Consider the following 57,671-nt stretch of genomic DNA (forward strand, 5'->3'; position numbering starts at 1 on the left):
CCTCGGCGGCCACCGCCCCGCTCTGCCTGGCCGATGACCCACGGATCAGTCAGGAGAGCCAGAAAGGGTGACACCCCTTACTGCGCAGTAAGGGGTGTCACCCTTTCTTTCACGACAGCGGGGTCAGAGCCAGCCGGAGTCGCGGACGATGCGGATGGCGTCGATGCGGTTGCGGGCGCCGAGCTTGCCGATGATCTTCGACAGGTAGTTCCGGACGGTGCCGTCGGAGAGGCAGAGCCGGGCCGCGATCTCGCGGACGGACTCGCCCTGGGCGGCGCGGCGGAGGACCTCGAGCTCGCGCTGGGTCAGGGTGTGGGCGTCGGTCTCGAGCGCGGCGATCGCGAGCTTCGGGTCGACGACGCGCTCGCCGCCGGCGACGCGGCGGATGCTCTCCGCCAGCCAGGAGGCGGGGGCGTCCTTGTCGACCAGACCCTGGGCGTGCGCCTCGAGGGCGCGGCGCAGGGTGCCGGGCGTGACGCTGCTGGTGAGCACGAGGACCTTGCACCGGGGCGCGGCCTCGTGGAGCCGGCGCGAGAGCGCGAAGCCGTCGCGGCCGGGGGCGTCGACGTCGACGATCGCGACGTCGGCGCGGGCCCGGGTGACGGCGGCGACGGCGTCACCGTCGGAGCGGACGGCGGCCACGACCTGGATGTCGCGCTCGAACGAGAGCAGCGCGACGAGGGCGCCGCCGTAGAGCGCGAGGCTCTCGGCGAGCACGACGCGGATGACGCCCTGCCGGCGGAGCGCCTCGGCGCGGGCGGCGTTGGCCTCGGCGGCGGACACCGCGGCGGCCGCGGGCTGCGGCACCACGGCGTAGCCGGTGGCGACCTGGGCCCGGGCCGGTACGGAGGTCTGCATCGGAGCACGCATCTGTGCCCCCTCGGACTGCGTCCGGTAGCTCATCGAATCCAACGCTCTTCAGTCCCCCCGTGGCCCACGGAACCAGCGAGCAAGCAGGTCGTTCTTACGCTTCGAAGATCACGGTACTGAGGCTGGTGTTACTGCAGTTCTGCTTTGCAATTTCCAGCGTCTTCTTTGTGTGGGATCACTCGAATGGGGGAACGCCCCCGGGCATGCCGGAGCGGATTTCCCCTGACTTTCCGGGCAAATCCGCTCTTTTCGCCCCAACTTCTGCCGCCCCCTGACGCAGCGTCAGACCTTAGCGGTCGGGGCGATGGTCAAGAGGTAGGTGCGTCCGTCCGAGTGTCGTGCCGGACGGCAACCCCGTTCGCCTCGACGGGCGGCAGCGGACCGACGGGGATTCGCACCGTGAAGACCGTATTGCCCGGAACGCTCTGCACCGAGACGGTGCCGTGGTGCGCCGCCACGACGGCGGCCACGATCGCCAGCCCGAGGCCGGTGCTGCCCGCCGCGCGCGAGCGTGACGAGTCGCCGCGGGCGAAACGCTCGAACACCTCGGGCAGCAACTCGGGCGCGATGCCCGGCCCGTTGTCGCTGACGGTGATGACGGCCTGCTGTGCCGGTCCCGTTCCCTCGACGCGGAGGCTCACGGTCACCTCGGTCTGCGGCGGGGTGTGCGTGCGCGCATTGCCGAGCAGGTTGGTGATGACCTGGGTGAGACGCGCGTTCTCGCCGATGACCGTGATCGGCTCCTCGGGCACGTCCAGGCGCCAGACGTGGGACGGCCCGGCCGCGTGGGCGTCGCCGACCGCCCCGATCAGCACCTGCGTCAGGTCGACGGGCTCGCGGACCAGCGGGCGACCGGAGTCGAGGCTGGCGAGCAGCAGCAGGTCCTCGACCAGGCCCGTCATGCGCACGGCCTGCGACTCGACGCGGCTCATCGCGTGGGCGACGTCCTCCGGCACCGGTTCCTGGCTGCGCCGGCTCAGTTCGGCGTAGCCGCGGATCGCCGCGAGCGGTGTCCGCAGCTCGTGGCTGGCGTCGGCGACGAAGCGCCGCACGCGCGTCTCGCTGGCCTGACGGGCATTCAGCGCCGCGCCGACGTGGCCGAGCATGTTGTTGATGGCCGCACCGACCTGACCGACCTCGGTGCGCGGGTCCGTGTCCTCCTCGGGCACCCGGACGGCGAGCGCGACCTCGCCCCGATCGAGCGGCATCGTCGCCACCTGCGTCGCCGTCGCGGCCACGCGGCGCAACGGACGCAGCGTCAGACGCACGATCGCGGCACCGGCCGCGGCCGCGAGCGCGAGCCCGGCGATCGTGACCGCGGTGATGATCGCGGCCAGTCGGAACACCGTGTCGCTGACGTTCGCCATCGGCAGGCCGGTGACAGCGATCGTCCCGTCCGAGACCCACTCCGCCCGGACGCGGTACTTCCCGAGGTCACCGCCGAGGTCACGCGTGTGCGGGCCGGTCTCGGGCTCGACGGTGAGCAGCACCGACGGGTTGCCGGCGACCTGGCCGGTCTCGCCGCTAGTGGTCAGCACCCGCGGGACCGTCACCAGCTGCCCGTTGCGGACCCGCGCGATCACCGTCCCCTCGATCTGACCAGGGCCGAACAGGCCGAACTGGGCGTTGATCGGCGACTCGATCGAGCGCGTCGTGCGGTCGGCGGCGGCGTCGAGCCGCTCGTCGAGCTGGTCGATCAGATAGCTGCGGAGCGCGACCACGCTGACCACGCCGATGACGAGGCTGACGACCGACAGCAGCGCGAGGAGCACCGCGATCAGTCGGGTGCGCAGGCTCCAGCCGCGCGGCCCCCAGGTGGTCCAGGCGCGGTGCAGCCGGTCCCGCGCCGAGGGCGGCGGGGACGGGGGCACCAGCGGCGCCGCGGGAGGCGGCGGAGCGGTCATCGACCCGTCACTGCTCAGCCGGCTTGAGGACGTACCCAGCCCCGCGCAGCGTGTGGATCATGGGCGCGCGACCCGCGTCGATCTTCTTGCGCAGGTAGGAGATGTAGAGCTCGACGACGTTCGCCTGCCCGCCGAAGTCGTAGTTCCAGACGCGGTCGAGGATCTGCGCCTTCGACAGCACCCGGCGCGGGTTCCGCATCAGGTACCGCAGCAGCTCGTACTCGGTGGCGGTCAGGTTGATCTCCTCGCCGCCGCGGCGGACCTCGTGGCTGTCCTCGTCGAGGGTAAGGTCACCGACCACCAGGAGCGCCTCGTTGCGGGTGTCCGCCGCCCGCGTCCGGCGGATCAGGCCACGCAGCCGGGCGACGACCTCCTCCAGGCTGAACGGCTTGGTGACGTAGTCGTCGCCGCCCGCGGTCAGGCCGGCGATGCGGTCCTCGACCGCATCGCGCGCGGTCAGGAACAGGACCGGGATGTCCGGGGTGTCCGCGCGCAGCCGGCGCAGCAGCTCCAGCCCGTCGACGTCGGGCAGCATCACGTCGAGCACGACCGCGTCGGGCCGGAACTCGCGGGCGGCCTTCATCGCCGAGGCGCCGTCCCCGGCCGTCCTGATGTCCCAGCCCTCGTAGCGGAGCGCCATCGAGAGCAGGTCGGTCAGGCTCGGCTCGTCGTCGACGACGAGCACCCGAACCGGCGACCCGTCCGCACGCCGGAGCTGAGGGCGGGAGTCCGTGCTGCTGTCGGAGGTCGGCATGATCATCATTCTGCCCACCGCTCTGTTCCGAGTCTGTGGCATTTCTGTGCCAATCCTGTGGAACCCGCTCCGCCGGGCGCCGCGGCTCATCCCCGCGGCCCAGCAACGCACAAGGTCGTTCCAAGGTTCGTGGTGACGCTGGAGACATCCCGAGAACGGAGTCCCGATGAAGATCCCGACCTCCCTGACCGTCGGCCTGGCCGCGGTGGCCCTCGTCGCCGGCGGCGGCGCGGCGATCGCCGCCGGCCAGCCGAGCACCGACACCGCCGGCTCGGCGGACACCACCGCCACCGCCGAGGCCACCGCCGAGGCCACCGCCACCCCGGGCAAGCGCGTGCACGGCTTCGGCGGTCTGCTGCACAGCGAGTCCGTCGTCTCCGACGGCAAGGGCGGCTACGTCACGCGCCTGACCCAGATCGGCACGGTCGAGTCCGTCGACGCCGACCGCCTCACCGTCGTCAGCGAGGACGGGTACAAGCGGTCCTGGGCGCGGAACTCCGACACCGCCGTCGGCGGCGCGGGCTGGAGCGTGACGAAGAACGACGACGGCAGCTGGACCGTCAAGAAGGACACCGGCGAGCTCGCCACCGGCGACGAGGTGATGGTCGCCGGCACGCTCGCGAAGGGTGCCGACACCGCAACCGCCGACCGGATCACCACCGTGCCCAAGGCCGGCGCGATCCCCGGGACGATCCTCAAGCGCCTCGACGGCGACCTCGGCGGCCGCCCCGGCGGGCTCACCGACCTGCGCGACCGTCTGAAGCAGCGGTTCGAGGGCGGCCCCGGGCTCGGCAGTGGGTTCGAGGACCGCGGGGAGGTCCGTCGCTTCGAGATGCGGACGCCCGACCGCTCGCGGGCTCCCCAGGCCGTTCCCGCCCCCGGGACCGCCGAGGCACCGGACCGCGCTCCCAGCAGCGGGGCGGTCCCGGCGGAGCCGAGCTGGTCCACCTCGCCCGCTTCGTTCACGTAACGACCAATTCGTTCCGGTCACCGGCCCGGGCACCTAGCATGCGCGAATGCGAACTCACCTCGCGCTTCGCCGCGGCCTGGCCCTGACGCTCTGCCTGGCCGCGGCCGGCGCGGGTCTCGCGACCCCGGCGGCCGCGGCCGCCCGCACGGACACCGTCGTGGTCTCGATCTTCGGCGAGCCCGGGGACCCGGTGACCGGCGGCACCTCGCACGTGTGGCGGACCGGTCCGGACTCCGTGCGGGCCGTCCGGTCCGGCGACGGGCTGCGGATCACGGCCCAGAACCCGGGGGCCGAGCGGTTTGTGTTCGACCTGATCCCGCCGGCCGGGGAGCCGATGACCGTCGGCACGCACCACGACCCGACGGCGACGCCCACCGCCGGGCGCGCGGTGCTGAACGTGACCGGCGGCAACCGGTCGTGCACCGGCGGGCAGTCGGGGCACTTCGAGGTGCTCGACTTCTCCGCGGACGCCAACCGGTTCTGGGCCCTGTTCGAGCAGCGCTGCGCCGGGGCCGGCGGCTCCTACTTCGGGGAGATCCGCATCAACGCCGAGACGCCGCGGGGGCCGCTGATCGCGCCGTCCCGCCTGCAGTTCCCGGCGCGGGCGTTCGGGGCGGGCGCCATCAGCGTGCCGATCACGGTGGTCAACACCGGGACGGAGGCGCTGGCGTTCGGGGCGCCGATGATCGAGGGCCGGCCGGCGAAGTCCGCCGCGTCCCGGCTCGGCGACGACGACATCGGCATCGCCGGCACGCTCAGCTTCGCGGTCCGCGAGAGCACCTGCGCGGCCGTCCCCGCCGGGGAGTCCTGCACGGTGTGGGTGACGTACTCACCGCTGTTCCCCGGACCGGTCGAGGCCTACCTGGTGCTGCCGGACACCCGCACCGGTGACCGGTACCGGTCCTCCCTGGCCGGGTTCGTCGGCTGAGCCGGGTGGTCCCCCGGCCCGGGGGACGTCAGGCCCCGCGGCTGAAGTCGGCGTCGGCGAGAGCCTGCTTGCGGGCCCGCTTCGGGAGCCGGTCGACGTAGACCGTGCCCTCGAGGTGGTCGCACTCGTGCTGGAGGCACCGCGCGACCAGGCCGGTGCCGGAGATCTCGATCGGCTCCCAGTTCGCGTCGAACCCGGTCACCCGGGCCTCGCTGACGCGCGCCAGCACCGCCGTCGCGCCGGGCACGGACAGGCAGCCCTCGGTCCGTTCGACGAGCTCACGGTGGCCGTTGGGCAGGTGCAGGGTCGGGTTGATCACGGTGCCGACGACGCTGCGCCCGGTCGGGTGGCCCTCGTCGTCCTGCTCCGGGCAGTCGATGACGAAGATCCGCAGACCGACGCCGATCTGGTTCGCGGCCAGGCCCACGCCCTCGGCGGCGTACATGCTGGCGAACATGTCCGCGATCAACTGGTCCAGATCCGGGGTGTCCCGGGTGACCTCGGCGCACGGACGGTGGAGCACGTCCTCGCCGTAGTAGGTGATGGGTCGGACCTGCCCGACCGGCCCGCCTGCACTCTCCGCCGTCATGCCCGCGATGTTATTCGGCGGCAGTTGGCAAGATGGGGTCATGGCAGGGATCACCAGACTCGGGTCCGGCGTCGTCGGCATGGCCGGCCGCACCGCGATACCGCCGCAGCCCGTCGACCGTGTGCTGCGCCTCGGCGGGGTTCGCCTGCCGATGCTCTCGCCGGGACGGCTGTACGTCTGCGGGATCACCCCCTACGACGTCACCCACCTCGGCCACGCCGCCACGTTCGTCTGGGCGGACGTCTGCGCGACGGTGATGGGCCTGACCGGGATCGACGTCGAGGTCTGCCGCAACGTCACCGACGTGGACGACGTCCTCACCGCCGCCGCGGCGACCCGGGGGCGGAACTACGACGAGTTCGCGCTGTCGCAGCAGTTCCTGTTCGAGCAGGACATGGCCGCACTGCGCGTCGCGAAGCCCACCTACGACCCGCGGGCCCGCCACCACGTCGCGCACGTGATCGCGCTGGCCGCGGCCCTGCTGCACAACAAGAAGGCGTACCACCGCGAGGGCTTCGTCTACTTCCGCGGGGCGCACGTGCCGGAGGAGTTCGGCATCGACCGCGAGCAGGCGGTGACGCTGTTCCGCGAGTTCGGCAACGACCCGGACGCCCCGCTCAAGGACGACCCGTTCGACGTCGCGGTCTGGCGCCCCTCCGACGAGAACCACCCCGCGTGGCCGAGCCCGTGGGGCTGGGGGCGGCCGGGCTGGCACGCCGAGTGCACCGCCATGGCCCACGCCCACCTCGGCCCGGGCTTCGACGTCCTGGCCGGTGGCGCCGACCTCGTCTTCCCGCACCACGCGTACCAGATCGCGATCGGTGAGGCCGCCTCCCGCATCGGCCACATGGCGCGGGGCCGCCTCGCCGTCGGCACGGTCAACATTCACGGCGAGAAGATGGCCAAATCGACCGGCAACCTCGTCCTCGTCGCGGACCTGCTCTCCAAGTACCGCGCGGCCGGCATCCGGCTGTACCTGCTCGACCGGCCGTGGGCGAACCCGTGGGAGTTCTCGCACGACGATCTCGCCGCCGCCGACGCCCGGCTCGACCAGCTCTACTCGGCCGCCGGCCGCCCCGGCGGGAACGGCTCGGCCGGGGAGGCCGCGATCGCGGCGCTGCTCGACGACCTCGACGTCCCCTCGGCACTCAACATCGCCGAGGAGGCGGGCGGCGAGGCCGCGCGCATGGTCCTGCGGACGCTGCGGCTCGACGGCGGCGACAGCTAGGCCGGTCCGATCCGGACGCAGCACATCGGCGGCTCGGGGTCGAGCCGCGGCGCCAGGCGGTCGGAGGCCTCAAGCCCGTCGGCGAGCCCGGTGAGCAGGTCGAGGTTCATCCCGCAGATCAGCAGGGTGTGACGCTCCATCAGACGATGGAACGGACAGTTGGCGAGCGCGATCTCGCCGCGGTGCTCGCGGGGTTCGAAGCCCAGCTCCCGCAGGGCGGACATCGCCGCGTCGCGGAGCGCACGCCCCGACGGCCGGCGCGGCAGGTCGGCCCGCGCCGCGGCGCCCACCTCGCTGCCCTTCTCCCGGGCGACGCGGGACAGCGCCTCGCGCACCGGGCAACCCGTGTCGGCGGCCGCCCGGACGGCGTCGGCGAGGATCTCACCGGCCAGCTCGTACTGCCGCTCGGGGACCGAGACCGTCAGCTCGGAACGTGCTCGGCGGTACAGCTTCGCCGGCCGTCCCGCACCCGGACCCGCCTTGCCCGGCGGGCGCTCGTACCGCACCTCCAGCAGACCGACCTCGGTCAGCTTGTCGAGGTGGAAGGCCGCGACCGACCGTGGCACCGACAGCCGCTCGGCGGCCTCGTCCCGGCCGACCCAGGTGTCCAGCTCGGCCATCAGCGCGTACAGGTCGCGGCGCAGCGGCTGGTCCAGAGCCGCAACGCCGGCGATCCGGGCGTCGCGCGACGGGAGGGCCATACCGCCCACTCTAAAACCAGAGAACGTTGACGTAACACTGCCGCGGAACCTAGGGTCCGCAACATCTGGCGTTTTCTGAACTGGGCCTCCCCAGCCCCGTGCATTAGCGTCAGGCCGACATTCCTCGTGATGCGCTGGTCCCGGCGCGGCATCGGAGGTTCTACGACGCATGCACCTGTCGCTGCTCGACACGGTCCTGATCGCGGGGTTCGTCAATGCCGGCCTGTACGGCTTCCTGCCGATCTCGATCATCCTGAGCTACCGGATCTCGCGCACGATCGCGTTCGTGCACGGCGGGATCGCCGCGGCCGCCGCGCTCTGCTACTGGCTGCTCTGCTTCCGCTCCCCCGAGTTCCTGCCGGGTGAGGACGTCGTCCCGAACTTCATCGTCCAGTTCGGGTCCGACGCCGACGGCGCGCACCGCTACGGCAGCCGCCCCGAACTCGATCCGTTCGTGGCGCTCCTGCTCGTCATCGTGCTGGGCGCGGCGATCGGGGCCGCGTACGGCTGGATCGTCATGTCGCGGCGCATCGCGAGCCTGAACATCATGACGCTGACCATCGTCTCGCTCGGCGGGATGATGGCGCTGATCGGCTTCTTCCAGTACCTCAACGTCCAGCCGGACTCGCTCCCGGACAGCCCGTTCGGCAACCACACCTACGTCTTCCACGACGTCCCGCTGACGCGACACCGCCTGGTGACGCTCGCCGTCGTCGCGGTGCTCTCGATGATCCTGGGCGTCCTGCTCACCCGCACCCACACCGGCCTGGTGATCCGCGCGCTCGCGGACGACCAGGAGGCCGGCGTCTGGTGCGGGGTCAAGTTGCGCGCGGTCGGCACGCTGGTCTACGCCGGTTCCGGCGCGCTCGCGGCGCTGGCCGGCGTCCTGATCGCCGTGACCGCCGGGCCGAACCCGGCCGAGATGCTCCTGCTCTTCCTCAACGGCCTCGCCATCGCCGCGGTCGGCGGGATGCGGTCGATCCCGCTCGCCTTCCTCGGTGCGCTGGTGTTCTCGTTCCTGGAGACGGCGCTGATCATCGGGGTCTTCGGGACAGTCGACCGCGCCGTCCAGACCCTGGTGCTCTACGGCTCGCTGCTCGCGATCATCGTCGCGGTCGCCCGGTTCCGACGAGAGAACGTCTTCCTCCTGGAAAGGCAGTCCCTGTGAGCACCCGGGCCGTGCTGACGGTGCATCAGCTCATCGCCGGCTACTCCGGCCAGGCCGTGCTCCACCGGGTCGACCTCGAGGTGCGGGGCGGCGAGGTGATCAGCCTCCTCGGCGCGAACGGCGCCGGGAAGTCGACGCTGCTCAAGACCGTCATGGGCACCGTGCCGGTGATCGCCGGTTCGATCCGCCTCGGCGACCAGGACATCACCCGGTGGCCCGCCCACCGGCGGGTCGCGGCCGGGATCGGGTTCTCCCCCGAGGGCCGGCGGATCTTCGCCAACCTGACCGTGGAGGAGAACCTCCTGATCGGCGCGACCTCGATGCGCAAGGCCCACCGGCGTGACCAGATGTCCTACGCGGCCGAGCTGTTCCCGATCCTGGGCGAGCGCATCGGCCAGCGCGCGGGCACGCTCTCCGGCGGCGAGCAGCAGATGCTCGCGGTGGCGCGGGCGATGATGACCAAGCCGCAACTGCTGCTCGTCGAGGAGCCGTCGCAGGGCCTGGCCCCGATGGTCGTCGACCACATCTACGAGACGCTGCGCGGCATCGCGGCCGACTCCGGCGTCGCCGTCCTGATCGCGGAGCAGTTCCAGCAGGTTCGCGAGGAGTTCAGCGACCGCATCCTCGTCATCGACAAGGGGCAGATCGTGCCGGACGAGGAACTGGCCACCGCGATTCCCGGGGAGGGGTCGGCATGAGTCGCGTCCCCCACCTGAACCGTCCCGACGGCCGGCGCACCACGTCCCGCCCGGTGCTCACGGCGATGTCCACCCCCGGCTCGCTGGTGGCCCTCGCCGTGGTGGTGCTCTACGCCGTCACCGCGCCCGCCTACAAGGTCTTCACCGTCGCCGGCGCGGTGCCGATCGCCCTGACCGGCCTCGGACTGCTCGTGCTGATCGGCTGGGCCCGCGAGATCTCGCTGGCCACCGCGGGCATCTACGGCTCGGCGATCTACCTGATGGGGTACCTGACCCGGAACCCCGACAACGGACCCGGCGCCAACGGCCTCGGCGGTGTCGACGGCGGCGACCTGCCGTGGGTGATCGCCGCGGTCGCCGTGATCGCGGGCGGCGCCCTGGCGCTCGCGCTGGTCGCCCTCTCGTCCGCCCGGCTGCCCGGCATCTACCTCGTCGTGCTGACGCTCGGGCTGCAGATCATCATCGAGCGCACCATCTACACCTACGGCGACCTCGCCGGCGGCCTGTCCGGCGGAGACATCCGCGGCAACATCCTGACGATCGAACGGCCCGGGTTCTTCGGTCTCGACCTCCAGGGCGACAAGGCCTTCTACTTCTTCGCCTGGGGCTGGCTGGCCCTCGCCCTCGTTCTCATGGTGCGGTTGCGCCGCTCCCCCATGGGCCTGGCCTTCCACCTCGTGGGGGCCGACCGCCAGGCCGCGGCCGCCGTCGGCATCAGCCCGCTGAGGTTCCGCGTGCTCGCCTTCGCCGTCTCCGGGGCGCTCGCGGGCGCCGGCGGCATCGTGGCCGCCTGGCACCTGGAGTCACCGCCGCCGTTCCCGAACCTGCTCTCGCCGTACTCCCTGGTCCTGCTGGCGATCCCGGTGCTGGCCGGGCTGGACTCGATCGCCTTCGTCGTCCTGGTCGCGGTGTCCTTCCAGCTGACCCCGGTCGAGCTCGAGGAGCTGCGCATCAGCCCGTTCATCCTCGCCGCGGTCGGCCTGCTCGCCGGCGCGGTCTTCGGCTCCCGTGGTCTGGGCGGCCGGGCCGCCGACGCCTACCGCTACCTCCTGCACGGCGGCCGGCGCACGCGCACCGCCCGGGAGCGCCTGGACGCCGCGGTCCTGCGCGGGTCCGAAGGTCTCGGCGCCGAGGGCGACGAGGCACCGATCGGCATGCTCACCGCCGAGGAACGCGCCGCCGCCCTGGCCGTGCTCGAGGCCTGGCTGCCCCCGCGGCCGGAGATCGCGAACGCGGCCGAGGCGCGCGACGTCGTCGTCAGCTTCGGGGCGGTCCACGCCCTCGACGGCGCGTCGATCCGCATCCCGAACGAGTCGATGGTCGGCCTGCTCGGCCCGAACGGCGCCGGCAAGTCGACGCTGTTCGACGTGATCTCCGGGGTGCGCCGACCGGACCAGGGGACGGTGTCGCTGTTCGGGACCGACGTCTCGACCCAGCCGGCGTGGGACCGCGCCAAGCTCGGCGTCGCGCGCACGTTCCAGACCACGCGCGTGATGGCCGACCTCTCCGTCGGCGACAACCTGCTGGCCGGGGCGTACCAGCGGATCGGGATTCACCCGCTGCGGTTCCTCGCCGGCGACCCCCGCGCCGCCGCGCGACTTCGCGAGGCCGAGGAGGCCGCGTGGGCGGCCGCACGCCTGCTCGACATCGACCGGTACTGGAACGAGCGCTGCGGGACGCTGGAGTTCTCCGCCCGTCGGCGCGCGGAGATCGGCCGGTGCCTGCTCTCCGGGCCACGCCTGCTGCTGCTCGACGAGCCGGCAGCCGGCCTGGACCCGGCCTCGAGCGTCGCACTGTTCTCGTTGCTCAAGCGACTGCACGCCGACCTCGGCCTGACCGTCCTCCTGGTCGAGCACTACGTGAAGGCCGTGCTCGACTCCTGCGACCTGGTCTACGTCCTGGCCGAGGGCCGGATCCTCGCCGAGGGCACCCCGGCCGAGGTCGCGGCCGACCCCGAGGTCCAGGCCCGCTACCTCGGCACCCGGATGCGGTTCGTGCCGAAGGTCGTCGTCGCGACCGACGCGGCGGCCGCGGCCGCGCGGCCCGAGGACCTCGCGGAGGCGAGCGAGGTCAGTCCGTGAACGACTCGGTGCCGGGCACCAGGCGCAGACCCTGAATGCCGGAGTGCTGCTGGGCGTAGGCGAGCGCCTTCGCCAGGTTGACCACACCGTTGCTCGCTGGGTGCGGGACGAAGATCAGGCTGGAGGCGACCCCGAGCGCCCGGCCCTGCTCGTCGAGCACGCCGCTGCCCGAGTCGCCCGGGATCACCGGGGTCACGAAGTAGACCAGGTAGGTCCAGTCGGCGTCGGAGCGGTCGAGGATCAGGCCGTGCTTCGGCGCGAGCAGCCCGACGCCCTGCCGGACGGGCGCGTTGCCGTAGGCGTACGCGAAGTCGCCCGTGCTCGGCGCACCCCGTCCCGTTGACCCCGTGCTCAGTCCGACCGGGCCGCCGAACCACGGCACGGAGGGGTTGAGGACCCGCGTGGCGTCCGCCGGCAGCCGCACCAGCGCGAAGTCGTTCGCCCGGCACGTGACGGGGTCGGGCTCGGACACCCGCTGCATCGTGTGCCACGAGCTGTAGGCGAGGACGCCGGTCACGCCCGCGCCGGCCACCGTGACCTCGGTGCCGAGCGGGAGCACGGGGTCGACGCACCCGTTGAAGTTGTCGGGCTCGCCGCGGCTCGCACAGTGGGCGGCCTGGCCGAGGTAGTAGTGCCCCGCCGCGTCGGTGAAGACGAAGTTGGCGGTGCAGCCCTTGCCGTCCGTCACCAGCAGGACGCCGGGGTGGACGGTCGCCGACCGGATCGGTGCGAACTCCGGTTCGCCCCCCGGCGAGCCCGGTGCCCCGGCCGCCCGCGCCGGCATCGGGACGGCCGTGGCAACGCCGAGGGCCAGCGCGGCGGCCAGCACGGCACGCCGCAGCCGGGCGGTACGGCGGATCTGGGGCACGCGCACTCCTCGGGGCTCACCTGGACAACGCCGGGATCGCGCCTTTCGTTACGTCCGCGCCCTTCGGAGACCTCCGAGGCATCCGTCACCCACGCGAGAAAAGTAAAACTTTGGGACTAGTGTTACTGACGTGATTCGAGAGGTATGTCCGACTTTGCCCCGTCCCCACCCGGGCGGGGCAGCCGATTTTGCCCCGATCCGTAATCACCGCATCACCCGGCGTGTCGAATCCGCCCCGACACGCCCAAACGCTGTACAACCCGCGCAGCACCCCTCCAAGCTGACCAATCTGCGAGATTTGGTGACGAGTTGTTGGGGATTGGAAGGGGAATTCCGGGTGATCACGGCACAGAACGGTGCGTGGTCTGGTAACCCGTTTACCTGGCCCGGAGCAGTGCCCGCCCTCCCGAGCGTCCCGGGGCGGCCGTGATGGCCAGCTCCGTCCTCTCCCGCCGTCGCTCCGCAGCGTCGTCGGACCGCCGGACCGAGGGTCACGGGCGGTCACGGTCCCGCCGGGCCCGGCACCGCGGCGGCGCGTGGTCCCGATCCGGCTACGGCGCGGTCGCGGTCCTGGTCCTCGTCACCGCTGCCTGCGCGTCCGCGCTGACCTCGTTCTACCTGCTGACGCTGGTCAACTACTGACCCAGGCCCTGGCCTGACTCACCCGGCTCGGCCGCCGGCTCCGAGGTCGGGACCGGGGTCGGGACCGGCGTCGCCGTCGGCACCGGCGTGGGCACCGGCGTGGGCACCGGGGTGGGTTCAGCCGCCTCGGGAGCCGACGGCGGCGGGGCCGCGGGCGCCGGCGCCGAGCGCTTGGCCGCGGCCGGCGTCGGCGTCGGGATCGGGGTCGGGGTCGGGATGACCGTCGGGGTCGGCGTCGGGGTCGGCGTCGGGGTCGGCGTCGGGGTCGGCATCGGGGTCGGGGTGGGCGTCGGGAGGATCGCGCTGTTCCACCACGAGTGCCGCAGTCCCATGCGCGAGGCGAAGGTCGTCCCCGCGACGAGCAGGGTGCGGGTCGAGCCGACCAGGCGGACCTGCACGACGCGGCCGCCCCACTCCCCGCGGCCGTCGCGCTGCGCCACGCGGATCGCCTGGAGCTTGCCGATCTCGGGCCAGGCACTGGAGATCGTGGACGCCTTCAGCGTCGCCTTCCACGAACTCGCGGTGTTGGCGACGACGCCGTCCCACGGGTCGGGCTTCGCAATCAGGTACGGCTTGTCGCCCGAGGTGGAGAAACCGCCGTTGGACGCGGAGAACTCCGTGAGCGCGGGCGCGCCGTTGTAGGTCAGGTAGCGGCCGGCCGTCGCCTTGATCGCCGCGTTGGTGCTCTTGTACTCCCAGGTGCGGGTGACCGTTCCCTTGCCGTTGGCGGTGCGGGCCCCGTGGTAGACCTGGCACATCGTCGTGTCGCAGATGTCCGCGAAGCCGAGCGACATGTACTTCTTGCGCCACAGCGCGTAGGTCCGCGCCGCCACCGACTGTGCCTCCAGGGCGGCCGGGGCCCAGCTCGGGTACGACTCACTGGGCACGACCGAGCGCAGGTAGTCGCGCATCTTGACCTGGTTGACGACGCGCACGGTGCCCCCGGTCGAGATCGCGACGAGCTGGCCGCGGTAGTCACGCTCCTCGGCGGAGTTCAGGACGAGCCGGATGACGTTCGAGGACGTCGGCCCGACGAAGCGCACCGGGCCGGCGTGCTGGCCCTTGCCGTTGAACTTGAGCAGCCGCCACTTCCCGCCGGCGAGGCCGCGGACGCGCAACTTGCCGTTCGTGTGGCGGTCGACCCGCCAGAGCGTCACGGTCTTGCCGTTGAGCTTGGTGGGAGCCGTCTTCCACGTCGAGCCGACGCGGACCCGCAGGCCCTTGCGCGGTCGGACCTCGAGGTTCTTGTTGGTGTCAGCGGTGACGTGAACCTTGATGGCCCCGCTGTCGGCGACCGTGGCCGGGGTGGTCCCGGGGTAGTAGAACGCGAGGATCTCGGGATGGCTGATGCCCAGCGTGGCGGCCCCCTGCGCGCCCCACTGGGACATCCCCCGACCGTGGCCGTAGCCCTTGCCGACGAGCTCGAAGACGCCGTTCACCGGCCGAATCTCCGGCTCCTGGGCCCCCTCGGCCCCGACCAGCAGCGCCGGCGGCACCACCAGTCCGAGACCCACCGCCACTGCCGCCGCCGCACGGACGCGTCGCATGTCCCCGCTCCTTGTCCGCTCGACCCTCACCGATCCGGTCGGGACCGGACTCTCGTCCCGACCCGGGCGCGCTCGGCCTCCCCTGCCGAATCCGAGCTTCTCCCAGATCTCGAATGTAACAGGAGTGACGAGAGTGACAAGCGAGGCTGATGATTTTCCCAGGCGGCGTCCTTTCCCGGTATCGGCGCCCCCGCGCGGGAACTGAACCCACCGTCGGTGCGACGGGTCAGAGGGAGCCGTTGCGCCCGACGGACGTCCCGATCTGCCCCCGCACCATGACAGGACCCTGATGAACCGCACCCCGGCCGCTGCGGCCGCCCTGCTCCTCACCCTGACCCTGGCCGCCTGCGGCGGCGACGACGACTCCACCGACCACTCCGCCCACGCGGCGCAGTCCAGTGCCGGCCACAACATGGCCGACATGAACGGCATGACCATGGACATGAGCAAGGTCGGCGACGGCACGGCCGCCTCGCTGGGCGGATACCGCCTCGTCGACGTGAAGGCCCCGACCCAGCCCGGCAAGGCCGGGAAGCTCACCTTCACGGTCGAGGGCCCGAACGGCGTCCAGAAGGACTACACCCGCCAGCAGACCAAGCTCATGCACACGTATCTGGTCCGGAAGGATCTGACGAACTATCAGCACATCCACCCGTCGCTCGACACGAAGACCGGCGAGTGGAGCGTCGATCTCACCGTCCCCGAACCCGGCCCGTACCAGCTCGTGACGGAGTTCCAGGCGCTCACACCCGAGGGCGAGTTCGACGACCGCATCCTCGGCACCGAGATCACGGTCGAGGGCAAGTACACCCCGGTCACCACCGCCCCGGCCGCCCTGGGCACGGCGAGCGTCGACGGCTACGACCTGAAGATCGACGGGCAGCCCAAGGTCAACGGCGACAAGCTGATGCTCTCGATCACCAAGGACGGCGAGGGCGTCTCGACGCTGCAGCCCTACCTCGCGTCGTTCGCCCACATCACCGGGTTCCGCCAGGGTGACCTGTCCGCGGTCCACGTCCACCCGGACGAGATGCCGAAGGCCGACGACGCGAACGCCACCGGCGGGCCGGATCTGACGCTCGCGCCGATGTTCACCAAGCCCGGGCGCTACCGGATGTTCATCCAGTTCCAGACCGGCGGCACGGTTCACCTCGTGCCGATGGACCTCGAGGTCACGGCCTGACCTCGACCGGGTCAGCACCGGCCTGACTGGGTGTCAGGCCAGACCGTCGATCTCGGACGTGGCGGCGGTCCGGCGCAGGCCGCGGTAGGCCTGCACCGGGCTGCGGCCGAGGTGCAGCACGCCGTGGACCTCCTGGCAGATCGGCACCGGAACGCCGAGCTCCTCGGCGAGCTCGACCACGACCGACGAGGTCTTGATGCCCTCGGCGACCATGTTCATCTCGGCGACGATCTGCTCGGTCGTCATGCCGAGCGCGAGCTTCTCCCCCACCATGCGGTTGCGGCTGTACGGGCTCATGCAGGTGGCCATCAGATCGCCGAGGCCGGTGAGGCCGGCGAAGGTGCGTGGGTCGCCGCCGAGCGCCTCGCCGAGCCGGGTCAGCTCGGCCAGCCCGCGGGTGATGACCATGGCTCGGGTGTTGTCCCCGACCCCGAGGCCCGTGCCCATGCCGGCCGCGATCGCGATGACGTTCTTGAGCGCACCGCCGAGTTCGCAGCCCACGACGTCGGTGTTCGTGTACACGCGGAAACGGGGGCTCGCGAACACCGTCTGCAGCGAGGCCGCGACCTGCTCGTCCGGCAGCGCGATGACCGCGGCCGCGGCGTAGCCGGCCATGATCTCCGTGGCGAGGTTCGGCCCAGCCAGCAGACCGGTCGGGTGGCCGGGCAGCAGCTCGTCGATCACCTGGGTCATCCGCAGGCGGGTGCCCTGCTCCAGTCCCTTGGTCAGGCTGATGATCGGGATCCAGGGCCGGACGAAGTCCCGGCAGTCGCTGAGCACCTGTCGCATCCCGTGCGAGGGGATGCCGGTGACGAGCACGTCGGCGTTGTAGACCGCCTCCTCCAGCGACGTGGTCGCACGCAGGCGGCGCGGCAGGGCGAACCCCGCCAGGTAGCGGCTGTTCTGGTGCTTGTCGTTGATCTCCTCGACCACGGCCGCGTCACGGGCCCACAGGACCGTGTCGACGTTGCGGGCGGCGAGTGAGGCGACCGTCGTCCCCCACGAGCCGGCCCCGAGCACCGCGACCTTCACCTGACGCACGGCGCCCATCCTTGCACCGCCGCCGGACCATGTCCCGCAGGCCGCGTGCGACGGTGCGGCACGTAGCCTTCCGGCTCATGGGGGGCGACCGTCGCGGCTGGCGTCGGCACGCGATCGACCTGAGCCCGCTGGAGCACCGCGACTACCGCCGGCTCTGGGCCGGCAACGCGATCGCCTTCGTCGGGTTCCAGGTCACCGCGGTGGCCGTGCCGGTCGAGATCTACGACATCACCGGCTCCTCGTTCTGGGTCGGCATGATGGGCGCGGTCGGCCTCGTGCCCCTGGTCGTGTTCGGGCTGTGGGGCGGCGCGGTCGCGGACGCGCTCGACCGTCGGCGGGTGCTGCTCCTCGGCTCCGTGACGATGTGGCTGACGACCCTCGGGCTGCTCGTGCACTCGCTGCTCGGCGTCGAGAGCGTCGCCGTCCTGCTCGCCCTCGTCGCGTTGCAGTCGGCGGCGTTCGCGGTCGTCGGCTCCACGCGCGGCGCGATCATCCCCCGCGTCGTGCCGCCCGAGAAGATCGCCGCGGCCAACACGCTCGGCTTCACGACGAGCAACGTGAGCATGATGGCCGGCCCGCTGCTGGCGGCGCTGATCATCACCCAGGTCTCGCTCTCGGCCGCGTACGCCCTCGACGCCGTCCTGTACCTCGCCGCGCTCTACGCCGCCGCGCGGCTCCCGAGCCTGCCGCCGTTGGGCGAGATCAGTGCGCCGGGTCTGCGGTCGGTGATCGACGGGCTCGCGTTCATCGCCACCCGACCGGTGCTGCTGGTGTCGTTCGCCGTCGACATCGTCGCGATGGTCTTCGCGATGCCACGGGCGCTGTTCCCCGCCCGCGCCGAGGAGCTCGGCGGCGACGCCGCGGTTGGCTGGCTGTTCGCCGCGCTCGCGATCGGGGCGGTGGTCGCCGGCGCGACCTCGGGCTGGGTCGGGCGCGTCCAGCGGCAGGGCGTCGCCCTCGTCGCGGCGATCGTCGTCTGGGGTCTCGCCGTCGCCGGGGCCGGGCTCGCGGGCAACCTGTGGTTGGCCGTGTTCCTGCTCGCCGTCGGCGGCGCCGCGGACCTCGTCTCGGCCGTGTACCGGCAGACGATGCTGCAGACCTACGCCCCCGACGAGATGCGCGGGCGGATGCAGGGCGTGTTCATCGTCGTCGTGGCCGGCGGACCCCGGCTCGGGGACGTCCGGGCCGGCACCACGGCGGCCGCGGTCGGCGTCCAGGCCTCGTGGGTGGGCGGCGGCCTGCTGTGCGCGGCCGTCGTCCTGCTCGCTCTCGCCGTCCCCACGTTCCGGCGTTACCGAGCACCCACCGCAACTGATCCGCAACCCTCCGCCGATCCGACGTGACAGACCACCCCCTCGCTCGTTAACTCCCGATACGGCCCTGCGTGGAAGGAACCGCCCCCATGACGCGTGTCTGGACTGCCGGCCTGGTGGTCGCCGCCCTGGCGCTCAGCCCGTTGACCTTCGACGGCGGGGCCCGGGCGTCCGAGCCGGCCGCACCGGCGCCCACGGGCATCGTCCCCGCCGGGGTGCAGCACTACGAGCCGTCGACGGCGAAGCTGCCGCTCGCCCCGGACACGGCCGAGACCGTGGCGCGGTGGTTGGAGAGTCCCGCGGGGAAGGCCCAGGCGGGGCGGACGACCGCAGGGAAGACCCCGCCGGTCGGTACCAAGCGGATGTGGCCGAGCGTCGACTTCGTCACCGGCCTGCAGTACATGAAGGAGTTCACCCTCCGCGGGGTCGGTGACGCGATCGAGGTCTGGATCGCGTCGGGCTCCGACGCGGTGTCGAAGGGCATCGAGACGCGGCCGGGCGACTGCCGCGCGAAGCTGCCGGGTTACACGACGATCACCGACGAGCAGATCCAGTACCTGATCCGCGAGTACGACAAGAACATCCTCCCGCGCGAGTCCGAGGCCTTCAGCGTCGCGCCCGACCGCGACGGGTCGAAGGCGCAGCAGGATCTGACGACCACCGGCCTCGACTTCTCCGGCGACGGCAACAAGGTCGTGACGCTGATCGACAACATCCGGGACGAGTCGTTCTACAACTGGCCCAAGGAGCGGTCCGGTGTCGCGGGGTTCTTCAACCCGGCCGCGAACGAACTGACGGACCGCAACATCATGACCATCGACGCGGAGGACTGGGCCCACAACATCGGCCCCGAGCCGCCGCACCAGCCGAGCGAGGACCCCTGCCTGAACCGTGACGGCAGCCCGTACTTCTACGAGTCGGTCTTCGCGCACGAGTACCAACACCTGCTCATGTACTACATCGACGTCGACGAGGTCGAGTGGGTCAACGAGGGCCTGTCGATGTACGCCGAGCACGTCACCGGCTACCTGGACTCGCGGCTGAGCGTGAACCAGTTCGGCTACAACGCCTACGTCGCGTGCTTCCAGGGCTTCCGGACGCTGGTGACGCAGTACAACCCGGCGCCCGTCCCCTGCGGCGGGCCGGCGAACTCCCTGACGCGCTGGGGTGACCAGGGCACCGCGAAGGAACTGCTCGCCGACTACGGCAACGCCGAGTCGTTCCTGCTCTACCTGCGCGACCGCTTCGGCCCGGAGGTGCTCTCCGAGCTCCACCGCGACAACGTCCGCCGCGGCCTGAGCTCGCTGCGACACGTGCTGAGCCTGCTGGACGGCCGGCCGAAGGTTCCGCAGCTCCTGCGCGACTACCAGCTGATGACCCTGCTCGACCGCCTGCTCGAGCAGAAGGGGATGCGCCTGTCCGGCGTGAACCGCAAGCTCGTCACGACCGAGAGCCTGCGGGCGGCGGTGAACCTGCTCAACCCGGCGGCGATGAGCGCCGTGGGCGCCGCGTCCAACGGCGCCGACTACGTGACGCTGCGCGGCCTCGGCGTCGGACCGCTCGACGGTACGCAGCTGAAGTCACTGAGCTTCAGCGGTGACCGGTCGCTGCCGCCGTTGCCGGTGCAGTGGACCGTGCAGAACTCCTACCCGCTGCCCGCGGTCTCGCTGCCGCCGCTGCCGAACGTCCCGTCCGTGCCGACGATCGCGGCCCCGCCGCTGCCGTCGACCCCGCTCGACAACCCGGTGCTGTTCTCCGGCAACACCCCCGACACCGACGCGAGCATCGTCTTCCCCGCCAAGGTCCCGGCGGCCAACCCGTTGCTGACGTTCACCACCGTCTACAACCTCGAACAGGACTACGACTTCGGCTACGTCCTGATCTCCACCGACGGCGGCAAGACCTACCAGACGCTGGAGAACGCGTTCACGACCAAGAGCGAGCACGGCTACGGGTTCACCGGGTCGGTCCCGGTCCCGACGCCGCAGGTGTTCGACCTGACGCCCTACGCGGGCCAGGACGTCCTGATCGGGTTCCGCTTCAAGTCCGACCCCCTGATCAACATGGGCGGCTGGGCCGTCGACGACATCACCGTCGGCGGGCAGCTGATCAGCGACGGCTCGAGCACCGACCCGTTCCGGACGATGACCCAGATCTCCCCGATCCCGGTGAAGGACTGGTCGCTCCAGATCGTCGGCATCGACGAGGTCGGCCGCCGGATCCAGGTCTTCCGCTTCGCGGGCAGGTACTCGGTGACCCTGACGCCGGCTCAGCTCAAGGCCCTGCGCCGCTATCCCCTGCTCGTCGCCGTCGTCGGCTGGGACGACCCCGAGGAGAAGGCCACCCTCGAGGCCCCGTACACCCTCCGGGTCAACGGCATCGGCCAGGCCGGCGGCCGCTGACCGGCGGGAACCGGGTGAGCCTCAGGTCAGCAGCAGGTGGACCTGGAGCTCACCGATCAGGAAACCGAGGACACCGCCGACGGCGATGAGCTTCCACTCGTCCTGCTTGAACGCGGGGCGGAGGAGGTTCTCGTACTCCTCGTCGGTCATCGCGGACATCTTCGTGATGATCGTGCCCTGGACGTCGAGGGCCTCCATCGCGTAGGCGCCGACGTCGTCGATGCTGCCGCGCATGCGGGTGACGGCCGCGGCCACGATCTCCGAGCGGAGCTCCTGGTACTTGCGGCCACCGACGGCGAGGACGACCAGCGGCTTGGCCGGGCCGACCTGCGCGTTGACGGCGGTGTCGACCTCGCGGGCGACGAGGGCGAAGAGGCGGTCGGCCTGGGGGCCGGTGAGCATCGCGTCGATGAGGTTCGCCGGGGTGAGGATCTCCTCGCCGAGAACCTTCGCGTAGTCCTCGATGACCTGGGCGCGACGGCGGTGGAACAGACCCTGCCAGCGGAAGATCGCGAAGCGACGGGGCTGGACCGGGCGGAAGATGAGCTGCAGCGCGGCCCAGTCGGAGAGGAAGCCGACGAGGCCACCGAAGATCGGCACGACCCACACGTTGTGCGTCGCCGCCCAGACGCCGGCCTGGACGCAGCCGAGGAGAAATCCGAACGGCGCGCCCACGCGGATGATGAAGTTGAACTCGTTCTTGCCGATCCGCCGGATCAGCGAGACGAGCAGCGCCTTGTCGCGAACGAGCGCGTCGACGGCGACGGCCCGCAGGTCGATGACCGACTCCGGGTCGCGCTTGAGGTCGTCGACGAGGCGCTCGACCATCTTCGGCGCCTGCCGCTGAACGGCCCAGATGACCGCCTTGCGGCCGACCTCGGGCATCGCCTCCCAGACCAGCGGCTGATGGCGCGACATGATCTCGCGCGTCATCTCGTCGATGGTGGCGCGCATCGGTTCCTGCAGGCGCGCGGCCATCTCACGGCCGTCGATGCGGTCGAACAACTCCCGCGTCGTCAGGAGGCGGGAGAGCATGAGGTCGGTGGCTATGCTCGCCATCCGCGGCGCAAAGCGCGGGATGACGCCCTGCCAGCCCAGGTACGGCGGGATGCCCCTGAACTCGAGCGGTCGCATCATCATCTCGACGGCGACCAGCTTCGTGACGTAGCCGATGATGGCGGCGATCAGCGGCATCGAGACGTAGATCGCCCACGTCGGCAGCTCGATGTGCACGCGCCCTCCTGATTCGCTGCCCGCAGGGTACGGGTCGGATCTACCGGCAGGTAGCGCAATCCGCCGCCCGGCCGCAGGGGGCCTTGTGAGTCCTCGCAGACACGAGTGCTTAGCTGTGATCGTGGCCGTGCCCGACTCGACGTCCGACCAGGACCACCCGCTGCCGCCCGGTCAGAAGGCGCGACCGGACCTTCCCGTCCGCCACTACGGACCGATCCCCCGCCGCAAGCCCGACCCGTGGCCGATCGCGGTCGGCGGTCAGCTCGCGGACCGCACCGTCACGACCTCGGTCGCGGAACTGCTCGAGGCGCCCGCGACCGGCGTCACCGCCGACCTGCACTGCGCAAGCGGATGGAGCTGCCTCGACCTGGAGTGGGAGGGCGTGCCGGCCGCGACGCTGCTGGAGATCGCCCCGCCGCCGCCCGGTGTCACCGACGTTCTTGTCTACGGCGAGTACGGCTACTCGGCCAACGTCACCGTCGAGGACCTGCGTTCTCCGCAGGCACTGATCGCGACGACGCTGGGCGGTGTCCCGCTCTCCGCGGAGCACGGCGCGCCGGTCCGGCTCGTGCTGCCGCACCTGTACTGCTGGAAGGGTCCGAAGTGGTTCCGCGGCTGGGACTACGTCACGCCCGACACCCTCGGCTTCTGGGAGGCCCGGGGTTACCACCGTGTCGGCAACTGCTGGTTGGAGCAGCGCCACACGCTTCCCGGGCCTCCCAAGGAAGACCTGATCTGATCCGTTCGACCCGCCGGGTCAGCTGACCGGCTGGTCCACCCGCCGGCCCGCCGAGGGTTGAGCGGCCAGCGGCGTCAGCACGACCTTCTGCGCGACCCCGTTCGGCGGGGCGACGATCCCGGCGTGCGGGGCGTAGCCCGGGGCGGACGCGATCACCGCGTACGCCTCGGCACCCGCGGCCGAGGGCAGGTAGGCCCCGGTCTCGTCCGCCGTCCCGACCTCGAGCTGACGACCCGACCGGCTGAGCAGCGTCACCGTTGCTCCCGGCACCGGCGCCCCGTCGACCGTCCGGACCACCACACCCGGCCCGACGGGGCCGACGGTCAGCGTCGAGGCCTCGGTCGCCGCGGCGGTCGCCCTGCTCATCGTCTCCGCCGAGACGGGAGCCGCGGCGGCCTGCGCCGCCGGAGCGTCCGGGGCGGCCGCCGGTGCTGCGGCCGGAGCCGGCGCCGAGCCCGGCCCGCCGCGCAGCGGGACGTGCTTGATGGCCAGCGCCGCCGGGATCGCGAGGGCCGCGAGCACCGCGGACACCACGAAGACCGGCGAGAGGCCGTCGACGATGCCGTGCTGGATCGCGTCGACGACCTGCTCGGGCATGGTCCGGACGACCTCGGGCGAGAGCTCGGTGCCGTCGCCCACCGGGTTGTCCGGGCCGAGGCGGTCGGTGATGGTGCCGGTGAGCTGGTGCGCGTAGATCGCGCCCAGCGCGCTGACACCCAGCGAGCCACCCATGCTGCGGACGAAGGTCGCGGTCGCGGTGGCCGCGCCGATGTCCTTCATCTCCACGCTGTTCTGCGCGATCAGCATCGTCGACTGGAACAGCAGGCCCATGCCGGAGCCCATGATGAACATGTAGACGCCGGTTTCGACCTCGCCGGTCCCGGTGCCCATGGTCGCCATCAGCGCGAGGCCGACGGTCATCGCGACGGTGCCGAGAATCGGGTAGATCCGGTACGACCCGGTCTTGGTGATCAGTTGGCCCGAGGCGACGCTGGTGAACAGCGAGCCCACCATCATCGGCATCAGCAGCAGACCGGAGTTGGTCGCGGACTGCCCCTGCACGTACTGCTGGAACTGCGGCAGGAAGGTCATGCCGCCGAACATCACGAACCCGACCGCGAAGCTGAGCACCGCGACGAAGGTGAAGTTCGAGTTGCGGAAGACCCCGAGCGGCAGGACCGGCTCGGCCGCCTTGCGCTCGACGCCGATGAAGGCCACGAACCCGATCGCGCTGACCGCGATCAGCCCGAGGATGGTCGGGGAACCCCAGCCGTACTCGGTGCCGCCCCAGCTGGTCACGAGGATGACCGCGGTGACCCACGTGACCATCAGGCCGGTGCCCCACCAGTCGATGGAGACCTGCTTCTTCGGCGGCTTCGGCAGGTGCATGGTCGCCATGACCACGAACAGCGCGAGACCACCGACGGGCACGTTCACGTAGAACGCCCAGCGCCACGAGGCGTGGTCGGTGATCCAGCCACCGATCAGCGGGCCGGCGATCATCGACACCGGCATGATCGCCATGAAGTAACCGGCGTACTTGCCGCGCTCGCGCGGCGGCACGATCACGGCCATCACGGCCATGACGCCCACGATCAGACCGCCCGCGCCCAGACCCTGGAAGGCGCGGAACAGGATCAGCTCGGTCATGCCCTGGGCCATGCCGCACAGCGCGGAGCCGACCAGGAACATCACGATCGACCCGACGAAGATGAACTTCCGGTCGAACAGGTCCATCAGCTTGCCCCACACGGGGGTCGCCACCGCGACGCCGAGGATGTAGGCCGTGGTCACCCAGGCCAGGTGCTCGAGCCCCCCGAGCTCTCCGACGATCGTCGGCAGCGCCGGCGCGACGATCATGTTGTCGAGCATCGCGAGCATCATCGCGATCATCAGACCCGACATCACGAGCAAGATCTCGCGATGCGACCGCTGCTCGTACCCGAACTCGTCGACCGGGCGCGAGGCAGGCGGGACCGGCTGTGCAGCCGGCGACGCCGGTGCCTCCTGAGACATGCGTGTACTCCCTGCCGTTCGGCTGTGCGTTCCCCTCCGGTCACCTAAGCTAACTGACCGGTCGGTAAGCTCGCAACGCAATTACCGGCGCGCACATTCCGTTCGGGACAGAACTGGCCGAACGGATGAGGTCTACACCCCCTAGATTTGCTCGCAGCCGGCGCGGACGCGACGGGATTTCCCACCCCCGCCGTTCCCCACCCGTTCCCCACCGTTCCCCACCGTTTCCGAGGAGGCCCGATGAGTGCGGAGCCGGCGCCGCAGGCGCCGACCCCTGGCACCCGTGCCCGAGCCCTCTCGACGGCGCTCGACCTGTTCAGCCGCGACGGCTACGACGCCGTCTCCATGCGAGCGATCGCCGAGGAACTCGGCGTCACCAAGGCGGCGCTGTACCACCACTTCACCAGCAAGGAAGAGATCGCCCGCGAGCTCGTCGGCAGCTACCTCGACGCGGTCGAGGAGACCGTGACCTGGGCCGAGCAGGCCCGGCCCGACCTCGACGAGCTGCTCGCCCGCTGGGCGGACCTGGTCCGCGCCCAGGGCCTGCAGGTCGGCAAGTTCATCAACGCGAACCAGCGCCTGATGCGGGAGCTCGGCCTGGTCTCCGGCGAGGGGCCGCGGCGGGCCGTCGACCGGATCGCGGCGACCGTCGTCGGGCCGGAGGCTCCCCCGGAGCTGCGGCTGCAGGTGCGGATGGCGCTGCTCGCGATGCACATGGCGGCCATCGCGTCCGAGGGTCTGCCGCTCGAGCCCGACGTGGTCTTCCGCATCGCCCGCGGCGTCGCCGCCTCGATCGTGCGCAACGCCCAGGCCTGACGCGTCGGTTCAATTCCCGCCATTCACCCGTCAACACCGTCAAGTCGCGACCGCCGCCGACCGACAAACAGGTCGCCGACGCTGCCGACCGGAGGACGGGACATTGTGCGTGCGCGCTGGTGGCCCGGGTCGGGCTCGGTACCGAACGGCGGCCCGGCCGAGGTGATCGGCGTCCTCGGCCGTGCCGCCGGTCTCGTCACGATCGGCGCGGACATCTCCCCCGTCGAGGTCGTCGACGAGCTCGTCTCGCACGCGCTGGCCGACCGCGCGTCGGACATCCACATCGAGCCGCAGGAGCACCGCGTCCGCGTCCGCTACCGGGTCGACGGGGTGCTGCACGAGGTCCTGCAGATGCCGCTCGAGCTCGCCGGCGGCGTGGTCAGCCGCATCAAGGTCCTCGCCGGCATGGACATCGTCGAGAAGCGCCGGCCGCAGGACGGGCAGTTCGTCTTCCGCACCGAGGACGCGCGCGGCGAACGCGCGGTCGACGTCCGCGTTTCCACCACGCTCGGCGTCAACGGGGAGAAGGTGGTGCTGCGGCTGCTGGAGTCCGAGCGCCGCCGCGTCCGCTACGCGGAGCTCGGCATGCACCCCGAGACCGCACGCGCCTGGGCCGCCGCCGCGGCGAACACCTCCGGGATGCTGCTGTGCTCCGGCCCGACCGGCAGTGGGAAGACCACGACGCTCTACGCGACGCTCGGCGAGCTCGACTCCGTCGGCGCGAACCTGTGCTCGATCGAGGACCCCGTCGAGTACGTCGTCGACACCATCACGCAGATCCAGATCAACCCCGCCATCGGGACCACGTTCGCGACCGGCCTGCGTTCGCTGCTGCGTCAGGACCCGGACGTCATCCTCGTCGGTGAGATCCGCGACCCGGAGACCGCGAAGATCGCGGTGCAGGCCGCGCTCACCGGGCACCTCGTGCTCTCGACCGTGCACGCGCGCGACTCGGTCTCCGCGCTGTACCGGTTCCTGGAGATGGGCGTCGAGCCGTACCTCGTGACGTCCTCGGTCCTGACCGTGATGGCGCAGCGGCTGCTGCGGCGGACCTGCCCGAAATGCGCCCGCCCCGTCGAGCCGACCCCCGAGCAGCGCGCGATCTACCTCCGTCACGGCGGCACCCCGAAGACCGAGTTCCTCGTCGGCACCGGCTGCTCGTACTGCGGCGGCACCGGGTACCACGACCGCGTCGGCGTCTACGAGATGCTCCGCATGACCCCCTCGATCCGGGCCCTGGTCGCCGACGGCGCCAACGCCGACGTCGTCCGGTTCGAAGCCATCGCCGAGGGCATGCCGACCCTGATCACCGAGGCCGTCCGCCTCGTCTCCGAGGACCTCACCACCCTCGACGAGGTCCTCCGCGTCATCGCCGCCGAGTAGCCCGCGTTGAACAAGGGGTGACACCCCTTGCTCAACGGATCACAGGATCCGGGCGGGCGGGGGCGCGACGTAGGCGTCGCTGAGTTCTGTCGCCAGGCGGGTAAGCAGGGCGTCGCGGGCGGGTTCGAGCTCCGCGAGCAGTTGCCGCCAGGAGCCGAGGTGCGCCTCGGCCCGGGCAACGCGGACGGCGGCGACCTCGGACTCGGTCCTCGCCGCGTCGACGAAGGTGATCTGGAACCCCGCCGGCTTCGCCGCGAGCGCCTCGGAGCGGCGTTGCGCCGCCGCGTCGGCCTCCGTCGCCCAGCTGACGTAGCGGTCGTACCAGGCCGACAGGTCCGCGCGCAGCTCGGCGGACAGCGTCGCAGGACCGACGGGCGTCCAGTCGACCGTCACCTCGGGACCACCGGCGCCGATCCAGAGGCCGACGATCGGCCGGCCGTCGGAGTCGCGAGCCGCGCCCGGGATCTCGACGTCGGCGGCTGAGCGCGCCTCGCCCCAGCCGAAGGACGACTCGGCGATCCAGTCGTGGAAGACCGACGCCAGCCGCTCCGCGACGTCCGTGGCGTCGTGGCGGGAGAGGTCGAGGGTCCCGAGCCACGCGGTGTGCTGCTCGTTCTCGCCCGCGCGCACCACGAGGTACAGCGAGTCCGGCTCGTCCCCCGGCCGCGGGGCGTCGGGGTTGTTGGGCCAGCGCTTCCAGGCCCAGTCGGACTCGTCGGTGTCCGGCCAGTCGTCGGCGACGACGAGGTCGGCGGAGACCAACTCCCCCGGCCGCAGCATCGCGGCGAGGACGGGCTCGACCACCCGACGCCGGACCTCGTCGAGGTCGTTCAGGTCCAGGTCCGCTGCCACGGACCCATCCAACCGCGTGGCGTCAGGCGGCGGGCTTGAGCACGTAGCCGGCGCCGCGGAGGGTGTGGATCATCGGCTCGCGGCCGGCGTCGATCTTCTTGCGCAGGTAGCAGATGTAGATCTCGACGACGTTCGCCTGGCCGCCGAAGTCGTACTTCCAGACGCGGTCGAGGATCTGCGCCTTCGAGAGCACTCGCTTCGGGTTGCGCATCAGGTACCGGAGCAGCTCGAACTCGGTCGCGGTCAGCTTGATCTCCTCGCCCCCGCGGCGGACCTCGTGGCTGTCCTCGTCCATCACGAGGTCACCGACGACGAGGCGGTTCGCGTTGGCGTTACCCGCGGCGAGCGAGCGCCGGACCAGGCTGCGCAGCCGGGCCACGACCTCCTCGAGGCTGAACGGCTTGGTGACGTAGTCGTCGCCCCCGGCGGTCAGGCCCGCGACGCGGTCAGCGACGGCGTCCTTCGCGGTCAGGAACAGCACCGGGGTGTCGGCCTCGGCGCGCAGCTTGTGCAGAACGGTCAGACCGTCCATGTCGGGCAGCATGATGTCGAGCACGACCGCGTCGGGCCGGAACTCGCGGGCGACGCGCAAGGCGTCCGAGCCGTTGGCGGCGGTCCGGATCTCCCAGCCCTCGTAGCGCAGCGCCATCTGGAGCAGCTCGGACAGGCTCTGCTCGTCGTCGACGACCAGGACGCGCACCGGGCTGCCGTCGGGGTGGCGCACGATCGGGCGCTCGGCCGGCTCGACGGGGGTGGACGGGTTCGGGATCAACGTCGTCATGCCTGTCAATGTCAGCGTGGGCGCTGTCGTCGCTCTGTGCCGATGTTGTGCGCCAACTGTGGCTTCGGGTCCGGCGGGCAGGCCACAGGAATCCACAGGAACGATCACAGCAACGCCCAAGGCGCGCTCCGTCCTATCGAGAGAACAGCCGCGAACCGGCGGGACGGTCACGGCGGTGAATGCGAACTCGTGGGGGGAACGCGATGTCGAAAGCGCGCAGATCGGCTGCGCTCCGGCGCCACCCGAAGGTGGTGGGCGCCGTCGCCTTGCTCGTCCTGGCCGCCGGCGGGACCGGGGCCTGGGCCCTGACCCGGGACTCGGCCTCCGCGGCTGCGGCAGCGGCGCGGTCGATCGTGGCCACGGTCTCCGCCGGGACGATCGAGCAGACCGTGAGCGCGAGCGGCACCATCAACGCGGCCGACGTCGCGGAGCTGTCGTTCCCGGTCGGCGGAACGGTGACGGCGGTGAAGGCCACCGTCGGACAAACCGTGACGAAGGGTCAGGTTCTGGCCCGCGTCGGGACGAAGGACCTCCAGCGCGCGGTCGACGTCGCCGCCGCGAACGTCACGTCGGCCCAGGCGCAGATGAACGCCGCGTCCGGGTCCGCCTCGCTCGCGGCCGCCAAGGCGCAGCTCGCCACGGCGAAGGACAAGCTCGCCGCCGCCAAGTCGGACCTCGCGGCAGCCAAGCTCACCTCGCCCATCGACGGCGTCGTCGCGGCGGTGAACATCGTCGTCGGCGACGTCCTCTCCGGCGGGAACGGCGGCGGCATGGTCGGCTCGTCGGGAGCGGGCTCGTCGAGCGCGCACGTGACCGTCGTCGGGACGAAGTCCTACGTCGTCGACGCCGCGGTCTCCGGTACCGACCTCGCCTCGGTGAAGACCGGCCAGCAGGCACGCATCACGCCGTCGGGCGCGACGCAGGCAGTCTTCGGCACGGTGAGCTCGGTCGGCGTTGTCGCCTCCAGCTCGTCCGGCGGCTCGTCGACGTTCCCCGTCACCATCAAGATCACCGGCACCCCGGAGGGACTGCACCCCGGCGGCAGTGCGACCGTCGCGATCGTCACCAAACAGCTGACCGACGTCCTCACCGTCCCGACCGCGGCGCTGCGCCAGGAGAACGGCAAGACCGTCGTGACGAAGGTTGAGGGTGACGCGACCCGGACCGTCGAGGTCAGCGTCGGGTCCAGCTACGGCACGAGCACCGAGGTGCTGTCCGGACTCGTCGACGGCGACCAGGTCCAGGTCACGACGATCACCCGGCCGGCCGGCGAGACCCGCGGCGGCAACCGGTCGGGCGGAGGCGGCCAGTTCGGCGGCCAGTTCGGCGGCCCGCCGGCGGGGATGATGCCCGGCGGCGCGATCCCCGGAGGCGGGATGCCCGGGATGCCGATGGGCGGTGCGCGATGAGCGCCCTCCTGCAGACTGACGCCGCTTCAGCGTGGTCGGACACCTCCGCCCCGGTCCTGCAGCTGACGGACGTGCGCAAGCGGTACGAGACCGGCGCCCTGGCGGTCGACGCCTTGCGCGGGGTGAGCCTGCAGGTCAACGCGGGCGAGTACGTCGCCGTCGTCGGCCCGTCGGGGTCGGGCAAGTCGACGCTGATGCACATCCTCGGATGCCTGGACACCCCGACGGCGGGCACCTACCACCTCGCCGGGGTCGACGTGTCCGCGATGGACGAGACCGCACTCGCGCACGTCCGCAACGCACGGATCGGATTCGTGTTCCAGCAGTTCCACCTGCTGCCGTCACTGCCCGCCTGGCGGAACGTCGAACTCCCGCTGCTCTACGCCGGCACCCCGCGCAGTGAACGCCGCGAGCGAGCGATGGCCGCGCTGGAACGTGTTGGCCTCGCCGACCGGGTCGACCACAAGCCCAACGAGCTCTCTGGCGGCCAGCAGCAGCGCGTCGCGGTCGCGCGGGCGCTCGTCACCGAACCGGCGCTCATCCTCGCCGACGAGCCGACCGGGAACCTGGACTCCAAGTCCACCGCCGACGTGCTCGGGCTGCTCGCCGACCTGCACGCCGGCGGCCGGACGATCGTCCTCATCACGCACGACGCCGAGGTCGCCGAGGCCGCGGCCCGGGTCGTGCGGATCGCGGACGGTCTCGTGACCGAGGACTACCTCAACGGCGGTGCCGTGTGAACCCCCGCGACACCACGCGCACCGCGCTGGAGGCCATCCGTGCGCACCGGCTCCGGTCGGCGCTGACGATGATCGGCATCCTCATCGGCATCGCGGCCGTCACCGTGACGGTCGGCCTGGGTCAGGGCGCCCAGGCGCAGGTCCGCGACCAGATCGACAAGCTCGGCTCGAACCTGCTCATCGTCTCGCCGGGCTCGACGACGTCGTCGACGGGAGTCCGCGGCGGCCGTGGGTCGGCCACCACGCTGACCCTGCGCGACGCCGAGACCCTCGCCTCCCCGGAGGTCGCGCCCGACATCGCCGCCGTCGCGCCGGTCGCGTCCGGGATGCAGTCCCTGACCGCCGGGTCGACGACCTGGACGACGACCGTGTCCGGAACCTCCCCCTCGTGGCTCTCGGTCCGGACGCGCGAGGTCTCCGCGGGCCGCTTCTTCAGCGCCGACGACCTCGCCGCGCAGCGGCCCGTGGCGGTGCTCGGGCCCGACACGGCAACCGAACTGTTCGCCGGGCAGAACCCCGTCGGACAGTCGGTGACGATCGCCGGCTCGACGTTCACCGTGATCGGCGTGCTCGAGCCGATGGGCTCGACCTCCGCGACCAGCGAGGACGACCTCGTCCTGATGCCGTCCACGACGTACTCGACGCGTGTCGCGTCGGGGTCGGCGCGGAACGCCGTCAGCACGATCTACCTGCAGGCAACCTCGCGGGACGCGCTTGCGGCGGCCTACCAGGAGGCGCAGGCGGCCCTGGCCACCAACCACGGCGTCTCCACCGCGAACGCGGACTTCACGATCACGACGCAGGCGTCGCTGGTGTCCACCGCCAACGAGACCAACAAGACGCTCACCGTCATGCTCGGCGGCATCGCCGCGATCTCGCTGCTGGTGGGCGGGATCGGCGTCATGAACATCATGCTGGTCTCGGTCACCGAGCGGACCCGCGAGATCGGCCTGCGCAAGTCGCTCGGCGCGACACCACGCGCCATCCGCACCCAGTTCCTCACCGAGGCGTCGGGGCTCGGCCTTGCGGGCGGGGCACTCGGCCTCGCCACCGGCCTGGGGGTGGCCGCCGCGCTGCCGGCGGCGCTGGACCAACCCGTCGCGGTCAGCCCCTCGGTCGCGGGAGTGAGCCTGCTCATCTCTCTCGCGATCGGCGTCGCGGCCGGGGTGTACCCGGCGGCCCGCGCTGCGCGCCTGACGCCGATCGAGGCGCTGCGCACGCCCTGACCGACCGCTCGCGCCTAAGACTCTGACGCTCCATCACCATCCTGGGGGAATTCATGCTCGCGTCCATCCGCAACCGGCGGCTCCGTCTCGCCGCTCCCACGGCGGCGCTGGCCGTCCTCGTGCTCGCCGGCTGCGGCGGGAGCGACGACGCCGCCGGCGCGTTTCCGGCGTCCGACACCACGCCGAGCACCGGCGCCCCGGCCGCCCCGACCGAGAGCGGCGCGGCCGGAGGTGCTCCGACCCCGGGCGGACGCAACTTCCCCGGGGCGTCGGGGCAGATCGCCGAGGTCAGCGGCAGAACGATGCAGGTCCAGAACACGCAAAACCAGACTGCGGTCACGTGGACCAACGCGACCGTCGTCACCGACACCGTCGCGGCGTCCCGCAAGGACATCCGGGTCGGCGACTGCGTCCAGGTCCGGGACGTCGCCTCCGAGGCCACCGCCGCGATCACCAGCACGCCGGCCGAGGCCGCCGCGGCCGACGCGGAGCCCGTCACCGCGGCGAGCGTCGCGATCAGCACCCCCGTCGACGGCTCCTGCACCGCCGGCTTCCCGGGCGGGACGCGCGCGGGTGGGCCGTCCGAGGGCTTCCGTCCGACCGGCGCTCCGCAGGCCCGCGGGGATGCGCGCCCGGGTGACGGTGGCCTCCCACCCGGTGGCGGTTCCCGGCCGGCGGGGATGCGCGGGGCGGCCGGGACGGTCGCCGCCATCGACGGCACGACGATGACGGTGTCGATGCCGAATCCGGGCACCTCCGGCACGTCGACGCGCGTCGTCATGCTGACCGAGGCCACGACCTACACCAAGACCGTGACGGCGACCGCGTCCGCGCTCAAGGTCGGCCGGTGCGTCACCGCTCTCGGCAGCGCCGACGACACCGGCGCGATCACGGCGACCTCGATCACCGTCCGCTCCGCGGTCGACGGCGCCTGCACCACCGGCTTCGGGCGGCCGGGTCGACCGGCCGGGACGGAGAACGGCAATGGCTGAGCCCACCCGATTCCGCGGTCCCGGAGCGCGCCGGATCCTCGTGCGCCGCGGGGTCCCGATCGCACTTGGCGGGCTGATCGTCACCGGCGTCGGGACCAGCTGGGCCCTCGCCGGCGAGGACGCCGTGCACTACCGGACCGCGGTCGCGAGCCTCGGCTCGGTCGATCAGGTCGCGACGTACAGCGGCACTGTCGCCCGCACGGGCCGTGCGAGCGCCGCGTTCGGCGTCGCGGGAACCGTCGCGAAGGTGAAGGTCTCCCCCGGTGACGAGGTGAAGGAGGGCGACGTCCTTGCCACGCTCGACAAGACCGACCTGCAGGCCGCGGTCCGTGCGGCCGAGGCGACCCTTCGCCAGGCGGAGGCCGCCCTCGCCGCGGGCAGCTCCGGGTCCTCCTCGGCCCCGTCGTCGAACTCCTCGACCGGCCGGCAGCCGTCGAGCGGTGATCAGTCGAAGGACCGCGGCGCAACCCGGCCCGGTAAGCCTGATGGAGCGTCAGGGACGACCGCGCCCACGGTCGACCTCACCGCGCCGGTGCGGGCGGTCAACAGCGCCCGCGCCGCGGCGGACGCGGCCCTGACGGCCGCGGAGGCCGCGCTGACCGCCCAGGCCGCCACCTGCGCCGATGCTCTTTCGGTGCCGACGTCGGACGCCGAGGAACCGGCGGAGCCCGCCGGGCCCGACGCCACGGCGCTGCTCGCCTGCGCCGACGCGTTGCGCGCGGTGCAGGACGCCCAGGCGAAGGTCGCGACCGCGCAGGCCGCCGTCACCCGGGCCACCGACGAACTCTCCGCGGCGATGACGGCGGCGGTGCAGCGCATCGTCGCGCAGTCCGAGGCCGCGACGAAGCAGGCTCAGCAGATCACCCAGCAGGCGACCGAGCAGGCCGCGCAGCTGCTGGAGCAGGGCCGCCGGTCCGCGAGCGCCCCGTCCGGGGACCGGAGCGGCGGCGGCTCGTCCGCCGAGTCCGCCGCCCGCACCGCGGTGAATCAGGCCGCCGTCCGGGCGGCCGAGGCAGAGCTCGCCGCGGCGAAGGAGGACCTCCAGGCGGCGGTCCTCCGCGCGCCGGTCGACGGCGTCGTCGGGTCCGTCCCGTTCGCGGCCGGGGATCGCGTCGCCGCGAGCGAGGCGATCACGCTGCTCGGCACCGACGCCGTCCAGGTGACCTTCAACGTTCCGCTCGCGACCTCCACGACCCTGGCGGCGGGCATGCCGGCCGAGGTCACCGCCGACGGGGCGGACTCACCCGCGGCCGGGTCGATCAGCTCGATCGGGGTCCTGCCGGACACCTCGGCCGGCAGCGCGACCTACCCGGTGACCGTCCTCGTCCCCGAGCCGACGGCCGCGCTGGCCGAGGGCGCCGCGGCGACGGTAGCGATCACGCTGCGCTCGGCGACCGACGCCGTGACCGTCCCGAACTCCGCCGTGACGCCCACCGGCACCGCCGCAAGTGCCTTCGTGACGCTGCTGCAGAACGGCAAGCCCGCCCGTCGCACGGTGACGACCGGTGCGGTCGGCACCACCCGGACGGAGATCACCGACGGCCTGGCCGCGGGCGACACCGTCGTCCTCGCGGACACCGGCGCGGACGTCCCTGCGAGCTCGACGACCTCCGGCCGGACCACGTTCGGTGGGCCCGGCGGCGGTCTGACCGGCGGTTTCACAGGCCCGGGCGGCGGGATGCGGTTCGGCGGGGGCGGCCGGCCCTGACACCATCAACCGTTGGTGCCGAGGGCCCCCGGCCTGGCAAAAACCGCAGGTCGGAGTAATGCTCGTAGGGAGAACACGCTGTCCCGGCACGTCTGTGTGACCGCAAAGGAGCTCGACTGATGTCTGCCCCCGCCCCGTCCTACGCCTCCGGCACGTCCGACGTCCCGCTGCTCGGCGAGACGATCGGCGCGGTCCTGACCCGCCAGGCCCGGGACAACGGCGACCTCGAGGCCCTGGTCGACGTCCAGGCCGGCAAGCGCTGGACGTTCGCCGAGCTCGACGCGGACGTCTCCCGCCTGGCCGCCGGACTGCTCGCCAAGGGCATCCAGGCCGGCGACCGGGTCGCCCTGTGGGCCCCGAACCACGGCGAGTGGGTCATCACCCAGTACGCGGCCGCGCGCGTCGGCGCGATCCTGGTCGTCGTCAACCCGGCGTACCGGACGCACGAGCTCAAGTACGTGCTCAACCAGTCGGGCAGCCGGATGCTGATCACCGTCCCGGCGTTCAAGACCAGCGACTACCGCTCGATGGTCGCCGAGGTCGCTCCCGAGTGCCCGGAGCTTGCGGACATCGTCTTCATCGGCGACCCGGAGTGGACCCAGCTCTCCACCGGCACCGAGCCCGGCCCTGAGGTGATGGAGCGTCAGGACTCACTGAGCTTCGACGACCCGATCAACATCCAGTACACCTCGGGCACGACGGGCTTCCCCAAGGGCGCGACGCTGACCCACCACAACATCCTGAACAACGGTTACTTCGTCGGCGCGGTCTGCAAGTACACCTCCGACGACCGCGTCTGCGTGCCGGTGCCCTTCTACCACTGCTTCGGCATGGTCATGGGCAACCTGGCGGGCCTCTCCCACGCCGCGACCGTCGTCATCCCGGCGCCCGCGTTCGACCCCGCCGCGACGCTGAAGGCCGTGGCGCAGGAGCGCTGCACCTCGCTCTACGGCGTCCCGACGATGTTCATCGCGATGCTCGCCGACCCGTCGATCGGCGATCTCGACCTCAGCAGCCTGCGGACCGGCATCATGGCCGGCTCACCCTGCCCGGTCGAGGTCATGAAGCGCGTCGTGTCGGAGATGGGCATGACCGAGGTGACCATCGCCTACGGCATGACCGAGACCTCCCCGGTCTCCTGCCACACCCGCACCGACGACGACCTCGAGCGCCGCGTCTCCACGATCGGCCGCGTGCACCCGCACCTGGAGATCGCGATCGTCGACCCCGAGACGAACAAGATCGTCCCCCGCGGCACCCGGGGCGAGTTCCGCACCCGCGGCTACTCCGTCATGCGCGGCTACTGGAACGACCCGGAGAAGACGGCCGAGGCCATCGACGAGGCCGGTTGGATGCGCACCGGCGACCTCGCGGAGATGGACGCCGACGGCTACGTCAAGATCGTCGGCCGCATCAAGGACACCGTCATCCGCGGTGGCGAGAACATCGCCCCCCGCGAGATCGAGGAGTTCCTCTACACGCACCCGGACATCGTCGACGTCCAGGTCGTCGGCGTCCCCGACGAGAAGTTCGGCGAGGAGCTCTGCGCCTGCGTCAAGGTCGCCGAGGGCAAGACCCTCGACGCCGCCGCGGTCCGCGAGTTCTGCACCGGCAAGATCTCGCACCACAAGATCCCGAAGTACGTCGTGATCGTCGACGAGTACCCGATGACCGTCACCGGCAAGATCCAGAAGAACATCCTGCGCGAGCGCATGGCCACCCAGCTCGACCTCGCCCCCGGCGAGGCCGGCTCGAAGCCCGTCTGAGAGCCCCCGGCCGGGGGCCCGTCCGAGAGCCCGTCCGCCCTGTGTCAAGAAAGGGTGACACCCCTTACTGGTGAGTAAGGGGTGTCACCCTTTTTTGACAGGTCAGGCGAAGGCGGGGGCGACCTCGGCGGCGATCAGCTCGACGTGGTCGAGGTCGGCGAGGTCGAGGGTCTGCAGATAGACGCGGACGATGCCGGTCGCCTCGACGAGGCGGCCGAGCTTGTCGACGACCTCCGCGGGGGTGCCGGCGAGGCCGTTCTCCTTGAGCTCGTCGACCTCACGGCCGATCGCCGCGGCGCGGCGGGCGACCTCGGCGTCGTCGCGACCGACGCAGACGACCTGGGCGAGCGAGCGGCGCATCGACGCCGGGTCGCGGCCGATCGCGCGGCAGGCGTCGTCGACGCGGGCGAACTGCGTCGTCGCGGTATCCAGCGGCTGGAACGCGACGTTGAACTCGGTGGCGAACTGCGCGGCCAGGGCGGGGGTCCGCTTCGCCCCGACGCCGCCGATGACGACCGGCGGGCCGGGCCGCTGCGCCGGCTTCGGCAGCCCGGGCGAGTCGAGCACCTCGTAGTGCTTGCCCGAGAAGCTGAAGCCACCGTCGGTCGCCCACAACCCGGTGATCACCTCGAGCTGCTCCGCGAAGCGGTCGAACCGCTCACCGGTGTCCGGGAAGCGGAGCCCGTAGGCCTGGTGCTCGCGCTCGTACCACCCGGCCCCGAGGCCGAACTCGACGCGACCGCCGGACATCACGTCGACCTGCGCGACCGCGATCGCCAGCGGCCCCGGCTCGCGGAACGTCGCCGCGGTGACGAGCGTCCCGAGCCGGACGCGCGAGGTCTCCCGCGCCAGGCCGGCGAGGGTGATCCAGGCGTCGGTCGGGCCGGGCAGGCCGTCCCGGTCCCCCATCACGAGGTAGTGGTCGGACCGGAAGAACGCGGCGTAGCCCGCGTCCTCGGCGGTCCGGGCGACGGCGAGCAGGTCGTCGTAGGACGCACCCTGCTGCGGTTCGGTGAACACGGCGAATTCGAGAGCAGTCACGCAACGACCTTAGGCCGATCGAGCGAATCGGGACGGACCGGGAACTCGACGGGTGGAGACGTCGACCTGTTGCAGTAGCGCCTGACACCGATCGCACCAACGACGTCGCGGTGAGTGGACGGGCATCCCGCACCAGGAGGACGCCGATGGCGCTCGACGTCGCGCCCGCCCGAACCCCGCCGCCGCCCGTCCTGCCCGTCGGCCCCGGGTCCGGCCCGCGCCGGCGCCGCCCGGAGACGACGCGTCTGCTGGTCCGGCTGCACTTCCTCTCCGGCTTCCTCGCCGCCCCGATCATCCTGTCGCTGGCGGTCACCGGGATCCTGTTCGCCTGGAACCCGCAGATCGAGTCCGCGCTGCACGGCAAGACCCTCAGTGCGTCGTCGGTCGACTGGGCCGAACCCAAGCCGCTCTCGGAGCAGGTCGAGGCGGCCCGCGCCGAGCACCCGGGCTGGACGGTCACCGCGGTGACTCCCGCCGCACCGGGCGTCTTCGAGGGCCGCGAGACGACCGCCGTCGCGATGGCGCCGCCCGGTGGCACCGCGGGCGAGTTCGGCCACGCACCCGGCGCGGTCAGCGTCTACGTCGACCCCGTGACCGGCGAGGTCACCGGCGAGATCGCCGAGGACACGCGGCCCGGCGAGTGGCTGCGGAATCTGCACTCGAGCTGGCGGCTCGGCGACAACGTCGCGCCGCTCTCGGAGCTGGCGGCGAGCTGGCTGCTGGTCTCGATCCTCACCGGCATCTACCTGAAGTGGCCGACGATCCGGCGCTCGTTCGTCCGCGCCTTCTCCTTCCGCGGCGCCCGGACGCCCTACGCCCGAGCGAACGCCCTGCACACCACGCTCGGGCTCTGGCTCACCGTCGCCCTGCTCTCGCTCGTCGGCACCGGCCTGACGTGGACGAACTTCGCGGGCTCCCGCGTCGACGACCTCCGCGCGACGTTCAGCAGCCCCGGCCCCTCCCTCGACACGACCCTGCCCGGCGGTGCCGCGCTGTCGGCCCCGACCGGAGCGGCGGCGGCCGACGAGCACGCCGAGCACAACGGCGGATCTGACGTCCCGTCGGACGCCCCCACCTTCGCGGCCGCGGCGGTGCTGCCGCAGATCGACACCGTCGCCCGGTCCGCGGAGTCCGCGGGTCTCGATGGCCTCGTGAAGTACTCGCCGCCGACCGCCGAGGGCAAGGCATGGAAGGCGGAACTGCGGGACACCAAGTGGCCACTGGAGCCGACGACGATCGCCGTCGACGGCAGCACCGGCACGGTGCTCGACCGCGTCGACTGGGACGAGAAGCCCTGGATGGCCCGCGCCACCTCGATCGGCATCTACTTCCACCAGGCCACGCTGTTCGGAGTCTGGAACCAGCTGTTCCTGACCGCACTGTCGATCGGCGTGATCGTGCTGATCGTCGCGGGTTACCGGATGTGGTGGATCCGCCGGCCGCGCGGCACGCTCGGCGTCCCGCCGAAGGTGTCGGGGCCGCTGTGGAAGGCCGTGCCGGTCCCGATGATGGTCGTGTTCGGTCTGCTCGCCTACACGCTGCCGACGCTGGCGGTGTCGTTCCTGCTCTACCTCGTGATCGAACGCATCTGGCGCTCGGTGCGCCGGGGAGGGGCGGCCACCCATGCATGACCACCACAGCGCCGGCGGCATGAACCTCATGCCGCTGTGGGTGCAGGTTCTCGGGACGCTGATCCTGACCGTCATCACCGCGACGCACGTGGTCCACGTGCTGACGCTCGGGCCGGACCGGCCGCAGATCCGCGGGTGGCACTTCACCCACCTCGCGATGAACCTCGGCATGGTCTGGATGTTCGCCCCGTGGGCCTCCATGCCGGGCGAGGCCCGCGCCTGGCAGTACATCTTCGGCGCGTTGTCGATCGTGGTCGCGGCGTGGATCCTCACGCAGTTCCAGCGCGGAATTCCGGTGAACCTGCTCTGGGTGCCCGCGCTGATCGGCATGGTCGCGATGACCTACATGTGGCTGCAGCACCGCGGCCACGGCGTCGCGATCGTGACCTACGCGCTGATCGCCTACTACCTGCTCGAGGCCGCGGCCTGGGCGCAGGGCTGGTTCACCGAGCAGTGCGGCCGCCGCTCCTCGGCGCTGCCGTACGCGGTCGGCCCGCGCTCGGGGACCGCCGCCGAGCTCGCCGGCGCCTGCGGCCCCGACGTCCGGATCTCGCAGGCCGCCTCCGCCCTGGTGATGGGCTACATGTTCCTCGCCATGGACAGCGGGGCGTCCGAGTTCGTCGAGCAGGCCTTCGGCACCGGGGCCGTGACCGAGCAGACGGTGTGGGCGATCTCGGGGATCGCGCTGGTCGTGCTCGCCTGCGTCCCGCGGCCGGTGGCGGCGCGGGAGCGGGAGTCGGTCGCTGCCTGACTTCCCGTCAGCAACGGTCAGTCGGTGAGGCCCAGCCGCTTCGCCGCCAGTCCGGCGAGAATCTCGGAGGTGCCGCCGCCGATACCGAGGATCCGCATGTCGCGGTACTGGCGCTCGACCTCGGACTCGCGCATGTAGCCCAGCCCGCCGTGGAGCTGGACGGCCTGGTCGACCACCCACTCCCCGGCCTCGACGGCCGTGTTCTTCGCGAAGCACACCTCGGCGATGCAGTCCTCGCCCTCGGTGTACCGGACCGCGAGGTTCCGCGTGTACGTCCGGGCGACGTCGATCCGCCGCGCCATCTCGACCAGGGTGTGCTGCACCAGCTGACGGCTGATCAACCTCTCGCCGAACGTCGACCGCAGCCGGCACCACTCCACGGTCAGGTCCAGGCACCGCTGCGCGGCGGCGTAGGCCTGGGCCGCGAGCATCAGCCGCTCGGTGACGAAGTGCTGGGCGATCTGGGCGAAGCCGGTGTTCTCCGCCCCGACGAGGTTGGCCGCCGGGACGCGGCAGTCGGTGAACGCGAGCTCGGCCGTGTCCGAGCACAGCCAGCCCATCTTCTCCAGCTTCCGGGAGACGGTGAACCCGGGCGTCCCGCGCTCGATCACCAGCAGCGAGACCCCGCGGGCCCCCGGCCCCCCGGTCCGGACCGCCGTCACGACGAAGTCGGCCCGGCAGCCCGACGTGATGTAGGTCTTGGCCCCGTTGACCACGTAGGAGTCACCGTCGCGGACCGCGGTGGTCCGGAGCCCGGCGACGTCCGAGCCGCCGTCCGGCTCGGTGATCGCCAGGGCGCCGATCGCGGTCCCGGCCAGCGCAGGCCGGACCCAGCGGTCGATCTGGGCCGGGTCCCCGGCCGCGATCAGGTGCGGCACCGCGATGCCGGTGGTGAACAGGCTCGCGATCAGGCCGCCCGCGGCGCCCGCGTAGAGGGCCTCCTCGGTCAGCGTGACCAGGTCGATCGCGTCCCCGCCGCCTCCCCCGGCCGATTCCGGGTAGTGCAACCCCAGCAGCCCCACGCGCGCGGCGGCGACGTGCAGCTCCCGCGGCAGCTCGCCGGCGCGTTCCCAGGAATCCTGGTGGGGCAGCACCTCGTTGGAGACGAATGACCGCACCAGCTGGCGCAGCGCGAGCCGTTCGGGGGTCCGGTACGGATCCATGAATCAGGGTCCCTCCGACATCGCTCGTACGATGGAGGTGCTGCGCTGCCGGGCCAGGCCCGGAAAACGCCCGAGTTAGGACCGAACAATGGCAGATCTGCGTTCCCGCACCAGCACCCACGGCCGGAACATGGCCGGAGCGCGCGCCCTCTGGCGTGCGACCGGCATGACGGACAGCGACTTCGGGAAGCCGATCATTGCGGTAGCGAACTCGTTCACCCAGTTCGTGCCCGGCCACGTCCACCTCAAGGACCTCGGCCAGCTGGTCTGCGACGAGATCGCGGCCGCGGGCGGCGTCGGGCGCGAGTTCAACACGATCGCGGTCGACGACGGCATCGCCATGGGCCACGGCGGCATGCTCTACAGCCTCCCGAGCCGCGAGCTGATTGCCGACTCGGTCGAGTACATGGTCCAGGCCCACCAGGCCGACGCCCTGGTCTGCATCTCGAACTGCGACAAGATCACCCCGGGCATGCTCATCGCCGCCATGCGGCTGAACATCCCGACGGTCTTCGTCTCCGGCGGCGCGATGGAGGCCGGCAAGGTCGTCGTCACCGACGGGGTGGCCCGGCCGAAGCTCGACCTGATCTCGGCCATGACGGCTTCCGCGGACGAGAGCGTCTCCGACGCCGAGCTCCTCGACGTCGAGCGCTCCGCCTGCCCGACCTGCGGGTCCTGCTCGGGCATGTTCACGGCGAACTCGATGAACTGCCTGACCGAGGCCCTCGGCCTCTCGCTGCCGGGCAACGGCTCGACGCTCGCGACGTCCGCCGCTCGCAAGGACCTGTTCCTGGAGGCCGGCCGCCTGGTCGTCGACCTCTGCCGCCGCTTCTACGGCGAGGACGACGCGTCGGTGCTGCCGCGCAACATCGCGACCCGGGAGGCGTTCGCCAACGCGATGCGCCTCGACATCGCGATGGGCGGCTCGACCAACACCGTCCTGCACCTGCTCGCCGCCGCGCGCGAGGGCGAGGTGGACTTCGACCTGTCGGAGATCGACCGTCTCTCCCGCTCGACCCCGTGCCTGAGCAAGGTCGCGCCGAACACGCCGAAGTACCACATGGAGGACGTCCACCGGGCCGGCGGCATCCCCGCCCTGCTCGGCGAGCTGGAGCGCGCGGGCCTGCTCGAACGCAACGTCCACACGATCCACTCGCCGGACCTCGAGTCCTGGCTCGCGGCCTGGGACATCCGTCGCGAGAACCCGAACCCGAAGGCGCTCGAGCTGTTCTCGGCCGCCCCAGGCGGCGTCCGCACGACCGAGGCCTTCTCCTCGACGGCACGCTGGGACAGCCTGGACACCGACGCCGTCGACGGCTGCATCCGCGACGTCGAGCACGCCTACTCCGCCGACGGCGGCCTCGCCGTCCTCTACGGCAACCTCGCCGAGAACGGTTGCGTCGTGAAGACCGCCGGCATCGCCGCGGACCAGCTGTACTTCAAGGGTCCGGCCAAGGTGACGGAGTCTCAGGAGGACGCGGTGTCCGCGATCCTCGGCGGGAAGATCGTCGCCGGCGACGTCGTGGTCGTCCGCTACGAGGGCCCCAAGGGCGGGCCGGGCATGCAGGAGATGCTCTACCCGACCTCGTTCCTCAAGGGCCGCGGTCTCGGCCCGTCCTGCGCGCTGATCACGGACGGCCGGTTCTCCGGCGGGACGTCGGGTCTCTCGATCGGCCACGTCTCCCCCGAGGCGGCCGCGGGCGGCACGATCGGCCTCGTCGAGGAGGGCGACCTCATCGAGATCGACATCCCGACCCGGTCGATCCAGCTGCTCGTCTCCCCCGAGGAACTGGCCGCGCGCCGGGCCGCCCGGGAGAAGATCGGCTGGCAGCCGGCGAACCGGGAGCGTCCGGTCTCCGCCGCGCTGCGCGCCTACGCCTCGATGGCCCTCTCGGCCGACCAGGGCGCCGCCCGGCTCGTTCCCTGACGAGCGGCGCCCCGAGGTCCTAGGCGGCCAGGTAACCGCCGTCGACCGGCAGCACGGTGCCGTGGATGTTGCTCGCGCCGGGACCGGCGAGGAAGCCGATCGCGGCGGCGATGTCCGCGGGCTCGGAGACGCGGCGACTGGGTGAGATCTCCGCGAACTCGGCGTGGAGGTCCGTGAAGTCGACGGTGCCCTCGGTCCGGACCGGGCCAGGGCTCACCGCGTTCACGCGTACCCCGGACGGACCGAACTCGGCCGCCCAGGACCGGGTCAGCTGGTCGAGCGCGGCCTTGGTCGCCGAGTAGACACCGGCGGCCGGCAGCGCCCGCTGCCCGGCGGCGCTGCTGACGTTGACGACCGTCCCGGCCCCGCGCTCGACCATGCCGGGCACCAGGGCCTGCACCAGCGCGAACGGCGATTTGAGGTTCACCCCGACCACGGCGTCGAAGTCGTCGTTGGAGAACTCGACGGTCGAGCCGAAGGGGAAGATCCCCGCGTTGTTGACGAGGATGTCGACCCGCCCGCCGCCGGCTTCGATCGCGCGCTGGGCGAGATCCCGCGCCCCGTACACGTCGGCGAGGTCGGCAGCGAGGAAGTCGGCCTTCCCGCCCGCCGCACGGATGGTGGCCACGACGGCCTCCCCGCGCTCGACGTCGCGGCCGGACACCAGGACGTGGGCCCCGAGCTCGGCCAGGTGCTCGGCCGCCGCGCGCCCGATGCCGCTGGTCGCGCCGGTCACGAGGGCGACGTTGTCGGCGAGCGGGGTGGAGGTGCTGGAACTGCTGGTCATGGGGGTTGGCTCCTCAGCTGGAGGGTGCTGGAATGAGCACCACTGGAATGGACGTTCCAGAAGTGGCCAACCAGCGCACTGGAACGTTCATTCCAGTTCTGCGGAGCTGTTTTCCGTGGGGGTGACACCCTTTCTGGCGCCAGAAGGGGTGTCACCCCCACAGGGACCACCGAGGCGGGAGAGGAGGCAGGGACGGATGAGCGAGCAGCCGGAGGAGTGCACGGCGAGCGGCGGACGCCTGACCGCGCGCGGCCGGGCGACGCGGGCGCGCATCGTCGAGGCGGCGGCGAAGCTGATGCTGTCCCGGGGCGTCGCGGCAACGAGCATCCCCGACGTCCTCGCCGCCGCGGGGGTGAGCGCGTCGCAGCTCTACCACTACTTCGCCGACAAGCAGGACCTCGTCCACGCCGTGATCACCCACAGCGCCCAGGACGAGCAGCAGGCGCTCGGGCAGGTGTCGCTGGACAGCCTCGAGGCCCTGCGCGCCTGGCGGGACGCCGTGGTCGCCCTGCAACAGGAACGGAACTGCGCCGGCGGGTGCGTCATCTCCCTCGCCGGGGAGATCGCCGACGTCGACCCCGAGGCCCGGGCGCAACTGCAGGCCACGTTCGCGAGCTGGGAGGAGAGCATCCGGCTCGGCCTCACGGCCATGCAGGAACGCGGTGAGATCCGGGCGGACGCCGACCCGCCCCGGCTCGCCCTCTCGGTGCTCGCGGCCCTGCAGGGCGGGCTCCTGCTGACGCAGGTCCGGCGGGACACCACTCCGGTCGAGGTCGCACTGGACACCGCGATCGACCACATCGCGACCTTCGCGGCCGACATTTCCGGCGCGCGCGCGTAAGAATGGCCGGCGTGACGACGCAACCCTCGTCCGAGGGAACCACCGAGACCGCCGATCGCCCCGTCATCCTGACCGTCGACGACGACCCGTCAGTTTCCCGCGCGGTCGCTCGGGACCTGCGTCGCCAGTACGGCGAGCGGCACCGGATCGTGCGCGCCGAGTCGGGCGCGGACGCGCTCGCGGCGCTACGGGAGCTCAAGCTCCGCGGCGGCCGGGTGGCCGTCCTGCTCGCGGACTACCGGATGCCGGAGATGAGCGGCATCGAGTTCCTGGAGCAGGCGATGGACCTGTTCCCCCGCGCGCGGCGCGCTCTGCTCACCGCCTACGCCGACACCGACGCCGCGATCGCGGCGATCAACGTCGTCGACGTCGACCACTACCTGCTCAAGCCGTGGGACCCGCCGGAGGAGAAGCTCTACCCGGTCGTCGACGCGATGCTGGAGAGCTACGCCCGCGAACCGGACGCTCCGGCGACGGAGGTGAAGGTCGTCGGCCACCGCTGGTCGCAGCCGTCGTTCACCGCCCGCGACTTCCTCGCCCGCAATGCGGTCCCCTACCGCTGGTACTCCGCCGACTCCCCCGAGGGCGAGCGGATCCTCGCCGCCGCCGGACAGGACGGCGCGACGCTCCCCGTCGTGGTGGCACCGGACGGCCGGGCGCTCGTCGAGCCCGCGATGACCGACCTGGCGAGCGCGGTCGGCCTCGCGACCGCACCCGTCGACGAGTTCTACGACCTCGTCGTCATCGGCGGCGGCCCGGCCGGGTTGGGCGCCGCCGTCTACGGCGCGAGCGAGGGCCTGCGGACCCTGCTGGTGGAGAAGCGGGCGACCGGTGGTCAGGCCGGCCAGTCCTCACGCATCGAGAACTACCTGGGCTTCCCTGACGGGGTGTCAGGAGCGCAGCTCGCGGACCGGGCCCGGCGGCAGGCCGTCAAGTTCGGCACCGAGATCCTGACGGCGCGCCACGCCGCGAGCCTGACGCCGCGGGGCTCGGCCCTGTCGATCGGCCTCAGCGACGGCGTCGAGGTCGGCGCCCACACCGTCATCGTCGCCACCGGCGTCTACTACCGCGAGCTCGACTGCCCGGGCGCGCGCGAGCTGACCGGGCGCGGCGTCTACTACGGCTCGGCGGCCACCGAGGCCGCGAGCTGCGAGGGCCGCGACGTCTACATCGTCGGCGGCGCCAACTCCGCGGGCCAGGCGGCGGTCTTCTTCGCGGCCCGCGCCAAGTCCGTGACGCTCGTCGTCCGCGGCGCCGGGCTCGAGGCGAGCATGTCGCACTACCTGATCGAGCAACTGCGGGCGATCGAGAACGTCAGCGTGCGCACCCACACCGTCGTCGAGCAGGTGCACGGCGAGGGCCACCTGGAGTCGCTCACCCTGCGCTGCACCGAGAGCGGCGTCGCCGAGGAGGTCGAGGCCAGTCACTGCTTCGTTTTCATCGGCGCGCAGCCGCGCACGGAGTGGCTCGACGGGACGGTCGCCCGCGACCCCCGGGGCTTCCTGCTCACCGGGCCTGACCTCGTCGTCGACGGCCGCCGCCCGGCGGGCTGGTCCCTCGACCGCGACCCGTGGCACCTCGAGTCCAGCGTCCCCGGCGTCTTCGTCGCGGGCGACGTCCGCAGCGAGTCGGTGAAACGCGTCGCCTCCGCCGTCGGCGAGGGCGCCATGGCGGTCACCCTCGCCCACCGATTCCTGGCGGGACCATGACCGACATCGCGATCGACACCGGCGTCCGCCTGACACCCGATCAGGTCGGTGGGCTGTTCCTCTTCGAGCACCTCACCGACGAACAGCTCGCCTGGGTCACCGAGCGCGCCTGGGTGGCTGAGGCGCCGGCGGGCGAAACCCTGCTGCGCGAGGGCGACCCCGCCGAGGTCTTCCTTCTCCTGCTCGAGGGCGAGATCCGGCTGTGCCAGCGCGTGGGCCGCGACGAGGTCGAGGTGAACCGCAGCAGCACGGTCGGCGCGTACGCCGGCGCGATGCGCGCGTTCGTCCGCGACGAGACCGCGCAGCGGTACACGGTGTCGGTCCACGTGGTCCAGGACGCCCGCGTCCTCGTGATGCGCGCCGCGACACTCGTCGAGCTGATGCAGACCTGGTTCCCCATGGCGCTGCACCTCCTCGACGGCATGTTCATCGGAATGCGCAACAGCCAGGAGCGAGTCGGCCGCCGCGAGCAACTGCTCGCCCTCGGCGCCCTGAGCGCCGGCCTCACGCACGAGCTCAACAACCCCGCCGCCGCCGCGGTCCGCGCGACGGCCGGCCTGCGCGAGCGCGTCGGCACGATGCGCCACAAACTGGCCAAGCTCGCCGACGACAAGATCGACCGCGACGTGCTGCGGCTGCTCGTCGAGATCCAGGAGGAGGCCGTCACCCTCGCCGCGAAGGCGCCGGACCTCACGGCGTTGGAGGCGTCCGAGCGCGAGGACGAGCTCACCGACTGGATGGACGACCGCGGTCTCTCCAGCGGCTGGCAGCTCGCGCCGATCTTCGCCGCTGCGGGAACGTCCGACGCCTGTCTCGCCCGGATCGAGAGCGGCGTGCCGCCCGAGATGCTCGAGCCCGCGCTGCACTGGCTCGCCTCCGCGCTGGAGACCGAGACGCTGCTGAGCGAGATCACCGACTCGGTCACCCGCATCTCGACGCTCGTCGGCGCCGCGAAGCAGTACTCGCACATGGACCGCACGCCGTACGAGCGCGTCGACATCCACCTCGGGCTCAAGAGCACCCTGATGCTGATGGCCGGCAAGGCTGAAGGCGTCCAGATCGTCAAGGAGCTCGACCGCGACCTCCCGCCGGTGCCGGTCTACCCGGCCGAGGTCAACCAGGTCTGGACGAACCTCATCGACAACGCCCTGCAGGCGATGAACGGCGAGGGGACCCTGACGGTCCGCAGCTCCCGGGACAACGACTTCGTCAAGGTCGAGATCTGCGACACCGGCCCCGGCGTCCCGCCCGAGCTCCAGCTGAAGATCTTCCAGCCGTTCTTCACCACCAAGCCCGTCGGCCAGGGCAGCGGACTCGGCCTCGACATCTCCTACCGCATCGTCGTCGAACGCCACGGCGGCGACCTCACCGTCTCCTCCGTCCCCGGCGACACCCGCTTCATCGTCCGGCTTCCGTTGACGGAGCGCGCGACGCAATAGCCCGACGGCCGGCGCTCAGGTGACGGCCGCACCTGCCGATCCCAGCATCTGGCATCGCCGTGCTCGGCGGAGCTTTTCCGCATCCGCACGGGGGATTCCTCATGACCAGAGCACGACGAGTTTCGGGTGTGGCGGCGCTGGCCGCCCTGGCGGTGCTGGCACCGCAACCGGCCGGCTGGGCCACCGGACGCCCGGAGACCGGGGAACGCGTGACGACGCCCGGGGCGGCCGCACCGCTCGCCGCCCTGGAGAAGGCGCTCGAGTCACCGGACGTCACCACGCAGGATGTGGAGGAACCGGAGGTCGAGCTCCCACCCACCACGGTTCCGGCCTTCGTGGAGCCCGTCGGCGGGTCGAGTCTGCGCGGGGACATCCGGGTCCGTGTCTCCTCCACCGCGCCCGCGGTGCAGTTCTTCCTCAACGGCGCGGCGTACGGGGCGAGGGTCCCGGTCGTCGACGGCCACGCAACGACGACCTGGCGCTCCTGGGGGTACCAGGGGTCGCAGACGTTCGGCGCCGCGGACTGCACCACGTCGGGTCTCTGCGCGACGGACTCGGCCGGCACGGCAATCACGGTGACTCCGAGCGTCCCGAAGCTGACCGCCCCGACCGGGCTGAACTCCGGGCCGATCACCATGACGGCGTCCGCGCCCGGCGGCACCGTCAAGTTCCTGATCGACGGCAAGGTTCGCGGCCTGGACGCCACGGCGCCGTACTCGATCGTGGTCAACGACTCCCTGAACGACGGGTCGCACACCGCAGAGGCGATCATCTGCGCCGCCGGCGGTGCCCCGTGCAGCACGGTCGACCGCACCAAGGCGACCTTCTCCACCAAGTCACTGCACCCGAAGCTCTCGTCCAAGAAGCCGCTCGCGATCAGCCCCAACGGCGACGGGTTGGCCGATCAGGCGACCGTGACGTTGAAGCTGGAGTCGAAGCAGAAGGCGAGCTGGAGCCTGGTGCGGAGCAACGGCTCCACCGCCGCCGGGCCCTTCTCGCTGGGCACGCTCAAGGCCGGGCGGCACCAGATCGTTCTGCCCGAGAAACCCCGATCCCGCAAGCTGCCCGACGGAGTGTTCTCGTTCGTGGTGCGGACGTCCGCACCGGCCGGCGCCGTCACGCTGGTCGGGACCGCGAGCACCCCGATCCGGATCGACACCACTCGACCGAAACTGACCGGGTCGACCGGCGGCGGGACGACGTTCTACCCCGTCAAGGACGGCTACCGCGACACCTTCACCCCGGGCGGGATCGCGTCGGAGAAGGCCAAGCTGACCCTGGAAATCGCTTCCACCAAGAAGACCGTTCTTCGGAGCATCGCCAAGCAGGTCGCCGGCGGCACGTACTCGTTCTCCTGGGACGGCCGCGACAAGAGCCGCAAGCCCGTCGCTCCCGGGGCGTACGTCTACCGGGTCACCGCGGTGGACCCACTCGGCAACGTGTCCATCTCTGGCTGGAAGCGCGTCACCGTCTCGAACCAGAAGCTGGTCACCAAGACCAAGACGATCACGATGGACGGCATCGACGCCTCCCAGTACGGCGGCAGCGACCCCTACTGCGGCTGGGGAACCACGTCCCAGTCCTACTCCGCCGGCCTCCTGCTGATGAACGCGTGCGACCCGTACTACTTCGACCTGACTGCCGGCTTCTGGCGTTTCCAGCTCCCGAGCGCGATCTCCTACGACCGCCTCTCGCTCTCGGTGAGCGGTGACTCCGTGTGGGTTCCCACTCCCCTGAGCGGCGGCTTCGAGAACCCCACGACCGGCGAGTGGCACATCCTCGACGGCTCGACGGTCTGGGCGAAGGGCCTGCGGACCCACCAGCTCGGATCGGTGCCGGCGAAGAACTTCGTCTCCGGACGAACGGTGGAGGCTGCGGTGTCCATCTCGAACACCCTCGGAGGCGGTCCGTGGGACTTCGACGTCCGGGACGTCCGGCTCACCGTCGCCTACCGCGTGCTGAACTGACGGTAGGCATCTGCGGCACCCCGCATGATACTGAGTGTCCGTCAGTATCGTTGTACTACAACATATTGCGGTGATTCCAGCGGCCACCACCAGGGATAGTTCTGTCGGTGGTGGCCGCTAGGTTCCGGGGTATGGAGCTGAGTGGGCTGACCGGCGCGGAGTGTGTCGCGCACGCGGTCCAGGCTCAGCGGGCCCTGAACGTCGCGGCCGCGGCCCGGTTGGCGGCGGTGGCCGAGGTCGCCGCCTGCGCGCCCGGTTCGGGGGCGCGGGTGGAGCGGATGGCCGAGCCGGACCGGTACTCGATCGATGAGGTCCGGGCGATGTACTCCCTCTCGGTCCCGGCGGCCGGGGCGCTGATCGACCTGGCCTGGACGGCGTGCCGGCGCCTGCCCGAGCTGCACGCCGCGATGGCCGCCGGGGACCTGGACGAACGCCGGGCCGCGACGATCGTGTTCTGGGTCAAGGACCTCTGCGACGCCCACACCCACCAGATCTGCGCCGAGGTCCTGCCGCACTGCGGCCTGTCGGCCGAGGCGCCGTGGGTGAGCGGCAAACTGGTCGCGCAGATCAAGAAGCGCGCGATCGCGCTCGACCCGAGCTGGGCCGAACGCCGCTACACCGACGCGGTCCGCCGGCGCCGCGTCGTGTCCTGGCAGAACCCGGACGGCACCGCGGACCTGACCGGCCAGCAGCTCGAGGTGGACCGGGTCGCCGCCGCCAAGGGCCGCATCCACGCCCTGGCCGATGCGGCCAAACGCGACGGTGACCCCCGGGGGATCGACGCCATCCGCGCCGACCTCTACCTCGGCTGCCTCGACGGCACCTGGGCCGGGCTCTCCGATGCCGACCTGCTCGCCGACTACGCCAAAACCCGACCCGCGCCCCCGGTGGACGACCCTGACACCGAACCCGAGGGTGCTCCCGCCCCGGCGGCCCACGTCGATGACCCGCTCCCGGCCGGGGTGCAGGCCGGGCTGGCGCGAAGCGCGCGGTCCTCCCCCTACATCGGGGTGGTGCTGCGGGCGAAGTTCTCCACCCTGCTCGGGTTCGACGAGCACCCCGCCGAGTTGGCCGGGGCCGGGCCGATCAGCCCGGCCAGCGCCCGCCGGATCGCCCAACGCATGGCCCTCGGGACGTGGCGGGTCGCGTTCATCGACGACGAAGGCCGCCTCGCCCACACCGGCCTGGTCGGCCCCCGCCCGACCGGCTGGGCCCAACCCCGCGGCCTCCTACCGAAGGGCGTGCTGGACCTGCTCGTCCCCATCGACCTACTCGACCAGCTCGCGCTCCGCGCCCACCTCCCCGACCTGCCACCGGTGGACCCGATCTGGATCCCGGTCATCGAACACCTGCACCGCAGCCTCGGCCGCCAGGAACGCATCGCCGAGGACCGCTACTGGCGCGAGTGGATCGAACGCGACGAAGCCGAACGCTCCGGCGACCCCGCCCGCCTCGCCGAGGTGATCGCCCGCCAGGAACGAGCGCGTCGCCGCCGCTTCCCCACCCTCACCCAACGCCGCCGCCTGCAACTCGCCATCCCCGACTGCATCGGCGTCGCCTGCAACCGGGCCTCCCACCGCGCGCAGATCGACCACATCCACGACCACGCCCTCGGCGGACCCACCGTCGAGGACAACCTCGCCCCCGAATGCGGACACGACCACGCCCTCAAGACCAAAGGCGGCTGGACCCTCGAACGCATCGACGAACACCGCTGGTGCTGGACCACCCGCCTCGGCATCCACTACCCCGTCACCAACCCACCACTGCTGGACCACTACCCCGAAGCCGACCAGCAGCGACATCGACCCCGCCCCGACACCGACGCCGCCTGAGGCCCGTCGGCGATGAGGGTCGCCCGGGTGACCCGATCCTCAGTGGAAGACGACGGTCTTGTTCCCGTGGACGAGGACGCGGTCCTCGAGGTGCCAACGGAGGCCGCGGGCGAGGACGACCTTCTCGATGTCACGGCCCTTGAGGACCATGTCGGTGACGGCGTCGGAGTGGTCGACGCGGATGACGTCCTGCTCGATGATCGGGCCCGCGTCGAGCTCGGCGGTGACGTAGTGACAGGTCGCGCCGACGAGCTTCACGCCGCGCTCGGCGGCCTGGTGGTACGGCCGGCCGCCCACGAACGACGGCAGGAAGCTGTGGTGGATGTTGATCGCCCGCCCGGCCCAGCGCTCGCACAGCCAGTCCGGGACGATCTGCATGAACTTCGCTAGCACGATCGCGTCCGGGTCCTCGGCGTCGACCAGCCGGCGGACCTCCTCGAACGAGGCGGTCTTGTCCTCGCCCGGGCCGGGGAACGGCACGTAGTGGAACGGGATGCCGTGCGCGGCGGTGATGGACTCCAGGTCCTTGTGGTTGCCGATGACGGCCCGGACCTCCATCGGGAGGTCGTTGCCCGCGTAACGACCCAGCAGGTCGTACAGGCAGTGGCCCTCCTTCGAGACCAGGATGACGACCCGGCCCGGCTGCGCGGTGTCGCTGACGCGCCAGTCGGCGTCGGCGCCGAGCTCGGCGGCGAGGGTCGCGAAACGGTCCCGCAGCTCCTCCAGGCCGAAGGACAGCGAGTCGGCGCGCACCACCTGGCGGGTGAAGAACCAGTTGGTGTCGGGGTCGGCGTGGTAGGCCGCCTCGGTGATCCAACCGCCCGCATCCGAGAGGAACGCGGCAATTCGGGCAACGATGCCGGTGCGGTCGGGACAGCCGAGAGTAAGGACGTAGTGCGCGCTCATCCGAGCATGATCTCTCAGAGGGCCTTCGCGAACAGCGCAGTGGTCCGTTCGAAGCTCACCGTGGCGGCCTGCTCGTGGTAACTCGGGTGGTCCGGCCAGGTGTAGCCGTGGTCGGCGCCGTCGAAGACGACGAGGTCCACCAAGCCGGTCGGCAGCGCCGCGTCGAGGAACGGCTGGTGCTTCGCCTGCGGCTGGATCTGGTCCGCGCCCCCGATCCCGATGTACAGCGGACGGGTCAACTCGGCGCCCAGGTGGTGCGGCGAGGTCGCAGCGTCGTCGGCGAGGAACGACGGGTGCCACAACGCCCCGGCGACGTACCGCTCGGGCCGGGTCAGCACGGCACGGACCGCGGCGCGGGCGCCGAGGCAGAAGCCGATGGTCACCACGGGCTGGGCGGGGTCGACGCCGGCCGCGGCGAGTCCGGCGTCCATGTCGCTCTGGATGCCGTCGTCGGTGAGGCTGCGGACCATGCCCATCATCCGTTCGCCGATCGAGGGGTCGGCGGCGCGCTGCGCGGGCTCGAATCCGATCAGGCGGCCGTGGCGGTGGAACAGGTCAGGCACCACGACCTGGTACCCGGCGCCGGCCAGCTTGGCGGCGAAGACGTGCGTCGCGGTCCGGATGCCGGGCCCGTCGTGGAACATCGCGACCGTCGGGAACTCCCCCGCGGCCGGGCGCGCGACCAGCACCGCCATCGGACCGTCGGGCGTCTCGGTGTCCAGGATTGCGCTCGGAATCTCCACAGGAGCACGCTATGACACCCCAGGACGGGAGATCGCCGTGACCAGTTCCCCGCTCGACCGTGCCCACGAGGTCGCGGACGCCCTGCTCGAGAAGAACGCGGGCACGTTCGGTTCCACGCTGCCGATCTACCGCGGGCACGTGCACCGCGTCATCGGACTCGTCGGTCTGCAGACCGAGGTGCGGCCGGACACCGCCGACGCCCTCGGCGTCGCGGCGTTCTTCCACGACGCCGGGATCTGGTTCGACGGAACCTGGGACTACCTGCCGCCCTCGGCCGCGCGCGCCGTCGAGGAGCTCGGCGGCCCCGGCGCACCCCAGGCCGACCTCGTCGCCGCGATGATCACCGAGCACCATCGCATCCGGAGGGCCCGGCACGACGACCCGCTCGTCGAGGCCTTCCGCCGCGCCGACCTCACCGACGTCACCGCCGGCCTGATCAACGTCCCCCGCGCCCGTCGCTCGGACTACCGGACCCTGACGGCCGCCTACCCGGCCCGCGGCTTCCGGCCCCTGCTCCTCCGCTCCGCCGCCCGCGGGATCCGCGAGAACCCCCTGCGCCCCGCCCCGATGCTCAAGTTCTGAGGTGACGGCTGCTCACTACCCAGCAGGCGCGATGCGGACCTCGGTCCCGTTGAGGGCCGCGTTGCCGCTGGGAACGTCGAGGCCGGCGGGGCCGGTGACGGCGTTGAGGTTCGCACCCGGGTGCGCGGAGGCGACGGCGAGGCGCAGCCCCGGCCCGTCGTGACCCCAACCGTGCGGGAGGGAGACCACACCCGGCCGGATGGCCTCGCTGATCTGGACGGGCACGACGACCGACCCCGCCGCGGAGGAGAGCCGGCACAGGTCACCGTCGGCGAGACCGGCGGGCGCGGCGTCCTTCGGGTGCACGAGCAGGGTGCACCGCTCCTTGGACCCACGCATCAGCGAGGGGGCGTTGTGCAGCCACGAGTTGTTCGAGCGCGTCTGTCGACGTCCGATCAACCGGAGGCCGAATGCGGCGTCGAGGTCGCGCTCCAGGCGGGGCAGGTCGGCGACCAGCGGCGCCGGCGCGAGCTCGACGGCCCCCGACGGCGTCCGCAGGACGTCGGGCAACCGCGGCTGCAGCGGGCCGAGGTCGACGCCGTACGACGACTTCCGCAGCCGGGCCAGGGTCATCCCGTCGGGCCGCTCACCGAAGCGGTCGCCGTACGGGCCGATGCGGATCATCAGGTCCAGCCCGCGCTCGGGGCCGGGCCGGTCGCCGAGGGCGGCGAGCAGGTCGTGCGGGTCGCGGTCGGCGACGACGCTGCCCGGCTCGTCGACGACCTCGTGGACGAGGCTGGAGAGCAGCAGCCCGTCGATCTGCGCGCGGTCGATCGGGCCCAGGCCGGCCAGGACGCGGACGAGTTCGAGCAGCAGGTCGTGCTCGGTCGGACGGTCCGGCTCCACCAACACGACCGCGTCCGTCCAGCGGCTGTAGTTGTGGCTGCCGATCTGGTCGAAGAAGTAGTCGAAGTGGTCGCGCTCAAGCGCCGAGGGCGGCGGCAGGATCAGGTCCGCGTGCCGGGTGGTCTCGTTCAGGTAGGGGTCGACGCTGACCATCACGTCCACCGCGTCGAGCGCCTGCTCGTAGCGGGCGCTGTCTGGGGTCGAGCGCGCACCGTTGCTGCCCATGGTGATCAGGGCACGGATCTGACCTGACGTCAGGATGGCGTCCGGCAGCGCGGCGACCGGGAGCTCGCCCAGCACCTCGGCGCGGCTGCCGTCCGGCGTGGTCCAGCGCCCCATCGGGACGGGGTCCCCGTACCGGGCCCGGCCGCGGGTGGCGTGGGTGGCGGCGAGCGCCTGCGGGAACAGCAGCCCGCCGGGGCGGTCGAGGTTGCCGGTGACGGCGGCCAGCGTCCACAGCAGCCAGCAGGTCAGGGAGCCGAACGGCTGCACCATCGCACCCACGCGGCCGTAGAACGCGACCCGCTCCGTCGCCGCGATCTCCGCGGCCAACGCCCGGATCCGGTCGGCCGGGACGCCCGTGCGCTCGGCCACCCGCTCCGGGGTGAACGGCGCCAGCGCCCCGACGAGGTCGTCGAGGCCGGCGTAGTGCTCGGGCAACTCGGCCGCCCGGCCGTCCGCGACGATCGTCGTGATCAGCGCCGCCAGGAGCGCGGCGTCGCCACCCGGGCGGATAGCGAGGTGCTCGTCGGCCAGCTCGGCGGTGCGGGTGCGCGCCGGGTCCACGACGACGATCCGGCCGCCGCGCTGCTGGATCGCGGCCAGCCGCCCCCGGGGCGCGGTGATGCCGGTGGCGTTGGAGACCAGCGGGTTGGTGCCGAGCAGGACGAGCAGGTCGCAGTGGTCGATGTCCGGCGTCGGGATCGTGAACGTCGCGGTGTCGCGGGCACCGAACATCAACGCGGCCGCGGTCATCATCGGCATGTGGTCGACGGTGGCCGTCGTGTAGACCTGCCGCGCGCCGAAGAGTTTGAGCGCGTGCCAGCCGTAGATCCAGCTCCCGAAGTCGTGCGCGAGCGGGTTGCCGAGGTGGAACGCGACGGCGTCGGGACCGTGCGCTCGCACGACCGGGCCGAGCAGTTCCTCCAGCCGCGCGAACGCCTCCGGCCAGGACACCTCGACGAGCTCGCCGCCGCGCCGGACCAGCGGCCGACGCAGACGGTCCGGGTCGTGGTGGAGCTCCTTGAGGGCCACGCCCTTGGGACAGACGAAACCGCGGGTGCGGGGGTGGTCCGCGTCGCCGCGGATGCCGACGACATCGGCGCCGTCCAGCGTCACCGTCAGCCCGCAGGCTGCCTCGCAGATCGGGCAGGTCGCCTGCCGCTCGGTCACGATCCACCTCCCAGGACGCGGTGCAGCCGCGACAGCAGCGGGGTGCTGACGCGCCGTTGGAGACCCCCGGGCAGACCGGCCGCGGCCACGTCGGCACCGGAGCGGTGCACGGCGTCCATCAGCGCGAGCAAGGGCATCTGCCCGTGGCGGTTGAGCTTCCCGGCGCAGATCGCCGCGCCGAGGCGGAGACCGAAGTCGAGCCAGGTCGGGTCCGCGGGCCGGAGCAGGACGGTCAGCTCCGCCGGACCTTCGCGGGTCGCCCACGGGTCGATGTGGACGGTGCCGGGATCGACGGTCACGACGTCACCCGGCCCCGCGGTGAGCAGGCGTCCGCCGCGGAGGTACCGCACGCGTCCGGCGCGGACGAAGAACGTCTCGGTCGCGCTGTCGTGCCGGTGCGGTGGCAGGCGCCCCGCACCGGCGACGAACGTGCGGTCGAAGCAGGTGCACCACGCGCCCTCGTGCCAGACGGGCGCGCGGAGCGTCAGGGTGGTGCGGCCGGCGGGGTCGCGGTACCGGACGACGACCGGAGGTGGTGTCGGCCCGGCGAGGGGATCCGCCGGCGGCACCGCGACCGCGGGAGCCATCAGCCCGGCGCCTTGCCCAGGACGGTGAGGTCGACGCGCTGCTTCATCTCCTCGGCCAGAGCCGCGAGCCCGCGCAGCGGACGGATCATCACCTCGAAGCGCTCGATGAGACCGTCGGCGTCGTAGCCGATGAGGTCGACGCCCTTGAGCTCCAGGTCGCCGACCTTCGCGGAGAACTCCAGCGTGACGTGGTGACCGTCCTCGGTGGCGAACTGCCGGTGGTAGGTGAAGTCGGTGAACACCGAGAGCGCGCACTGCAGCACGTGCGCGACCGCCGCCGAGCCGGTGTACGGGTTCCAGTACGCCGGCGAGGAGAACACCGCGTTCGGGTGAATCAGGGACTCCAGGTCGGACATGTCCTCCGTCGCGACCATCTCGTGCCAGGCCGCGAGACCCTTCGCGACCGCCGGGGGGAGGTTGAGGAGTTCGCTCACAGCGCCGCCGCCAACGTCGTGCCCTGCGCGATCGCGCGCTTGGCGTCCAGTTCGGCGGCGACGTCCGCCCCGCCGATCAGATGCACCGACACCCCCGCCGCGACGAGGTCGTCGTACAGGTCGCGGCGCGGTACCTGTCCTGCGCAGATCACCACGTGGTCCACCTCCAGAGTGAGCGGTCCGTTGCCGGTCTCGATGTGCAAACCCTCGTCGTCGACACGGCGATAGGTCACGCCGGCGACCATACGCACGCCACGGCGCGCGAGCTCGGTGCGATGGATCCACCCGGTGGTGAGTCCGAGCCCCTCCCCCGGCTTGCTGGTCCTGCGCTGCAGCAGGTGCACCGTCCGCGCCGAGTGCGCCGGGCCCGCCTCGACCAGACCGCCGGGGGCGAGGAAGTCGGGGTCGACGCCCCAGTGCTGGAAGAACAGTTCGACGTCGGTGCTGACCGACGGCCCGTCCTGGGTCAGGAACGCGGCGACGTCGAAGCCGATCCCGCCCGCCCCCACGATCGCGACGCGGGAGCCCACGGTCACCTCGC

General features: G+C 71.9%; 49 protein-coding genes (1 of these 49 running past the window's edge). 28 read left to right on the forward strand and 21 right to left on the reverse strand.

Translation table 11 applies throughout. The features are described 5' to 3' along the window. Positions 1-123: 123 nt before the first annotated feature. The 3 genes from ABD401_RS23555 to ABD401_RS23565 form a co-directional block, all read right to left on the reverse strand. On the reverse strand, positions 124-903 hold the full coding sequence (locus ABD401_RS23555) for a response regulator transcription factor (protein WP_344609391.1): 780 nt from the start codon (positions 901-903) through the stop codon (positions 124-126). A 275-nt stretch (positions 904-1,178) separates the two neighbouring features. After that, positions 1,179-2,774: a sensor histidine kinase gene (locus ABD401_RS23560; protein WP_344609393.1), complete on the reverse strand. Its 1,596-nt coding sequence runs from the start codon at positions 2,772-2,774 to the stop codon at positions 1,179-1,181. Positions 2,775-2,781: 7 nt separating this feature from the next. Next, the gene (locus ABD401_RS23565) at positions 2,782-3,537 is read right to left on the reverse strand and encodes a response regulator transcription factor (protein WP_425566243.1); all 756 of its coding nucleotides are present in this window, start codon (positions 3,535-3,537) and stop codon (positions 2,782-2,784) included. Between the two features lie 157 nt (positions 3,538-3,694). Here ABD401_RS23565 and ABD401_RS23570 point away from each other — a divergent pair, with 157 nt between their 5' ends. Then, a complete protein-coding gene (locus ABD401_RS23570) occupies positions 3,695-4,498 on the forward strand; it encodes a hypothetical protein (protein ID WP_344609395.1) in 804 nt (267 codons plus the stop codon). Positions 4,499-4,544: 46 nt separating this feature from the next. Further along, positions 4,545-5,426, forward strand: a complete 882-nt coding sequence (locus ABD401_RS23575) for a hypothetical protein (protein ID WP_344609397.1) — start codon at positions 4,545-4,547, stop codon at positions 5,424-5,426. 28 nt (positions 5,427-5,454) lie between these two features. On the opposite strand, the gene def is transcribed toward ABD401_RS23575, so the two are convergent. Further along, complete coding sequence (gene def / locus ABD401_RS23580; RefSeq protein WP_344609399.1) at positions 5,455-6,015, reverse strand: peptide deformylase; 561 nt, start codon at positions 6,013-6,015, stop codon at positions 5,455-5,457. Between the two features lie 40 nt (positions 6,016-6,055). Here def and ABD401_RS23585 point away from each other — a divergent pair, with 40 nt between their 5' ends. Further along, the gene (locus ABD401_RS23585) at positions 6,056-7,243 is read left to right on the forward strand and encodes a cysteine--tRNA ligase (protein WP_344609401.1); all 1,188 of its coding nucleotides are present in this window, start codon (positions 6,056-6,058) and stop codon (positions 7,241-7,243) included. Here ABD401_RS23585 and ABD401_RS23590 read toward each other — a convergent pair. Next, on the reverse strand, positions 7,240-7,944 hold the full coding sequence (locus tag ABD401_RS23590) for a helix-turn-helix transcriptional regulator (protein ID WP_344609403.1): 705 nt from the start codon (positions 7,942-7,944) through the stop codon (positions 7,240-7,242). The two genes, ABD401_RS23585 and ABD401_RS23590, sit on opposite strands and share 4 nt — an antisense overlap. Positions 7,945-8,113: 169 nt before the next feature. Between ABD401_RS23590 and ABD401_RS23595 the strand changes: the two genes are divergently transcribed. From ABD401_RS23595 to ABD401_RS23605, 3 genes are read left to right on the forward strand one after another with little or no spacing between them, the layout of a single operon-like run. Then, a complete protein-coding gene (locus tag ABD401_RS23595) occupies positions 8,114-9,112 on the forward strand; it encodes a branched-chain amino acid ABC transporter permease (RefSeq protein WP_344609405.1) in 999 nt (332 codons plus the stop codon). Further along, positions 9,109-9,810 (forward strand): ABC transporter ATP-binding protein, encoded by a 702-nt coding sequence (locus tag ABD401_RS23600; protein WP_344609407.1) that lies wholly within the window; start codon positions 9,109-9,111, stop codon positions 9,808-9,810. Before ABD401_RS23595 ends, ABD401_RS23600 begins: the two co-directional genes overlap by 4 nt. Continuing rightward, the gene (locus ABD401_RS23605) at positions 9,807-11,891 is read left to right on the forward strand and encodes a branched-chain amino acid ABC transporter ATP-binding protein/permease (RefSeq protein ID WP_344609409.1); all 2,085 of its coding nucleotides are present in this window, start codon (positions 9,807-9,809) and stop codon (positions 11,889-11,891) included. Before ABD401_RS23600 ends, ABD401_RS23605 begins: the two co-directional genes overlap by 4 nt. Here ABD401_RS23605 and ABD401_RS23610 read toward each other — a convergent pair. Continuing rightward, entirely contained in the window at positions 11,881-12,759 is an 879-nt protein-coding gene (locus ABD401_RS23610; RefSeq protein WP_344609411.1) for a S1 family serine peptidase, read from the reverse strand. The two genes, ABD401_RS23605 and ABD401_RS23610, sit on opposite strands and share 11 nt — an antisense overlap. A gap of 429 nt (positions 12,760-13,188) precedes the next feature. Here ABD401_RS23610 and ABD401_RS23615 point away from each other — a divergent pair, with 429 nt between their 5' ends. Then, on the forward strand, positions 13,189-13,401 hold the full coding sequence (locus tag ABD401_RS23615) for a hypothetical protein (protein ID WP_344609413.1): 213 nt from the start codon (positions 13,189-13,191) through the stop codon (positions 13,399-13,401). On the opposite strand, the gene ABD401_RS23620 is transcribed toward ABD401_RS23615, so the two are convergent. After that, a complete protein-coding gene (locus ABD401_RS23620) occupies positions 13,395-14,948 on the reverse strand; it encodes a SpoIID/LytB domain-containing protein (RefSeq protein ID WP_344609415.1) in 1,554 nt (517 codons plus the stop codon). The two genes, ABD401_RS23615 and ABD401_RS23620, sit on opposite strands and share 7 nt — an antisense overlap. Before the next feature lie 289 nt (positions 14,949-15,237). Here ABD401_RS23620 and ABD401_RS23625 point away from each other — a divergent pair, with 289 nt between their 5' ends. After that, on the forward strand, positions 15,238-16,131 hold the full coding sequence (locus ABD401_RS23625; protein ID WP_344609417.1) for a hypothetical protein: 894 nt from the start codon (positions 15,238-15,240) through the stop codon (positions 16,129-16,131). 33 nt (positions 16,132-16,164) lie between these two features. Here ABD401_RS23625 and ABD401_RS23630 read toward each other — a convergent pair whose 3' ends face one another. After that, positions 16,165-17,172 (reverse strand): NAD(P)H-dependent glycerol-3-phosphate dehydrogenase, encoded by a 1,008-nt coding sequence (locus ABD401_RS23630; RefSeq protein WP_344609419.1) that lies wholly within the window; start codon positions 17,170-17,172, stop codon positions 16,165-16,167. A gap of 77 nt (positions 17,173-17,249) precedes the next feature. Here ABD401_RS23630 and ABD401_RS23635 point away from each other — a divergent pair, with 77 nt between their 5' ends. Then, a complete protein-coding gene (locus tag ABD401_RS23635) occupies positions 17,250-18,515 on the forward strand; it encodes an MFS transporter (RefSeq protein ID WP_344609421.1) in 1,266 nt (421 codons plus the stop codon). A 59-nt stretch (positions 18,516-18,574) separates the two neighbouring features. Then, positions 18,575-20,887, forward strand: coding sequence for a peptidase M6 immune inhibitor A (locus ABD401_RS23640; protein WP_344609423.1), 2,313 nt, complete (start codon positions 18,575-18,577; stop codon positions 20,885-20,887). A 21-nt stretch (positions 20,888-20,908) separates the two neighbouring features. Here the strand turns inward: ABD401_RS23640 and ABD401_RS23645 are convergent, their stop codons facing one another. Then, entirely contained in the window at positions 20,909-22,120 is a 1,212-nt protein-coding gene (locus tag ABD401_RS23645; protein WP_344609425.1) for a DUF445 domain-containing protein, read from the reverse strand. A gap of 121 nt (positions 22,121-22,241) precedes the next feature. On the opposite strand from ABD401_RS23645, the gene ABD401_RS23650 reads away from it, so the two are divergent. Further along, positions 22,242-22,859, forward strand: coding sequence for a molybdopterin-dependent oxidoreductase (locus ABD401_RS23650; protein ID WP_344609427.1), 618 nt, complete (start codon positions 22,242-22,244; stop codon positions 22,857-22,859). An 18-nt stretch (positions 22,860-22,877) separates the two neighbouring features. On the opposite strand, the gene ABD401_RS23655 is transcribed toward ABD401_RS23650, so the two are convergent. After that, positions 22,878-24,875, reverse strand: a complete 1,998-nt coding sequence (locus ABD401_RS23655; RefSeq protein WP_486387616.1) for an MFS transporter — start codon at positions 24,873-24,875, stop codon at positions 22,878-22,880. A 240-nt stretch (positions 24,876-25,115) separates the two neighbouring features. Here ABD401_RS23655 and ABD401_RS23660 point away from each other — a divergent pair, with 240 nt between their 5' ends. Together ABD401_RS23660 and ABD401_RS23665 are read left to right on the forward strand one after the other, a co-directional pair. Beyond that, positions 25,116-25,691 carry a TetR/AcrR family transcriptional regulator gene (locus ABD401_RS23660; protein ID WP_344609429.1) on the forward strand — a complete coding sequence of 192 codons (576 nt, stop codon included), beginning with the start codon at positions 25,116-25,118 and terminating at the stop codon, positions 25,689-25,691. Between the two features lie 105 nt (positions 25,692-25,796). Continuing rightward, the gene (locus tag ABD401_RS23665; protein ID WP_344609431.1) at positions 25,797-27,074 is read left to right on the forward strand and encodes a GspE/PulE family protein; all 1,278 of its coding nucleotides are present in this window, start codon (positions 25,797-25,799) and stop codon (positions 27,072-27,074) included. A gap of 39 nt (positions 27,075-27,113) precedes the next feature. On the opposite strand, the gene ABD401_RS23670 is transcribed toward ABD401_RS23665, so the two are convergent. Both ABD401_RS23670 and ABD401_RS23675 read right to left on the reverse strand, forming a co-directional pair. Further along, positions 27,114-27,926: a hypothetical protein gene (locus tag ABD401_RS23670; protein ID WP_344609433.1), complete on the reverse strand. Its 813-nt coding sequence runs from the start codon at positions 27,924-27,926 to the stop codon at positions 27,114-27,116. A gap of 22 nt (positions 27,927-27,948) precedes the next feature. Further along, positions 27,949-28,707: a response regulator transcription factor gene (locus tag ABD401_RS23675; protein ID WP_344609435.1), complete on the reverse strand. Its 759-nt coding sequence runs from the start codon at positions 28,705-28,707 to the stop codon at positions 27,949-27,951. Positions 28,708-28,958: 251 nt separating this feature from the next. Between ABD401_RS23675 and ABD401_RS23680 the strand changes: the two genes are divergently transcribed. From ABD401_RS23680 to ABD401_RS23705, 6 genes are all read left to right on the forward strand, one after another. Next, complete coding sequence (locus tag ABD401_RS23680) at positions 28,959-30,116, forward strand: efflux RND transporter periplasmic adaptor subunit (RefSeq protein WP_344609437.1); 1,158 nt, start codon at positions 28,959-28,961, stop codon at positions 30,114-30,116. Further along, a complete protein-coding gene (locus tag ABD401_RS23685; RefSeq protein ID WP_344609439.1) occupies positions 30,113-30,856 on the forward strand; it encodes an ABC transporter ATP-binding protein in 744 nt (247 codons plus the stop codon). The genes ABD401_RS23680 and ABD401_RS23685 overlap by 4 nt, the downstream gene beginning before the upstream one ends. After that, positions 30,853-32,082 (forward strand): ABC transporter permease, encoded by a 1,230-nt coding sequence (locus ABD401_RS23690; protein ID WP_344609442.1) that lies wholly within the window; start codon positions 30,853-30,855, stop codon positions 32,080-32,082. The genes ABD401_RS23685 and ABD401_RS23690 overlap by 4 nt, the downstream gene beginning before the upstream one ends. Positions 32,083-32,135: 53 nt before the next feature. Then, complete coding sequence (locus ABD401_RS23695) at positions 32,136-33,074, forward strand: DUF5666 domain-containing protein (protein WP_344609444.1); 939 nt, start codon at positions 32,136-32,138, stop codon at positions 33,072-33,074. Then, a complete protein-coding gene (locus ABD401_RS23700) occupies positions 33,067-34,782 on the forward strand; it encodes an efflux RND transporter periplasmic adaptor subunit (RefSeq protein ID WP_344609446.1) in 1,716 nt (571 codons plus the stop codon). Before ABD401_RS23695 ends, ABD401_RS23700 begins: the two co-directional genes overlap by 8 nt. Before the next feature lie 119 nt (positions 34,783-34,901). Then, positions 34,902-36,548 carry an AMP-binding protein gene (locus ABD401_RS23705; protein WP_344609448.1) on the forward strand — a complete coding sequence of 549 codons (1,647 nt, stop codon included), beginning with the start codon at positions 34,902-34,904 and terminating at the stop codon, positions 36,546-36,548. Between the two features lie 102 nt (positions 36,549-36,650). On the opposite strand, the gene ABD401_RS23710 is transcribed toward ABD401_RS23705, so the two are convergent. Beyond that, positions 36,651-37,589, reverse strand: coding sequence for an LLM class F420-dependent oxidoreductase (locus ABD401_RS23710; RefSeq protein ID WP_344609450.1), 939 nt, complete (start codon positions 37,587-37,589; stop codon positions 36,651-36,653). A 146-nt stretch (positions 37,590-37,735) separates the two neighbouring features. Between ABD401_RS23710 and ABD401_RS23715 the strand changes: the two genes are divergently transcribed. Next, on the forward strand, positions 37,736-39,220 hold the full coding sequence (locus ABD401_RS23715) for a PepSY-associated TM helix domain-containing protein (RefSeq protein ID WP_344609452.1): 1,485 nt from the start codon (positions 37,736-37,738) through the stop codon (positions 39,218-39,220). After that, positions 39,213-39,971: a DUF5134 domain-containing protein gene (locus tag ABD401_RS23720; protein ID WP_344609454.1), complete on the forward strand. Its 759-nt coding sequence runs from the start codon at positions 39,213-39,215 to the stop codon at positions 39,969-39,971. Before ABD401_RS23715 ends, ABD401_RS23720 begins: the two co-directional genes overlap by 8 nt. A 17-nt stretch (positions 39,972-39,988) precedes the next feature. On the opposite strand, the gene ABD401_RS23725 is transcribed toward ABD401_RS23720, so the two are convergent. Then, a complete protein-coding gene (locus ABD401_RS23725) occupies positions 39,989-41,134 on the reverse strand; it encodes an acyl-CoA dehydrogenase family protein (protein WP_344609456.1) in 1,146 nt (381 codons plus the stop codon). An 88-nt stretch (positions 41,135-41,222) separates the two neighbouring features. Between ABD401_RS23725 and ilvD the strand changes: the two genes are divergently transcribed. After that, a complete protein-coding gene (gene ilvD / locus ABD401_RS23730; RefSeq protein ID WP_344609458.1) occupies positions 41,223-43,061 on the forward strand; it encodes a dihydroxy-acid dehydratase in 1,839 nt (612 codons plus the stop codon). A gap of 19 nt (positions 43,062-43,080) precedes the next feature. Here ilvD and ABD401_RS23735 read toward each other — a convergent pair whose 3' ends face one another. Next, positions 43,081-43,848 carry an SDR family NAD(P)-dependent oxidoreductase gene (locus tag ABD401_RS23735; protein WP_344609460.1) on the reverse strand — a complete coding sequence of 256 codons (768 nt, stop codon included), beginning with the start codon at positions 43,846-43,848 and terminating at the stop codon, positions 43,081-43,083. A 196-nt stretch (positions 43,849-44,044) separates the two neighbouring features. On the opposite strand from ABD401_RS23735, the gene ABD401_RS23740 reads away from it, so the two are divergent. The 5 genes from ABD401_RS23740 (at position 44,045) to ABD401_RS23760 (ending at position 51,639) form a co-directional block, all read left to right on the forward strand. Beyond that, positions 44,045-44,689, forward strand: coding sequence for a TetR/AcrR family transcriptional regulator (locus ABD401_RS23740; protein ID WP_344609462.1), 645 nt, complete (start codon positions 44,045-44,047; stop codon positions 44,687-44,689). Between the two features lie 2 nt (positions 44,690-44,691). After that, entirely contained in the window at positions 44,692-46,398 is a 1,707-nt protein-coding gene (locus ABD401_RS23745; protein ID WP_344609464.1) for an NAD(P)/FAD-dependent oxidoreductase, read from the forward strand. Beyond that, a complete protein-coding gene (locus tag ABD401_RS23750) occupies positions 46,395-47,837 on the forward strand; it encodes an ATP-binding protein (RefSeq protein ID WP_344609466.1) in 1,443 nt (480 codons plus the stop codon). The genes ABD401_RS23745 and ABD401_RS23750 overlap by 4 nt, the downstream gene beginning before the upstream one ends. A 101-nt stretch (positions 47,838-47,938) precedes the next feature. Continuing rightward, positions 47,939-49,804 carry a FlgD immunoglobulin-like domain containing protein gene (locus ABD401_RS23755; RefSeq protein WP_344609468.1) on the forward strand — a complete coding sequence of 622 codons (1,866 nt, stop codon included), beginning with the start codon at positions 47,939-47,941 and terminating at the stop codon, positions 49,802-49,804. Between the two features lie 131 nt (positions 49,805-49,935). After that, a complete protein-coding gene (locus ABD401_RS23760; protein WP_344609470.1) occupies positions 49,936-51,639 on the forward strand; it encodes an HNH endonuclease signature motif containing protein in 1,704 nt (567 codons plus the stop codon). A 39-nt stretch (positions 51,640-51,678) separates the two neighbouring features. Here ABD401_RS23760 and purU read toward each other — a convergent pair whose 3' ends face one another. After that, positions 51,679-52,545 (reverse strand): formyltetrahydrofolate deformylase, encoded by an 867-nt coding sequence (gene purU / locus ABD401_RS23765; RefSeq protein WP_344609472.1) that lies wholly within the window; start codon positions 52,543-52,545, stop codon positions 51,679-51,681. A gap of 14 nt (positions 52,546-52,559) precedes the next feature. Further along, positions 52,560-53,288, reverse strand: a complete 729-nt coding sequence (locus tag ABD401_RS23770) for a dienelactone hydrolase family protein (RefSeq protein WP_344609474.1) — start codon at positions 53,286-53,288, stop codon at positions 52,560-52,562. 37 nt (positions 53,289-53,325) lie between these two features. Here ABD401_RS23770 and ABD401_RS23775 point away from each other — a divergent pair, with 37 nt between their 5' ends. Then, positions 53,326-53,871 (forward strand): hypothetical protein, encoded by a 546-nt coding sequence (locus ABD401_RS23775; protein ID WP_344609476.1) that lies wholly within the window; start codon positions 53,326-53,328, stop codon positions 53,869-53,871. A 15-nt stretch (positions 53,872-53,886) separates the two neighbouring features. Here the strand turns inward: ABD401_RS23775 and ABD401_RS23780 are convergent, their stop codons facing one another. The 4 genes in view from ABD401_RS23780 to ABD401_RS23795 are tightly spaced (each overlapping or abutting the next) and all read right to left on the reverse strand, a layout consistent with a single transcriptional unit that may run on beyond the window. Then, complete coding sequence (locus ABD401_RS23780; protein ID WP_344609478.1) at positions 53,887-56,109, reverse strand: molybdopterin-dependent oxidoreductase; 2,223 nt, start codon at positions 56,107-56,109, stop codon at positions 53,887-53,889. Further along, positions 56,106-56,696 (reverse strand): cupin domain-containing protein, encoded by a 591-nt coding sequence (locus tag ABD401_RS23785; protein ID WP_344609480.1) that lies wholly within the window; start codon positions 56,694-56,696, stop codon positions 56,106-56,108. The genes ABD401_RS23780 and ABD401_RS23785 overlap by 4 nt, the downstream gene beginning before the upstream one ends. Next, positions 56,696-57,130, reverse strand: coding sequence for a nuclear transport factor 2 family protein (locus ABD401_RS23790; RefSeq protein ID WP_344609482.1), 435 nt, complete (start codon positions 57,128-57,130; stop codon positions 56,696-56,698). Before ABD401_RS23790 ends, ABD401_RS23785 begins: the two co-directional genes overlap by 1 nt. After that, a protein-coding gene (locus ABD401_RS23795; protein ID WP_344609484.1) for an oxidoreductase crosses the window boundary here: on the reverse strand, positions 57,127-57,671 show its end. Its footprint extends 1,468 nt past the window's final position; 545 of the gene's 2,013 nt are visible here — the last part of the coding sequence; the start codon falls outside the window, past its right edge — the gene reads right to left on this strand; it ends in the stop codon at positions 57,127-57,129. The genes ABD401_RS23790 and ABD401_RS23795 overlap by 4 nt, the downstream gene beginning before the upstream one ends.

Source organism: Sporichthya brevicatena (genome assembly GCF_039525035.1).
Classification (GTDB): domain Bacteria; phylum Actinomycetota; class Actinomycetes; order Sporichthyales; family Sporichthyaceae; genus Sporichthya; species Sporichthya brevicatena.

Coding starts and splice junctions, on each gene's coding strand:
- ABD401_RS23555 (WP_344609391.1), bottom strand. CDS start 903: ATGAGCTACCGGACGCAGTCCGAGGGGGCACAGATGCGTGCTCCGATG.
- ABD401_RS23560 (WP_344609393.1), bottom strand. CDS start 2,774: ATGACCGCTCCGCCGCCTCCCGCGGCGCCGCTGGTGCCCCCGTCCCCG.
- ABD401_RS23565 (WP_425566243.1), bottom strand. CDS start 3,537: ATGATGATCATGCCGACCTCCGACAGCAGCACGGACTCCCGCCCTCAG.
- ABD401_RS23570 (WP_344609395.1), top strand. CDS start 3,695: ATGAAGATCCCGACCTCCCTGACCGTCGGCCTGGCCGCGGTGGCCCTC.
- ABD401_RS23575 (WP_344609397.1), top strand. CDS start 4,545: ATGCGAACTCACCTCGCGCTTCGCCGCGGCCTGGCCCTGACGCTCTGC.
- def (WP_344609399.1), bottom strand. CDS start 6,015: ATGACGGCGGAGAGTGCAGGCGGGCCGGTCGGGCAGGTCCGACCCATC.
- ABD401_RS23585 (WP_344609401.1), top strand. CDS start 6,056: ATGGCAGGGATCACCAGACTCGGGTCCGGCGTCGTCGGCATGGCCGGC.
- ABD401_RS23590 (WP_344609403.1), bottom strand. CDS start 7,944: ATGGCCCTCCCGTCGCGCGACGCCCGGATCGCCGGCGTTGCGGCTCTG.
- ABD401_RS23595 (WP_344609405.1), top strand. CDS start 8,114: ATGCACCTGTCGCTGCTCGACACGGTCCTGATCGCGGGGTTCGTCAAT.
- ABD401_RS23605 (WP_344609409.1), top strand. CDS start 9,807: ATGAGTCGCGTCCCCCACCTGAACCGTCCCGACGGCCGGCGCACCACG.
- ABD401_RS23615 (WP_344609413.1), top strand. CDS start 13,189: ATGGCCAGCTCCGTCCTCTCCCGCCGTCGCTCCGCAGCGTCGTCGGAC.
- ABD401_RS23620 (WP_344609415.1), bottom strand. CDS start 14,948: ATGCGACGCGTCCGTGCGGCGGCGGCAGTGGCGGTGGGTCTCGGACTG.
- ABD401_RS23625 (WP_344609417.1), top strand. CDS start 15,238: ATGAACCGCACCCCGGCCGCTGCGGCCGCCCTGCTCCTCACCCTGACC.
- ABD401_RS23635 (WP_344609421.1), top strand. CDS start 17,250: ATGGGGGGCGACCGTCGCGGCTGGCGTCGGCACGCGATCGACCTGAGC.
- ABD401_RS23640 (WP_344609423.1), top strand. CDS start 18,575: ATGACGCGTGTCTGGACTGCCGGCCTGGTGGTCGCCGCCCTGGCGCTC.
- ABD401_RS23655 (WP_486387616.1), bottom strand. CDS start 24,875: ATGTCTCAGGAGGCACCGGCGTCGCCGGCTGCACAGCCGGTCCCGCCT.
- ABD401_RS23660 (WP_344609429.1), top strand. CDS start 25,116: ATGAGTGCGGAGCCGGCGCCGCAGGCGCCGACCCCTGGCACCCGTGCC.
- ABD401_RS23675 (WP_344609435.1), bottom strand. CDS start 28,707: ATGACGACGTTGATCCCGAACCCGTCCACCCCCGTCGAGCCGGCCGAG.
- ABD401_RS23685 (WP_344609439.1), top strand. CDS start 30,113: ATGAGCGCCCTCCTGCAGACTGACGCCGCTTCAGCGTGGTCGGACACC.
- ABD401_RS23695 (WP_344609444.1), top strand. CDS start 32,136: ATGCTCGCGTCCATCCGCAACCGGCGGCTCCGTCTCGCCGCTCCCACG.
- ABD401_RS23700 (WP_344609446.1), top strand. CDS start 33,067: ATGGCTGAGCCCACCCGATTCCGCGGTCCCGGAGCGCGCCGGATCCTC.
- ABD401_RS23705 (WP_344609448.1), top strand. CDS start 34,902: ATGTCTGCCCCCGCCCCGTCCTACGCCTCCGGCACGTCCGACGTCCCG.
- ABD401_RS23715 (WP_344609452.1), top strand. CDS start 37,736: ATGGCGCTCGACGTCGCGCCCGCCCGAACCCCGCCGCCGCCCGTCCTG.
- ABD401_RS23720 (WP_344609454.1), top strand. CDS start 39,213: ATGCATGACCACCACAGCGCCGGCGGCATGAACCTCATGCCGCTGTGG.
- ABD401_RS23725 (WP_344609456.1), bottom strand. CDS start 41,134: ATGGATCCGTACCGGACCCCCGAACGGCTCGCGCTGCGCCAGCTGGTG.
- ilvD (WP_344609458.1), top strand. CDS start 41,223: ATGGCAGATCTGCGTTCCCGCACCAGCACCCACGGCCGGAACATGGCC.
- ABD401_RS23735 (WP_344609460.1), bottom strand. CDS start 43,848: ATGACCAGCAGTTCCAGCACCTCCACCCCGCTCGCCGACAACGTCGCC.
- ABD401_RS23740 (WP_344609462.1), top strand. CDS start 44,045: ATGAGCGAGCAGCCGGAGGAGTGCACGGCGAGCGGCGGACGCCTGACC.
- ABD401_RS23745 (WP_344609464.1), top strand. CDS start 44,692: ATGGCCGGCGTGACGACGCAACCCTCGTCCGAGGGAACCACCGAGACC.
- ABD401_RS23750 (WP_344609466.1), top strand. CDS start 46,395: ATGACCGACATCGCGATCGACACCGGCGTCCGCCTGACACCCGATCAG.
- ABD401_RS23755 (WP_344609468.1), top strand. CDS start 47,939: ATGACCAGAGCACGACGAGTTTCGGGTGTGGCGGCGCTGGCCGCCCTG.
- ABD401_RS23760 (WP_344609470.1), top strand. CDS start 49,936: ATGGAGCTGAGTGGGCTGACCGGCGCGGAGTGTGTCGCGCACGCGGTC.
- purU (WP_344609472.1), bottom strand. CDS start 52,545: ATGAGCGCGCACTACGTCCTTACTCTCGGCTGTCCCGACCGCACCGGC.
- ABD401_RS23785 (WP_344609480.1), bottom strand. CDS start 56,696: ATGGCTCCCGCGGTCGCGGTGCCGCCGGCGGATCCCCTCGCCGGGCCG.